The organism is Mycolicibacter heraklionensis (genome assembly GCF_001021505.1).
In the GTDB taxonomy this organism is placed as follows: Bacteria; Actinomycetota; Actinomycetes; order Mycobacteriales; family Mycobacteriaceae; genus Mycobacterium; species Mycobacterium heraklionense.
This window is the reverse complement of record NZ_LDPO01000009.1, coordinates 115344-172515: the sequence shown is the minus strand read 5'-3', so window position 1 is coordinate 172515 and position 57172 is coordinate 115344. Positions and strand designations below refer to the sequence as shown.

The 57172-nt window shown below is 68.3% G+C and carries 54 protein-coding genes and 1 tRNA gene (2 of these 55 only partly in view); 32 read left to right on the top strand and 23 right to left on the bottom strand.

Annotated features, from left to right (window positions below; genetic code table 11):
- The 3 genes from ABW16_RS12925 to hisN form a co-directional block, all read right to left on the bottom strand.
- Positions 1–1086: the 5' portion of a xylulokinase gene (locus ABW16_RS12925; RefSeq protein ID WP_047319561.1), read on the bottom strand. 459 nt of this gene lie to the left of the window's left edge; the window shows 1086 of its 1545 coding nt (coding positions 1–1086); it begins with the start codon at positions 1084–1086; its stop codon lies off the left edge, out of view.
- Positions 1083–2477, bottom strand: coding sequence for a pyridoxal phosphate-dependent decarboxylase family protein (locus ABW16_RS12920; protein WP_047319560.1), 1395 nt, complete (start codon positions 2475–2477; stop codon positions 1083–1085). Before ABW16_RS12920 ends, ABW16_RS12925 begins: the two co-directional genes overlap by 4 nt.
- A 366-nt stretch (positions 2478–2843) precedes the next feature.
- Positions 2844–3638 carry a histidinol-phosphatase gene (gene hisN, locus ABW16_RS12915; RefSeq protein ID WP_412178206.1) on the bottom strand — a complete coding sequence of 265 codons (795 nt, stop codon included), beginning with the start codon at positions 3636–3638 and terminating at the stop codon, positions 2844–2846.
- Between the two features lie 214 nt (positions 3639–3852).
- Here hisN and ABW16_RS12910 point away from each other — a divergent pair, with 214 nt between their 5' ends.
- Genes ABW16_RS12910 through ABW16_RS12880 form a run of 7 tightly spaced genes read left to right on the top strand, consistent with a single transcriptional unit; the run spans position 3853 to position 10674 of the window.
- On the top strand, positions 3853–5265 hold the full coding sequence (locus ABW16_RS12910) for an ethanolamine ammonia-lyase subunit EutB (protein ID WP_047319559.1): 1413 nt from the start codon (positions 3853–3855) through the stop codon (positions 5263–5265).
- The gene (gene eutC, locus ABW16_RS12905; RefSeq protein ID WP_047319558.1) at positions 5262–6026 is read left to right on the top strand and encodes an ethanolamine ammonia-lyase subunit EutC; all 765 of its coding nucleotides are present in this window, start codon (positions 5262–5264) and stop codon (positions 6024–6026) included. The genes ABW16_RS12910 and eutC overlap by 4 nt, the downstream gene beginning before the upstream one ends.
- Before the next feature lie 11 nt (positions 6027–6037).
- Positions 6038–6976: a LysR family transcriptional regulator gene (locus ABW16_RS27210; protein ID WP_047319557.1), complete on the top strand. Its 939-nt coding sequence runs from the start codon at positions 6038–6040 to the stop codon at positions 6974–6976.
- Between the two features lie 45 nt (positions 6977–7021).
- Positions 7022–8065 carry a heat-inducible transcriptional repressor HrcA gene (gene hrcA / locus ABW16_RS12895; protein ID WP_047319556.1) on the top strand — a complete coding sequence of 348 codons (1044 nt, stop codon included), beginning with the start codon at positions 7022–7024 and terminating at the stop codon, positions 8063–8065.
- Positions 8066–8098: 33 nt separating this feature from the next.
- A complete protein-coding gene (dnaJ, locus tag ABW16_RS12890) occupies positions 8099–9250 on the top strand; it encodes a molecular chaperone DnaJ (protein ID WP_047319555.1) in 1152 nt (383 codons plus the stop codon).
- 7 nt (positions 9251–9257) lie between these two features.
- The gene (locus tag ABW16_RS12885) at positions 9258–10001 is read left to right on the top strand and encodes a 16S rRNA (uracil(1498)-N(3))-methyltransferase (protein WP_047319554.1); all 744 of its coding nucleotides are present in this window, start codon (positions 9258–9260) and stop codon (positions 9999–10001) included.
- The gene (locus ABW16_RS12880) at positions 9994–10674 is read left to right on the top strand and encodes a helix-turn-helix domain-containing protein (protein WP_047319553.1); all 681 of its coding nucleotides are present in this window, start codon (positions 9994–9996) and stop codon (positions 10672–10674) included. The genes ABW16_RS12885 and ABW16_RS12880 overlap by 8 nt, the downstream gene beginning before the upstream one ends.
- On the opposite strand, the gene ABW16_RS12875 is transcribed toward ABW16_RS12880, so the two are convergent.
- Positions 10675–11334, bottom strand: coding sequence for a class I SAM-dependent methyltransferase (locus ABW16_RS12875; RefSeq protein ID WP_047319552.1), 660 nt, complete (start codon positions 11332–11334; stop codon positions 10675–10677).
- A 138-nt stretch (positions 11335–11472) separates the two neighbouring features.
- Between ABW16_RS12875 and ABW16_RS12870 the strand changes: the two genes are divergently transcribed.
- The 7 genes from ABW16_RS12870 (at position 11473) to ABW16_RS12840 (ending at position 18433) form a co-directional block, all read left to right on the top strand.
- On the top strand, positions 11473–12531 hold the full coding sequence (locus ABW16_RS12870) for a PhoH family protein (RefSeq protein ID WP_047319551.1): 1059 nt from the start codon (positions 11473–11475) through the stop codon (positions 12529–12531).
- Positions 12528–13064 (top strand): rRNA maturation RNase YbeY, encoded by a 537-nt coding sequence (gene ybeY / locus ABW16_RS12865; RefSeq protein ID WP_047319550.1) that lies wholly within the window; start codon positions 12528–12530, stop codon positions 13062–13064. Before ABW16_RS12870 ends, ybeY begins: the two co-directional genes overlap by 4 nt.
- Positions 13061–14359, top strand: a complete 1299-nt coding sequence (locus ABW16_RS12860; RefSeq protein WP_047319549.1) for a hemolysin family protein — start codon at positions 13061–13063, stop codon at positions 14357–14359. The genes ybeY and ABW16_RS12860 overlap by 4 nt, the downstream gene beginning before the upstream one ends.
- Before the next feature lie 90 nt (positions 14360–14449).
- On the top strand, positions 14450–15358 hold the full coding sequence (era, locus tag ABW16_RS12855; protein ID WP_047319548.1) for a GTPase Era: 909 nt from the start codon (positions 14450–14452) through the stop codon (positions 15356–15358).
- A gap of 85 nt (positions 15359–15443) precedes the next feature.
- Positions 15444–16118, top strand: a complete 675-nt coding sequence (locus ABW16_RS12850; protein WP_047319547.1) for a DUF5642 family protein — start codon at positions 15444–15446, stop codon at positions 16116–16118.
- Positions 16119–16121: 3 nt separating this feature from the next.
- On the top strand, positions 16122–16979 hold the full coding sequence (locus tag ABW16_RS12845) for an SDR family oxidoreductase (RefSeq protein WP_047319546.1): 858 nt from the start codon (positions 16122–16124) through the stop codon (positions 16977–16979).
- Positions 16976–18433 carry a flavin-containing monooxygenase gene (locus tag ABW16_RS12840; protein ID WP_047319545.1) on the top strand — a complete coding sequence of 486 codons (1458 nt, stop codon included), beginning with the start codon at positions 16976–16978 and terminating at the stop codon, positions 18431–18433. Before ABW16_RS12845 ends, ABW16_RS12840 begins: the two co-directional genes overlap by 4 nt.
- Before the next feature lie 44 nt (positions 18434–18477).
- On the opposite strand, the gene ABW16_RS12835 is transcribed toward ABW16_RS12840, so the two are convergent.
- The 3 genes from ABW16_RS12835 to ABW16_RS12825 form a co-directional block, all read right to left on the bottom strand.
- The gene (locus tag ABW16_RS12835; RefSeq protein ID WP_109519583.1) at positions 18478–19344 is read right to left on the bottom strand and encodes a sulfurtransferase; all 867 of its coding nucleotides are present in this window, start codon (positions 19342–19344) and stop codon (positions 18478–18480) included.
- A gap of 13 nt (positions 19345–19357) precedes the next feature.
- On the bottom strand, positions 19358–19696 hold the full coding sequence (locus ABW16_RS12830) for a hemophore-related protein (RefSeq protein ID WP_047319543.1): 339 nt from the start codon (positions 19694–19696) through the stop codon (positions 19358–19360).
- 122 nt (positions 19697–19818) lie between these two features.
- Positions 19819–21267: an amidase gene (locus ABW16_RS12825; protein ID WP_109519582.1), complete on the bottom strand. Its 1449-nt coding sequence runs from the start codon at positions 21265–21267 to the stop codon at positions 19819–19821.
- A gap of 74 nt (positions 21268–21341) precedes the next feature.
- Between ABW16_RS12825 and recO the strand changes: the two genes are divergently transcribed.
- From recO to ABW16_RS12800, 5 genes are all read left to right on the top strand, one after another.
- A complete protein-coding gene (gene recO, locus ABW16_RS12820; protein ID WP_047319541.1) occupies positions 21342–22145 on the top strand; it encodes a DNA repair protein RecO in 804 nt (267 codons plus the stop codon).
- A 112-nt stretch (positions 22146–22257) separates the two neighbouring features.
- Positions 22258–22782, top strand: a complete 525-nt coding sequence (locus tag ABW16_RS26900) for a hypothetical protein (protein ID WP_200900654.1) — start codon at positions 22258–22260, stop codon at positions 22780–22782.
- A 134-nt stretch (positions 22783–22916) separates the two neighbouring features.
- Positions 22917–24137 (top strand): class I SAM-dependent methyltransferase, encoded by a 1221-nt coding sequence (locus ABW16_RS12810; RefSeq protein WP_047319540.1) that lies wholly within the window; start codon positions 22917–22919, stop codon positions 24135–24137.
- Between the two features lie 82 nt (positions 24138–24219).
- Positions 24220–25107, top strand: a complete 888-nt coding sequence (locus ABW16_RS12805) for a decaprenyl diphosphate synthase (protein ID WP_047319539.1) — start codon at positions 24220–24222, stop codon at positions 25105–25107.
- Positions 25107–25496: a hypothetical protein gene (locus ABW16_RS12800; protein WP_047319538.1), complete on the top strand. Its 390-nt coding sequence runs from the start codon at positions 25107–25109 to the stop codon at positions 25494–25496. Before ABW16_RS12805 ends, ABW16_RS12800 begins: the two co-directional genes overlap by 1 nt.
- Before the next feature lie 12 nt (positions 25497–25508).
- Here ABW16_RS12800 and ABW16_RS12795 read toward each other — a convergent pair whose 3' ends face one another.
- A complete protein-coding gene (locus tag ABW16_RS12795; RefSeq protein ID WP_047319537.1) occupies positions 25509–25901 on the bottom strand; it encodes a Fur family transcriptional regulator in 393 nt (130 codons plus the stop codon).
- Entirely contained in the window at positions 25898–26230 is a 333-nt protein-coding gene (locus ABW16_RS12790; protein ID WP_230987592.1) for an ArsR/SmtB family transcription factor, read from the bottom strand. The genes ABW16_RS12795 and ABW16_RS12790 overlap by 4 nt, the downstream gene beginning before the upstream one ends.
- Positions 26231–26416: 186 nt before the next feature.
- Here ABW16_RS12790 and ABW16_RS12785 point away from each other — a divergent pair, with 186 nt between their 5' ends.
- On the top strand, positions 26417–27799 hold the full coding sequence (locus ABW16_RS12785) for a glycine--tRNA ligase (protein WP_047319536.1): 1383 nt from the start codon (positions 26417–26419) through the stop codon (positions 27797–27799).
- Positions 27800–27805: 6 nt separating this feature from the next.
- Here ABW16_RS12785 and ABW16_RS12780 read toward each other — a convergent pair whose 3' ends face one another.
- Positions 27806–28555, bottom strand: a complete 750-nt coding sequence (locus ABW16_RS12780; protein ID WP_052956886.1) for a hypothetical protein — start codon at positions 28553–28555, stop codon at positions 27806–27808.
- A 14-nt stretch (positions 28556–28569) separates the two neighbouring features.
- Positions 28570–30564: a TPM domain-containing protein gene (locus ABW16_RS12775; RefSeq protein ID WP_047319535.1), complete on the bottom strand. Its 1995-nt coding sequence runs from the start codon at positions 30562–30564 to the stop codon at positions 28570–28572.
- A gap of 138 nt (positions 30565–30702) precedes the next feature.
- Between ABW16_RS12775 and ABW16_RS12770 the strand changes: the two genes are divergently transcribed.
- Positions 30703–31956: a deoxyguanosinetriphosphate triphosphohydrolase gene (locus ABW16_RS12770; protein WP_047319534.1), complete on the top strand. Its 1254-nt coding sequence runs from the start codon at positions 30703–30705 to the stop codon at positions 31954–31956.
- Positions 31957–31966: 10 nt separating this feature from the next.
- On the opposite strand, the gene ABW16_RS12765 is transcribed toward ABW16_RS12770, so the two are convergent.
- Positions 31967–32761 carry a sensor domain-containing protein gene (locus tag ABW16_RS12765; protein WP_047319533.1) on the bottom strand — a complete coding sequence of 265 codons (795 nt, stop codon included), beginning with the start codon at positions 32759–32761 and terminating at the stop codon, positions 31967–31969.
- 82 nt (positions 32762–32843) lie between these two features.
- Here ABW16_RS12765 and dnaG point away from each other — a divergent pair, with 82 nt between their 5' ends.
- The gene (gene dnaG, locus ABW16_RS12760; RefSeq protein ID WP_047319532.1) at positions 32844–34760 is read left to right on the top strand and encodes a DNA primase; all 1917 of its coding nucleotides are present in this window, start codon (positions 32844–32846) and stop codon (positions 34758–34760) included.
- 9 nt (positions 34761–34769) lie between these two features.
- On the opposite strand, the gene ABW16_RS12755 is transcribed toward dnaG, so the two are convergent.
- Positions 34770–35024, bottom strand: a complete 255-nt coding sequence (locus ABW16_RS12755; protein ID WP_047319531.1) for a hypothetical protein — start codon at positions 35022–35024, stop codon at positions 34770–34772.
- A 134-nt stretch (positions 35025–35158) separates the two neighbouring features.
- Between ABW16_RS12755 and ABW16_RS12750 the strand changes: the two genes are divergently transcribed.
- A tRNA-Asn gene (locus ABW16_RS12750) sits at positions 35159–35234 on the top strand.
- 72 nt (positions 35235–35306) lie between these two features.
- Here ABW16_RS12750 and ABW16_RS12745 read toward each other — a convergent pair.
- Both ABW16_RS12745 and ABW16_RS12740 read right to left on the bottom strand, forming a co-directional pair.
- The gene (locus ABW16_RS12745) at positions 35307–35702 is read right to left on the bottom strand and encodes a hypothetical protein (protein ID WP_047319530.1); all 396 of its coding nucleotides are present in this window, start codon (positions 35700–35702) and stop codon (positions 35307–35309) included.
- A 50-nt stretch (positions 35703–35752) separates the two neighbouring features.
- A complete protein-coding gene (locus ABW16_RS12740) occupies positions 35753–37699 on the bottom strand; it encodes an acyl-CoA dehydrogenase family protein (RefSeq protein WP_412178204.1) in 1947 nt (648 codons plus the stop codon).
- A gap of 54 nt (positions 37700–37753) precedes the next feature.
- Between ABW16_RS12740 and ABW16_RS12735 the strand changes: the two genes are divergently transcribed.
- The 3 genes from ABW16_RS12735 to ABW16_RS12725 all read left to right on the top strand — a co-directional run bounded on the left by ABW16_RS12735 (position 37754) and on the right by ABW16_RS12725 (position 40474).
- Positions 37754–38917: an esterase-like activity of phytase family protein gene (locus ABW16_RS12735; RefSeq protein WP_052956885.1), complete on the top strand. Its 1164-nt coding sequence runs from the start codon at positions 37754–37756 to the stop codon at positions 38915–38917.
- Between the two features lie 199 nt (positions 38918–39116).
- The gene (locus ABW16_RS12730) at positions 39117–39809 is read left to right on the top strand and encodes a TetR/AcrR family transcriptional regulator (protein WP_047319528.1); all 693 of its coding nucleotides are present in this window, start codon (positions 39117–39119) and stop codon (positions 39807–39809) included.
- Positions 39809–40474, top strand: coding sequence for a TetR/AcrR family transcriptional regulator (locus ABW16_RS12725; RefSeq protein ID WP_047319527.1), 666 nt, complete (start codon positions 39809–39811; stop codon positions 40472–40474). The genes ABW16_RS12730 and ABW16_RS12725 overlap by 1 nt, the downstream gene beginning before the upstream one ends.
- 5 nt (positions 40475–40479) lie before the next feature.
- Here the strand turns inward: ABW16_RS12725 and ABW16_RS12720 are convergent, their stop codons facing one another.
- The 3 genes from ABW16_RS12720 to ABW16_RS12710 all read right to left on the bottom strand — a co-directional run bounded on the left by ABW16_RS12720 (position 40480) and on the right by ABW16_RS12710 (position 43750).
- Positions 40480–40845, bottom strand: coding sequence for a PAS domain-containing protein (locus tag ABW16_RS12720; protein ID WP_024440654.1), 366 nt, complete (start codon positions 40843–40845; stop codon positions 40480–40482).
- 418 nt (positions 40846–41263) lie between these two features.
- Positions 41264–43072: a putative bifunctional diguanylate cyclase/phosphodiesterase gene (locus ABW16_RS12715; RefSeq protein ID WP_047319592.1), complete on the bottom strand. Its 1809-nt coding sequence runs from the start codon at positions 43070–43072 to the stop codon at positions 41264–41266.
- Between the two features lie 228 nt (positions 43073–43300).
- Positions 43301–43750, bottom strand: coding sequence for a MarR family winged helix-turn-helix transcriptional regulator (locus tag ABW16_RS12710; RefSeq protein WP_047319526.1), 450 nt, complete (start codon positions 43748–43750; stop codon positions 43301–43303).
- Positions 43751–43884: 134 nt separating this feature from the next.
- On the opposite strand from ABW16_RS12710, the gene ABW16_RS12705 reads away from it, so the two are divergent.
- The 3 genes from ABW16_RS12705 to ABW16_RS12695 all read left to right on the top strand — a co-directional run bounded on the left by ABW16_RS12705 (position 43885) and on the right by ABW16_RS12695 (position 47674).
- Positions 43885–45888 carry an ATP-binding cassette domain-containing protein gene (locus ABW16_RS12705; RefSeq protein ID WP_047319591.1) on the top strand — a complete coding sequence of 668 codons (2004 nt, stop codon included), beginning with the start codon at positions 43885–43887 and terminating at the stop codon, positions 45886–45888.
- 65 nt (positions 45889–45953) lie between these two features.
- Positions 45954–46682, top strand: coding sequence for a CbiQ family ECF transporter T component (locus ABW16_RS12700; RefSeq protein ID WP_082134096.1), 729 nt, complete (start codon positions 45954–45956; stop codon positions 46680–46682).
- A gap of 110 nt (positions 46683–46792) precedes the next feature.
- Positions 46793–47674, top strand: a complete 882-nt coding sequence (locus ABW16_RS12695) for a hypothetical protein (RefSeq protein ID WP_047319590.1) — start codon at positions 46793–46795, stop codon at positions 47672–47674.
- Between the two features lie 41 nt (positions 47675–47715).
- Here the strand turns inward: ABW16_RS12695 and ABW16_RS12690 are convergent, their stop codons facing one another.
- The 3 genes from ABW16_RS12690 to ABW16_RS12680 are packed head-to-tail and all read right to left on the bottom strand — an operon-like array spanning position 47716 to position 52495.
- On the bottom strand, positions 47716–49047 hold the full coding sequence (locus ABW16_RS12690; RefSeq protein WP_047319524.1) for an ABC transporter substrate-binding protein: 1332 nt from the start codon (positions 49045–49047) through the stop codon (positions 47716–47718).
- Positions 49044–49886, bottom strand: a complete 843-nt coding sequence (locus tag ABW16_RS12685; RefSeq protein ID WP_047319523.1) for a carbohydrate ABC transporter permease — start codon at positions 49884–49886, stop codon at positions 49044–49046. Before ABW16_RS12685 ends, ABW16_RS12690 begins: the two co-directional genes overlap by 4 nt.
- 11 nt (positions 49887–49897) lie before the next feature.
- A complete protein-coding gene (locus tag ABW16_RS12680) occupies positions 49898–52495 on the bottom strand; it encodes an ATP-binding protein (RefSeq protein ID WP_052956892.1) in 2598 nt (865 codons plus the stop codon).
- 248 nt (positions 52496–52743) lie between these two features.
- Between ABW16_RS12680 and ABW16_RS12675 the strand changes: the two genes are divergently transcribed.
- Positions 52744–53199, top strand: coding sequence for a lipoprotein LpqH (locus tag ABW16_RS12675; RefSeq protein WP_047319522.1), 456 nt, complete (start codon positions 52744–52746; stop codon positions 53197–53199).
- 81 nt (positions 53200–53280) lie between these two features.
- Entirely contained in the window at positions 53281–54702 is a 1422-nt protein-coding gene (locus ABW16_RS12670) for an amino acid permease (RefSeq protein WP_047319521.1), read from the top strand.
- Positions 54703–54728: 26 nt separating this feature from the next.
- Here the strand turns inward: ABW16_RS12670 and ABW16_RS12665 are convergent, their stop codons facing one another.
- Positions 54729–55598 (bottom strand): carbohydrate ABC transporter permease, encoded by an 870-nt coding sequence (locus ABW16_RS12665; RefSeq protein ID WP_047319520.1) that lies wholly within the window; start codon positions 55596–55598, stop codon positions 54729–54731.
- A 26-nt stretch (positions 55599–55624) separates the two neighbouring features.
- A complete protein-coding gene (locus ABW16_RS12660; RefSeq protein WP_052956884.1) occupies positions 55625–56641 on the bottom strand; it encodes a DUF2804 family protein in 1017 nt (338 codons plus the stop codon).
- 62 nt (positions 56642–56703) lie between these two features.
- Between ABW16_RS12660 and ABW16_RS12655 the strand changes: the two genes are divergently transcribed.
- Positions 56704–57172 carry the beginning of a TldD/PmbA family protein gene (locus tag ABW16_RS12655; RefSeq protein WP_047319519.1) on the top strand. 1046 nt of this gene lie beyond the right edge of the window, so only the first 469 of its 1515 coding nucleotides appear in the window; it begins with the start codon at positions 56704–56706; its stop codon lies beyond the right edge, outside the window.

Here is a 57172-nt window from a genome sequence, read left to right as displayed (position 1 = left end):
GCCTTTGAGCCAGGGCGTGAAGATCAGCCCGTTCGAGCCGGCCGGTGCACCCGCCGCCAGCGCGGTCAGGGCGTCGTAATCGAGATCCTCGAACACGTTGTCGCGCAACCACTGCAGTGCCCGCCCAGCGGTGTCCTGGTTGTTCACCAGCAGGTAGGACGTCGGGTCGAGGCCGGCAACGGTGGCCAGCTGGTGGAACGCATCGGTCTTTTTGAACGCCACGGGGCAGCTGATCCACGACGTGGTGGAGATGGTCAGGTGCAGCTCACCTTGGCGCACCGCACCGGAACCCACCGCCGCGGCGTGCAGGTCCGGGGTGCCGGTGACCACCTGGGCCGTGGGCGATATGCCGAGTTCGGCGGCAACCGACGGCGCCACCGGACCGATGATGGAACCGGTCGGCACCAGCGGCGGCAGCTTCGCCCGGTCGACACCGGACAGCCGCACCAGCACGTCGTCGTAGTCGAGCACGCCCAGGTTGCGGTTGTTGGTGAGCCAGCTGCCCATCATCGAAGCCCGCGATGCCGCCGCCCGTCCGGTGAAACACATGCCGAGGTAGTCGACCGGCTCCAGCAGCCAGCGGGTCGCCGCGAAGACCATCGGGTCGCCGTGCTGCAGGTGCAGCATGTGCCCGACCGGGTCGTCGCCGCTGGGCGAGGGGATGCCGCCGTTGCGGCGAAGCCAACTGAGCAGGACCCGTGGCCGATAGCCGGCCACCCGACCGCCGAATACCTTGCGGCTGTAAGGCGCACCGCGGGTGTCCATCCACATCACGCATGGGCCCGCCGGACGTCCCTCGGCGTCGACCGGGACGGTGCTGGCCCACTGCCCGGTGATCGACACCCCGGCCACCTGCTCGCCGCGCACCCCGCTCTCGGCCAGCCCGCGCTTGGTGGCGTCGCGGATGATCTCCCACCACAGACCGGCGTCCTGGGTGGCGGCCCCGTCCGGCCCATACTCGGTCGAGACCTCGACGAGGTCCGACCACAGCACGGTGCCGTCCAACGACACGAACCCGACTTTCGGGCCGCCGGTGCCGAGGTCGACGGCCAGAACGACGCGATCGATGCGCTCCGCACTGCTCATAGGGGCGGCAAGGACTGCTGGGTGTCGAGGATGTGCTCCATGAACCCTTCGATGAACTGAGCCGCCTCCTCGGTCATCCCGCCGGGGACGCCGCCGTAGACGGCGGCGCTGATCGGCGCCTCACCGGCGGCGGTCTTCTTCTTGGCGTACTCGATCGCGTCGTCGAGGTCGGCGGTGAATGCCTCCACGACACCGGGCTGGGTCTGCGGCCGGGTCACCGCCATGTGGATGGCGTTGGGGTACTGCTGGCCGTTGAACCGCCAGCCCTTGGGCTTCATGGCGTCGGCCACGTGGTAGATGTCGAACTCGTCGGAGCGGAAGGCGAAACAGAATGTGGGCGAGCCGATGATCGTCAGTTCGGGGTGGCTGCGCACCGCGTCCTGCATCGCCGACGCCGTCTCCAAGATCGCCTTGGCGTAGCGCAGGTATCCCTCGCGGCCCAGCTGGACCATCGACGCCCACGCGGCGGCGATCAGCCCGCCTGAGCGGGAGCCTTCGATGCCCGGGGACATGTACTTGCCGCCGGTCCAATCCGGCAGGAAGAAGTACTGCGCGTTGCGGTACGCCTTGTCGCGGAACAACAGTGTCGAAGCGCCCTTGAGCGCGTAGCCGTACTTGTGGTTATCTGCCGAGATGCTGGTGACACCGGGAACACGGAAGTCGAAAAGCGGTATGTCATAACCCAACTCATTCGCGAACGGCAGTACGAAGCCGCCCAGGCAGGCATCGACGTGCAACCCCACCCCGCGCTCCTGAGCCAGCTGTCCCAACTCCGGGATCGGGTCGACGGTGCCGTAGCCGTAATTGCACGCCGAGCCCATGATCGCGATGGTGTTCTCGTCGATGTTGTTCGCCACCCACTCGACATCTACCTGAGCGGTCTGCGGGTCGACGGGCGCCTTGCGCAGCTCGATGCCGAACAGGTGACAGCCCTTGTCGAAGGCCGGGTGGCCGGTTTCGGGCTTGATGAAGTTCGGCCGGGTGATGCCCCGATGCTTGGCGGCGTGCTCCCGGTAGGCCAGCAGTGCATGGATGATGCTGCCGGTGCCACCCGTGGTGACCATTCCGACCGGCTGCCCGTCGGTGATGGCCTCGGCGTGCATCAGGTCCAGCGCCATCGCGATGATTTCGCCCTCGAACTTGGTGGCCGACGGGCAGATGTCGCGCTGCAGCACGTTCACGTGGGCGAACAGTCCAAACGCCTCATCGAGGAAGCGGTAGTGCTCATGGTCGCCGCAGTACATGGTCCCGGACACCTTGCCGGTTTCCCAGGTGGGGTCCTCGGCCTGCGCCATCTCACGCAGCTCCGCAAGCACCTCGTCGCGCGGCCGGCCTTGCTCGGGCAGCGTCCGGTTGACGGTGAAGCGGTCCGTATAGGGGAAATCGGACATGGTGAGAGCAGATCCTCCATCTTGAGACCCCGCCGGGTCGGAACCCCGAGGGATCATCGTGTTGTTGTGCACACGCGCAATAGCAGAGCTAACCATGGCCGACCGACGTGGTGTCACATCACGTCGCGCCCACTCCGTCGGTATCGTGCCGGCTGACCTCCGAGGCCCCGACAGCGGAATGGGTGAATTCACGACCTCCTGCGCGTCCGAATGTCGGCTGCGGGTGGGCAGTAAGAATTGTCACGCTATTGTTCAATGGCCGCGGGCCAAGAATGTCAAATCGCGGATGAGAATTCCAACACCAAAAACCTACGGCATTGACAAATTCTTGTTGTTAATCGGGTGCTCGGGAGTGAATGCGCGGCGCTATGCCACGCCCAGGCTGTCCAACACCGCCGGGTGCAACGCCGTGTTGGTGGCCACCGCGCTGCCGCCGTGTGGGCCGGCAGCGCCGTTGAGGCCCGTGAACGTCCCGCCCGCCTCCCGCACCAGGATGTCGAGCGCGGCCAGATCCCACAGTGACACCGTGGGCTCGGCAACGATGTCGAGTGCGCCCTCGGCGAGCAGGCAATAGGCCCAGAAGTCGCCGTAACTGCGCGTTCGCCACACGGTGTCGGTCAGATCCAGGAAGCGCTGTCGCAGTCCGAGCTGCGCCCACTGCTTGAGTCCCGCGAACGACAGGCTCGCCGAGCCCAGGTCAGCCACCGCCGAGACCGACAGCCGTCGCGGCGCCGCCCCGCCGACCACGGCGAATGCGCCCAGACCATGGGCCGCCCACCACCGTCTGCCCAACGCGGGAGCGCTGATGGCGCCGACGCGCGGCACGCCGTCGTCAAGCAGGGCGATCAGGGTGGCCCACACCGGCACCCCGCGCACGAAGTTCTTGGTTCCGTCGATCGGGTCGATGACCCACTGGCGGCCGCTGAAGGTTGCACTGCCGCCGAACTCCTCACCCAGCACGTCGTCATCGGGCCGGTCCCGGGCCAGGGCGTCGCGCAGCGCGACTTCGACCGCGCGATCGGCGTCGGTGACCGGAGTGAGGTCCGGCTTCGTGTCGACCCGCAGGTCCAGTGCCCCGAATCGGTCCATGGTCATGGCGTCGGCGAGGTCCGCCAGACCCAGCGCCAGGGCCAAATCGTCATTGACGGATGCGGCTGCAATTCCCACAAGCCGGAGACAGTACCACCGAGTTGAGGCCTTTCGATGTCTGCCGGCGAAATGGACGAATTATGGGATCGCGTCGATGATATGCAAAACTGGTCGCCGCGGGAGCATTTCTTCGCCGTGACTCATATCGGCACCACGACATTTTTCCTGGTCACTGCTGCGTGCCGCCGCCGACTCGATCAGGGGAATCCAGCTGAGGGGGCCTACGGTGACCGCGTACACGCAGACGCTGGCCGGCACCACGTACCAGTTCGACGGGCTGATCGATCTGCTGGCCAAGGCCACCCCGCGCCGATCCGGTGACGAACTGGCCGGCTGCGCCGCCGCCAGCGACGCCGAGCGAGCCGCCGCGCAGTGGGCGCTCGCCGACGTCGGCTTGGACACCTTCCTGCACGACCTGGTGGTGCCCTACGAGTCCGACGAAGTGACCCGGCTGATCATCGATCGCCATGACCGCGAGAGCTACCGGGCGGTGTCGCATCTGACCGTCGGCGGTCTGCGGGACTGGCTGCTGGAAGTGGCGGCGACGCCGACAGCGGCCGACACCCTGCGCCGAGTCGAGCCCGGACTGACCCCCGAGATGGTCGCCGCGGTAAGCAAACTCATGCGGAACCAGGACCTGATCGCGGTCGCGCGATCGGTCTCGGTCACCAGCGCGTTCCGCACCACGCTGGGCCTGCCGGGCCGGCTGGCCACCCGGCTGCAGCCCAACCATCCGACCGACGACCCGCGGGGTGTCGCCGCGGCCACTCTCGACGGACTGCTGCACGGATGCGGCGACGCGGTGATCGGCATCAACCCGGCCACCGACTCACCGCAGGCGACCGCCGATCTGCTGTACCTGCTCGACGACATCCGGCTGCGTTACCAGATACCGACGCAGTCCTGCGTGCTCTCGCATGTGACCACGACCATCGAGCTGATCGAGCAGGGCGTCCCGGTCGACCTGGTGTTCCAGTCGATCGCCGGGACCGAGGGGGCCAACCGCAGCTTCGGTGTGAGCCTGGATCTGCTGCATACCGCCCACGAGGCCGGGCGTTCACTGCAGCGCGGGACCGCCGGGGACAACGTGATGTACTTCGAGACCGGGCAGGGCTCGGCGCTGAGCGCGCACGCGCACCTGGGCGGCGACGGCCGGCCTGTCGATCAGCAGACCCTGGAGGTCCGGGCCTACGCGGTGGCCCGCGAGTTCTCGCCGCTGCTGGTCAACACGGTCGTCGGTTTCATCGGGCCGGAATACCTCTACGACGGCAAGCAGATCGCCCGGGCCGGGCTGGAAGACCACTTCTGCGGCAAGCTGCTCGGCCTGCCGATGGGCGTCGACGTCTGCTACACCAATCACGCCGAAGCCGACCAAGACGACGTGGACACCCTGCTCACGCTGCTCGGTGTCGCCGGCTGCAACTTCGTCATCACCGTCCCGGGAGCCGACGACGTGATGCTGGGCTACCAGAGCATGTCCTTCCATGACGCGCTCTACGCGCGCCGAGTGCTGGGCCTGCGTCCAGCTCCCGAGTTCGAGGCATGGCTACAGGGGATCGGTATCGCCGACGAGTCCGGTCGGGTGCTTCCGAGTGCGGTGGAGCGCTCACCGTTGCGTTCGCTGGCGGCACCGGCGTGAGCGCCGTCTGGCAGGACCTGCGCCGCCACACCCAGGCGCGGATCGGGCTCGGCCGCTCCGGCGACGCGCAGCCCACCCGTAGCGTCCTGGAGTTCCGGGCGGCCCATGCCCTGGCTCGCGACGCGGTGCGCCAATCGTTCGACGTCGGGCGCCTGGCGCGGCAGGTGGCCGAAGTGGGGCTCGGTGAACCCGTCGCGGTGACCAGCCGGGCAAGCAGTCGTCAGGAGTATCTACGGCGCCCCGACCTGGGTCGCCTGCCGAACGATCTGAGCCAGATTCCTTGCACTGCGGCCGAGGTGGGCTTCGTGCTGTGTGACGGGCTGTCTCCGAGGGCGCTGACCGAACACGGTGTTGCGTTGCTGCGCGCGCTGACCGATGTGGTGGGTGCCCACCGTACGATCGCCGCGCCGGTGATCGCGACCGGTGCCCGGGTGGCGCTCGGCGACCACATCGGCCAGGCGATGGGCGTCCAGACCATTGTGGTGCTGATCGGCGAGCGGCCGGGTCTGTCGGTGGCCAGCAGCCTCGGGCTGTACCTGACGCACCTGCCGCGGCCGGGACGCAGCGACGCCGAACGCAACTGCGTGTCCAACGTGCACCCCCCGGACGGTCTCGGCTACCTCGATGCGGCCCGCGTCATCGACGCCCTGATCACCGGCGCGCGGACACTGGGCCGGTCGGGGGTCGACTTGAAAGCGGTGTCGGTGGGTGCACTGGACGGGTCGCGTTCAACCATCCTCGACCAACACGTGGTGTCCTAAGATCGAGCACCATCGACATCAACACGCGAAAGCTGCGCCACTTCGTGGTGGCTGCTGAAGAACTGCACTTCAGTCGGGCAGCGGCGCGCGTGTACCTGGCGCAGCAGGCACTGAGCCGCCAGATCAAAGACCTCGAAGACGAACTCGGCGCCAAGCTGTTCGACCGAACCACCCGCAACGTGACGCTGACGCCCGCCGGCGAAGTCTTCTTGGAGGGAGCGCGCGCGGTCTTGGCCGCGCTGGACAGCGCCGCCGCCGCCGCGGAGCAGGCAGCCCGCGGGGTGGTCGGCACGCTGCGGCTGGGGTACGTACCGGGCGCGGCGCTCGAACTGACGGCGCCGATCATTGCCGAGTTCCGGGAACGTCACCCCGACGTCACCATCGAGATGCGGGAATTCCAGGTCAGCGATCCGTCGGCCGGGTTGGCGTCGCGGGCTGCCGACGTGACCTTCCTGCGGCTGCCCCAGAGCACGCCCAACATCACGACCGAGATCCTGGCGGTCGATCCCGTCGTCGCCATGGTGTCGGCCTCGCACCGGCTTGCCGGACGGACGTCGGTGTCGGTGCGAGACCTGCTCGACGACCCGATCACCCAGTCGTCCAGCGTCGACGAAGCCCATCACGCGTTCTGGAGCCTGGCCGCGGCGCGGACCGACGCGACGAAGGTCGACGTGGTGCGCGCCGACTCGATCACCGAGGAAGCACAGGTGGTCGCCGCCGGGGCGGCCATCGCTGTCACCAGCGCGGCAGCCGCGCACTTCATGCCGGCGACCGGCGTCCGGTTCGTGCCGATCGAGGACTGGCCCGGCTCGGCGATCGCGGTGGGCTGGACCGACGACGAGCCGTCACCGCTCGTCTCCCGCTTCGTCGAGGTCGCCTGTTTGGTGCGGGATCGGGAGCCGGACATCGTGCACGGCATCGAGCACCGGCTGCTGGCGCCGTCACCGTAAAATCGAGGGCGGCCGTAGCTGTTCGAAGCAGGAGGTGAGCACCCCATGGGCGTGGCTGATGATCGCCGCTTTGAGGTACTGCGGGCCATCGTCGCGGACTTCGTCGCCACCAAGGAGCCGATCGGCTCCAAAGCCCTGGTCGAACGGCACAATCTGGGGGTTTCCCCGGCCACGGTTCGCAACGACATGGCGGTGCTGGAGGCCGAGGGGTACATCGCCCAACCGCACACCAGTTCCGGGCGGGTGCCCACCGAGAAGGGCTACCGGGAGTTCGTCGACCGTATCGACGACGTCAAGCCGCTGTCGGCCGCCGAGCGCCGGGCGATCCTGTCGTTTCTGGACTCCGGTGTCGACCTCGACGACGTCCTCCGCCGCGCGGTGCGCACCCTGGCGCAGCTGACCCGCCAGGTGGCCGTCGTGCAGTACCCGACTCTGTCGGTGTCGACCGTGCGCCGCCTCGAGGTGATCGCGCTCACCCCGGCGCGGTTGCTGCTCGTGGTCATCACCGACTCCGGCCGGGTCGATCAACGGATCGTCGAACTCGGCGACCCCATCGACGACCACCAGCTCAGTCAGCTGCGGGAGATGCTCGGCGCCGCGCTGGACGGGAAGCGGATCTCGGCGGCGTCCACCGCCGTCGCCGAACTCGCCGGGCACCTGGACGGGCGCAGCGGGCTTGCCCCCGGTCTGGCTAACGCGGTCGGTCGCTCGGCGACCGTGCTGCTGGAATCGCTGGTCGAGCACCGCGAGGAGCGCCTGTTGCTGGGCGGTACGGCCAACCTGACCCGCAACGCCGCCGACTTCGGCAGCTCACTGCGGTCGGTGCTGGAGGTTCTCGAAGAGCAGGTTGTGGTGCTGCGGTTGCTGGCCGTGCAGCAGGAAGCCGGTAAAGTCACGGTGCGCATCGGTCACGAGACCGAGGCTGAGGAGATGGCCGGCGCCTCGGTGGTGTCCACCGCGTACGGGTCGCAGGGCACTGTGTACGGGGGTATGGGGGTGCTGGGTCCCACCCGGATGGACTATCCGGGAACTATCGCCAGTGTCGCTGCGGTTGCTATGTACATCGGTGAAGTGCTCGGGGCTCGCTAACCTCCGGCCGGCAGACGTTGGGAAGGGTCAGGCGTGGCACGCGACTATTACGGCTTGTTGGGCGTCGATAAGGACGCTAGCGACACCGAGCTCAAGCGCGCCTATCGAAAGCTGGCGCGCACCTATCACCCCGACGTCAACCCCGACGAGGCGGCGCAGGCCAAGTTCAAGGAGATCAGCGCCGCCTACGAGGTGCTGTCCGACCCGGAGAAACGCCGGATCGTCGACCTCGGCGGCGACCCGCTGGAGAACGGCGCCGGCAACGGCTTTGGTGGATTCGGCGGCTCCTCGGGCTTTGGCGGCCTCGGGGATGTGTTCGAAGCGTTCTTCGGCGGCGGCGCGGCCTCGCGCGGCCCGATCGGACGGGTGCGGCCGGGGTCGGACTCGCTGCTGCGCCTGCGCCTGGACCTCACCGAGTGCGCTACCGGGGTGACCAAGCGCGTCACCGTCGACACCGCGGTGCTGTGCGATCGCTGCCAGGGCCGCGGGACCAACGGGGATTCGCGCCCCATGACGTGCGACACCTGCCACGGCCGCGGCGAGGTGCAGAGCATGCAGCGCTCGCTGCTGGGCCAGGTCATGACGTCACGGCCGTGTCCTACCTGCCGCGGAGTCGGCGAGGTGATTCCGGATCCGTGCCACCAGTGCGGCGGCGACGGCCGGGTGCGCTCACGTCGTGAGATCAGCGTCAAGATCCCCGCCGGAGTCGGCGACGGCATGCGCGTTCGGCTGGCTGCCCAGGGCGAGGTCGGCCCGGGTGGGGGACCGGCCGGTGACCTCTACGTCGAGGTGCACGAGCAGCCCCACGACATCTTCGCCCGCGACGGCGACGACCTGCACTGCCACATCTCGGTGCCGATGGTCGACGCGGCGCTGGGCACCACCGTGACCGTCGACGCGATCCTCGACGGCGCCACCGAGATCACCATCCCGGCCGGCACCCAGCCGGGGGCGACCATCGTGCTGCGCGGCCACGGCATGCCGCAGGTGCGGACCGGGGCGCGCGGTGACCTGCACGCCCACATCGAGGTGGTGGTCCCCGAGCGCCTCGACAGCCACGACAACGAGCTGCTGCGCCAGTTCAAAGAGCACCGCGACCGCGAGACCGCCGAAGTCCGCTCGGCGCACGCGCCGCAGAGCGGCGGGCTGTTCAGCCGACTGCGCGAGACCTTCACCGGGCGCTGAGCCCGCGGTGGCCGGCCTGTTCTACGTCGACGCGCTGCCCGAGGTGGGTGCGCTTGCCGTGGTCGGCGGCGACGCCGGCTTCCACGCGGCGACGGTGCGCCGGATCCGGCCCGGTGAGCAGCTGACGCTCGGTGACGGCGCCGGCGTCGTGGCGCAGTGCCAGGTCGAGGAGGCCGACCGCAGCGGATTGCGGGTCCGGGTGCTCGACCGTAGCCAGGTCGCACCGCCGGCCCCGCCGGTGACCGTGGTGCAGGCGCTGCCCAAATCCGAACGATCCGAGCTGGCGATCGAGCTGGCCACCGAGGCCGGTGCCGACGCCTTCGTGGCCTGGCAGGCCGACCGGTGCGTGGCCCGCTGGGACGGCCCGCGAGCCGACAAGGGAGTACGACGCTGGCAGGCGGTCGCCCGGGCGGCCGCCGGGCAATCCCGCCGCGCCCACATTCCGCCGGTGGCTGGCGTGCTGGCGACTTCGGAGCTGGTGTCGTGGGTCGGCGAACAGGTCACCGGCGGCACGACGGTGCTGGTATTGCACGACGCGGCGGCAGCCGGGTTGCCCGACGTGTCCGCGGCACCGGCACTGGCCCTGGTGGTCGGGCCCGAAGGCGGTATCACCGAGGCGGAGCTGACGGCGCTGACCGGCGCCGGCGCCGTCGCCGCCCGGCTCGGACCGACCGTGCTGCGCACCTCCACCGCGGCGGCGGTCGCGCTGGGTGCGCTCGGGGTGCTGACCCCGCGCTGGGGGATTGACTAACCCCGCGGGAGCGGTGCCGTCGCTGAGCATCAGCGACGGCTACGCGGTGTATCGGGGTCCGGTGGGCGGCGGCGGCCCGATCCACCGCCACGGCGCCTTCCAGATCGTCGTCGCCGGGCGAGGCGAAGTGGCGATGGTGGACCCGGCAGGAACGCGTCATCAGACTGCCGCACTGGTCGTCTCGCCGATGGCGCCGCACCGCATCCTGGCCATCCGCGACCTGGTCACCTATTTCATCGAGCCGCACTGCCTGTTCGCCGACCAGCTGCGGCAACGCTATGACGCCGGGATCGCCGCCGCTCCCGAGCTGGGGGAGCTGCGCGAGTCCGATGTCGCGGCCGCCTGCCGGGGCCAGTCGCAGGAGCTGGATCCGCGCCTGGTGACGGCACTGGCACTGCTGGCAGACAGCAACATCGCGATGCCGAGCCTGGCTGCCGAGATCGGCCTGTCGCCGCAGCGCCTGCGCGCGCTGGCGCGCCGGGAACTGGGGATGCCGCTGTCCCGTTGGCGGGTCTGGTCACGGCTGCGTCGGGCCGTCGAAGCCCTGCAGTCGGGCATGCCGTTGGCGCAGGCCGCGATCGCCGCGGGCTTCGCCGATCAGGCCCACTTCACCCGTCAGATGCGGGAGATGATGGGCCTGACACCGTCGGTGGTGCTGCAGGCTCTGGCGTGATCACCGTTTGCGGGCGGTATAGATCGAGATCGTCCCGTTGATGGTGGCCACCACGTCGGCTTCGCGAACCTCGGTGAAGCCGGCGGCCGAAATCAGCTCCGGGAGAACACCATCGGCGTTGGGCTGGGTATCGGTCTTGCCGTCGGCGAACTGGACGAACCGAAACGCCAGGCGCATCAGCCGGGTCCGTTGCAACCCGAAGTCGGCGATCACCAGCCGCCCGCCCGGACGCAGCACCGCGAACATCGACGCCAGGATCGCACGCTTGACGTCCATCGGACATTGGTGCAACACCAGGCTGGATGTCACGCCGTCCATCGATTCCGCGCCCACCGATGCCACCAGGTCGTCGCCCATCCCGGTCAGCCAGCGAACGTGGCCGGCTGACTCGGACTCCGCATCCTTTTGCCGCGCCACCGCCAGGATCTCCGGATCGGGGTCCAGGCCCACGATCTTCGCCTGCGGCTCCACCCGAGCGGCCAGCAGCGCCAACGATCCGGTGCCGCAACCCACGTCCAGGATCGCGTCGCCGGGACGCGGCGCCAGGTGCATGACGGTCAGGCTCCGCCACAGCCGCTCTCGCGTCAGCGCCACCACGTAGTCGAAGAACCGGGCCGGCGCCAAGCGGCCCAGGGCAGGGGTGAAGGTTTCCTCGCTCATACCCGGCAGTTTCGCCCGCGCGGCACCATCCCGTCTTGAACGAACCGCTCATCGGCGACGGTAGGCGGTAGACTCAAGCGTCCGACTCATCGCCGTACCTACGGTACAAACCCCCAGGAAGCAGGTATCGGAAACCCCGTGACGCCCCGCGATACCCCCGCTGCCGGGCCGGCCTCGCAGGTTCGCAGCAGCGTCGATATTCCACCCGACCTGGTCGTGGGCCTGCTGGGTTCCGCAGATGAGAACCTGCGCGCCATCGAACGCCTGCTGACCGCCGACCTGCACGTGCGCGGCAATGCCGTCACCATCTCCGGAGCACCGGCCGATGTCGCCCTGGCTGAGCGGGTGCTCTCCGAGCTGGTCGCGATCGCGGGCCGCGGCCAGCCGCTGACTCCCGAAACGGTCCGCCACAGCGTCGGCATGCTGGTGGGCACCGGCACGGACAGTGCATCGCCTGCCGAAGTCCTGAGCCTCGACATCCTGTCGCGGCGCGGCAAGACCATCCGGCCCAAGACGCTCAACCAGAAGCGCTACGTCGACGCCATCGACGCGCACACCATCGTCTTCGGCATCGGCCCGGCCGGCACCGGCAAGACCTACCTGGCGATGGCCAAGGCGGTCAAAGCGCTGCAGACCAAACAGGTCACTCGCATCATCCTGACCCGTCCGGCGGTGGAAGCCGGTGAGCGGCTGGGGTTTCTGCCCGGCACCTTGAGCGAGAAGATCGACCCGTATCTGCGCCCGCTCTACGACGCGCTGCACGACATGATGGACCCGGAGCTGATTCCCAAGCTGATGAGTTCCGGGGTGATCGAGGTGGCGCCGCTGGCGTACATGCGCGGACGGACGCTCAATGACGCGTTCATCATTCTCGACGAGGCGCAGAACACCACCGCCGAACAGATGAAGATGTTCCTCACCCGGCTGGGCTTCGGCTCCAAGATCGTGGTCACCGGCGACGTCACCCAGATTGATCTGGCCGGCGGGGCGAGATCCGGGCTGCGGGCCGCCGTGGACATCCTCGACGACATCGACGACATCTACGTCGCCGAACTCACCAGCGTCGACGTCGTCCGCCACCGGCTGGTGTCGGAGATCGTCGACGCCTACTCACGCCACGAATCCGAACAGGTCCAGCCGGGATTGGCCATGAACCGGGCGTCGCGGCGCGCCTCGCAAGGCAGGTCGCGCCGATGAGCATTGAGGTCTCCAACGAATCCGGCCTCGACGTCTCCGAGGTTGAGCTGGTCAGCGTCGCCAAGTTCGTGCTGACCAAGATGGACGTCAATCCCGGTGCCGAGCTGTCGATGGTGCTGCTGGACACCGCCGCGATGGCTGACCTGCACATGCGCTGGATGGACCTGCCCGGGCCCACCGACGTCATGAGCTTCCCGATGGACGAACTGGAGCCGGGCGGCCGGCCGGACGCTCCCGAGCCCGGCCCGTCGATGCTCGGCGACATCGCACTGTGCCCGGAGTTCGCCGCCGAACAGGCCGCGGCGGCCGGCCATTCGCTGGGCCAGGAACTGGCGCTGCTCACCGTGCATGGCGTGCTGCACCTGCTCGGCTACGACCACGCCGAGCCGGATGAAGAAAAAGAGATGTTCGCGTTGCAGCGCCGTCTGCTCGAGGAGTGGGTCGCCGATCAGGTGGAGACCTACCGGGCCGAGACCCAGAGCGAGAAGGACCGCCGGCTGCTGGACAAGTCCAGGTACTTCGACGAACCGTGACCGGAACACCGCTGCTACTCGGCGTGATCGCGCTGATCGGTCTGGGCGGGTTGTTCGCGGCAATCGACGCCGCGGTCAGCACCGTCTCGCCGGCGCGGGTCGAGGAACTGGTGCGGGCGAAGCGGCCCGGCGCGGTCTGGCTGGTCAAGCTGATGGCCGAACGCCCCCGCTACATCAACCTGGTGGTGCTGTTGCGCATCACCTGCGAGGTCACCGCGACCGCGCTGCTGGTGCACCTGCTCAGCGCTGTACTCGGCCTGGACTGGGGGCTGTTGGCCGCCGCCGCGGCCATGGTGGTGGTCAGCTTCGTGGTGATCGGGGTGGGGCCGCGGACCCTGGGCCGGCAGAACGCCTACTCGATCGCACTGGCCGCGGCGCTTCCGTTGCAGGTCCTGTCGGTGTTGCTCGCCCCGATCAGCCGCGTGCTGGTGGTGCTAGGTAACGCGCTGACTCCGGGGCGGGGATTCCGCAACGGGCCGTTCGCCTCCGAAATCGAGCTGCGCGAAGTGGTCGACATGGCACAGCAGCGCGGGGTGGTGGCGGCCGACGAGCGCCGGATGATCCAGTCGGTCTTCGAACTCGCCGACACCCCGGCCCGTGAGGTGATGGTGCCGCGCACCGAGATGGTGTGGATCGAACATGACAAATCCGCCGGACAGGCCACGTCATTGGCGGTGCGCAGTGGGCATTCCCGGATCCCGGTGATCGGCGAGAACGTCGATGACATCCTCGGCGTGGTCTACCTGAAAGACCTTGTCCAACAAACCTATTACTCGGTCAACGGGGGGCGGGACACCACGGTGGCGCAGGTGATGCGCCCGGCGGTCTTCATGCCCGACTCCAAGGCGCTCAACGCGCTGCTGGAAGACATGCAGCGCAGTCGCTATCACATGGCGCTGCTGGTGGACGAGTACGGCGCGATCGCCGGACTGGTCACCATCGAGGACGTGTTGGAGGAGATCGTCGGTGAGATCGCCGATGAGTATGACCAAGGCGAAGTCGCCCCGGTGGAAAAGTTGGACGGCAACAGATTTCGGGTCTCGGCGCGGCTGCCGATCGAAGACGTCGGGGAACTCTACGGGGTGCAGTTCGACTCCGGTTTCGACGTCGACACGGTCGGCGGGCTGCTCGCGCTGGAGCTGGGCCGCGTTCCGCTGCCCGGCGCCGAGGTAGTGTCACACGGCCTGCGTCTGCGGGCGGAGGGCAGCCGCGACAGCCGCGGGCGGGTGCGGATCAGCACAGTTCTGGTCAGCCCGGTCGAACCCGCCGGTGAGGAGGCCGCAGTTGAACAGTGACGCACTCGCGGTGCGCGCGTCGAACGTGCACGCATTGCGACCATGCACCCGAAATCTCGCGCTGAGAACACGTTCGGCGAAAGGCGGCTCGTGACTGGATCGGATTCCGGGTTCCATTCCGGCTTCGTATGTTTCGTCGGACGGCCCAACACCGGCAAGTCGACACTCACCAACGCCCTGGTCGGTGCGAAGGTGGCCATCACCTCGAACCGCCCGCAGACCACCCGGCACACCATCCGCGGCATCGTGCACCGAGACGACTTCCAGATCATCCTGGTTGACACCCCCGGTCTGCACCGTCCCCGGACGCTGCTGGGCAAGCGGCTGAACGAGTTGGTCAAAGACACCTATTCGCAGGTCGACGTCATCGGTCTGTGCATTCCCGCCGACGAGCCGATCGGCCCGGGGGACCGCTGGATCATCGAGCAGATCCGCGCGGTCGCACCCAGAACCAAACTGGTCGTCGTTGTCACCAAAATCGACAAGGCCACCCGCGATCACGTCGCCGCGCAACTGGTCGCGGTCGGTGAGCTGGCGCCGGAAGCCGAGATCGTTCCGGTGTCGGCGGTCAGCGGCGAGCAAGTCGATGTGCTGATCGACGTGCTGGCCGCCGCGCTGCCCGTCGGTCCCGCCTTTTACCCGGACGGTGAACTGACCGACGAGCCCGAAGAGACCCTGATGGCCGAGTTCATCCGGGAAGCCGCCCTGGAGGGCGTGCGCGACGAACTGCCGCATTCGCTGGCGGTGGTGATCGAGGAAGTGCGCCCACGCGACGACCGGGAGGACCTGATCGACGTATACGCGATCCTCTACGTCGAACGCGACAGCCAGAAGGGAATCGTGATCGGCCGCGGCGGCGCCCGGCTGCGCGAGGTGGGTACGGCCGCGCGCACGCAGATCGAGAAACTGTTGGGTACCAAGGTGTTTCTCGACCTGCGGGTCAAGGTGGCCAAGAACTGGCAGCGCGACCCCAAGCAGCTCGGGCGGTTGGGCTTCTAGGACGGGGTCAGACCGGCACGTATCGGGCCCGAACGCCGATGGCCACCGCCCGCGGCCGGCGAAACGATATTGGTAGATTCCAGGGATGCCCGTACGCAAGTCGTTGCTTGTCTCCTCGGTTGGCCTCATCGTGTGTGCGCAAGCACTGGCCGGTTGCGGGGGGAGCCAAAAGCCGGTCGATACCACCAAGCTCTTCAACGTTCAGTCGACGTTCGGCTCGGACTTCAAGACCCAGACCAAGGGTCCCAACGACATCGATCCGAAGATCCTCGGGCCGCAGAAGATGCCGCCGGGAGTGACGTTCGACCCCTCCGACTGCGCCGACTTCGCTGCCAACACCGGCCGGCCGCCGAAGGGCATCCGGGGCAAGATGTCGATGGTCTCCATCCTCGGCAACGGCAACCAGCTGGTCGCGATCGCCATGCAGGCCGACCAGGACCTGCCGTACGACGCCGCGGACGCCGAGAAGTGCAAGCACGTCTCGTTCAACGCCGGAAAGCTCACCGGCTACCTCGACGAGGTGGACGCCCCGCAGATCGACCACGCCAAGACCGTGGGTTCGCACTCGGAGATCGAGATCACCGGCAAGGACGGCCAGCAGCAGTCCCGCGAGTCCTACACCTTCACCGCCTACCTGGGCAGCGCGCTGGTGCAGGTCACGGCCAACCCGCAGCCGGTCCGCGGCCAGCCGCCGACGATGGTCGACGCCGACCGGGCGCGCCAGTTGCTGGTCGACGCGGTGTCGGCGCTGCGCGACTAGCCCATGCCGAAGAAGCAGTCGGTCGGCGACGCCCGAGTGCTGATCACCGGCGGCGCCCGCGGGATCGGCGCGGCCACCGCGAAGCTGCTCGCCGCCCGCGGCGCCCGAGTGTGGATCGGCGACGTCGACGAGGACACCTGCCTGCAGACGGCCGCCGAACTCGGCGTCTGCGGTGGTTGGCTCGACGTGACCAGCCCGGCGTCCTGGCGGGACATGCTGGCGCGGATTGAGGCGTCTGAGGGCCCACTGGACGTCCTGGTCAACAACGCCGGAGTCATGCCGCTCGGCGCCTTCGAAGCCGAGACGGAGCAGGTCAGGGATCTGATCCTGGACGTCAATGTCCGCGGCGTGCTCAACGGTATGCAGGCGGTGCTGCCCGGTATGGCCCGGCGGGGCCGCGGCCACGTCGTCAACGTCGCCTCGATGGCCGGCATGATTCCGGTGCCCGGCATGCTCACCTACAACGCGAGCAAATTCGCGGCCCTGGGGGCGTCGCTGTCCGCGCGGCGTGAGTACGCCGGCACCGGTGTCGCGGTCTCGGCGGTGCTGCCTTCGGCGGTGCGGACCGAACTGACCTCCGGCGCCCCGCTGAGCGGCGGCATGCCCACGGTCGATCCGGAGGATGTGGCGGCGGCGATCTTGGCGGTGCTGCGATCACGTGCCGCTCGCCGGTCGGTGCCCCGTTGGGTGGCTCCGGCGTGGACGACGACCGCGTTCGTGCCCGAGTGGCTGCAGAGCCTGGCTCGGCGGCTGCTCGATGATCGGCGGGCGCTCACCTCCATCGACACCGCGGCGCGCAGTGCCTACATCGAGCGGGTGGACCGGCAGGCCCGCGCTCATCATGGCGAGTCGGCCTCGTGACCGAGCGCGAGCCCCGCGTCATCATCATCGGGGCGGGCGTCGCGGGTATCACCACCGCGCACGTTCTGCGTGAGCAGGGCTTCACCGACATCACCGTCCTGGAGAAGGGCTCCGACGTGGGCGGGGTCTGGTACTGGAACCACTATCCGGGACTGCGATGCGACGTGCCCTCGCAGATCTACCAGTTCGGGTTCGCTCCGAAACCCGACTGGCAGCATGCCTGGGCCACCGGCACCGCGATTCAGCGGTATCACCGCGATGTCGTCGACGAGCTCGGGCTGGCGGAGCTGATCAGACTCGACACCGAGGTGACCGACGCGCAATGGGATGAGCGCCGGCACTGGGTTGTCACCACCGCCGCCGGTGAAGAGTTGGTCGCCGACTTCCTGGTCTGCGCGACCGGCGTGCTGCACCACCCGTTTGTCCCCGAGATCCCCGGGCTCGCGGACTTCACCGGCCCGGTGGTGCACACCGCCCGGTGGGACGACGGGCTTGAGACCGGCGGGAAACGGATCGCGGTGATCGGCACCGGTTCCACCGGCGTGCAGGTGGTCTCGGCCCTGCAGCCCGACGCCGCGTCGATCGACCACTATGTCCGTTCGGCGCAATGGATCCTGTGGGCGCCCACGTCGCTTCGACAGCTGCCGGGCGTCGCCGCGGTGCTGGCGCGGCTCCCGAAGCTGCATCGTGCGCTCTACCGGCTGATGGCGTTCGGTGGCTCTGCGCTGCTCACCGATGTCACCACCCGCCCGACGTGGCGGCGCCGGGTGGTGCAGGAGTACGCCCGAGCATGTCTGCGAATCCAGGTGCGCGACAAAGACTTACGGGACAAACTCCACCCCGACTATCAGCCGTTGTGCAAGCGCCAGGTGATATCGGGGACCTACTACCGGGCCATCGGCGCCGATAACGCCGACCTGGTCACCGACGCCATCGCCGAAGTCACCCCGAACGGCATCCGCACCGCCGACGGCACCCACCGGGACACCGACGTGATCGTGCTGGCGACCGGCTTCCACGCCCACAACTACATGCGTCCCATGCGGTTGCATGGGCGGGACGGGGTCAGCATCGACGACGCCTGGGCCAAGGGCCCGCGCGCCTACCAGATGACTGCGATTCCCGGCTTCCCGAACCTGTTCACCGTGTTGGGCCCCAATTCGCCCACCGGATCGATCTCCCTGCAGTACACCTCGGAGCTGACCGCGCGCTACATCGCCCAGTGGCTAGCGAAGTTCCGGGCCGGCGAGCTGACCACCATCGAGGTCACCGATGCGGCCACCACCCGGTTCAACGACGACGTCGCCACCGCAATGGTCCCGACGGTGTGGAACACCGGCTGCAACTCCTGGTACCTCACCGAGGGCGGCGCCGTCGACCTGTGGCCGTTCGACCGCGCGACGATGAAAGCGATGCTGGGCAGCCCCGATCCGGCGGACTTCCACCTCAGCTGACCCAGCCACCTCAGCTGACCCAGCCACCTCGGCTGAGGTGGCCGTCAATCCTCGCCACGTGCCACCGGCCGGGACGGATCCGCACTCCACTGCGACCACGACCCCGGGAACATGGCCGCGGAGCGGCCGGCGGCGGCCAGCGCCGCCACGATCACCGTGGCGCTGATCCCCGAACCGCAGTAGGTCCCCACCGTGTCGTCGGCGCCGACACCGCGGTCGGCCAGCAGTCCGGCGATCGCGTCGTCGGGCAGGAAGGTTCCGTCGGCGGCCAGCAGGGCGGTGAACGGCAGGTTCTTCGCGCCCGGAATGTGACCGGCGGCCGCATCGATCGGCTCCACCTCGGCACGGAACCGCTCCGGGGCGCGGGCGTCGAGCAGTGCCACCGAGCCGGTGCGGGCGGCTTCGCCCGTCTCGTCGGCGGTCAGCGTCGGCCGCAGACCCTCATAGAGGTCCTCGGGCAGCAGGGTGACGTTGCCCGGCTCGGGGGAGACCTCGCCGGTCTGCAGCTCGCCGCCGGCTGCCGTCCACGCCGACAGGCCACCGTCGAGAATGCGCACATCGGCCACCCCGGAGGTGGTCAGCAACCACCACAGTCGCCCGGATGCGGCCCGGTTCCAGTCGTCGTAGACCACCACCGGCCGATTGCGCCGCACCCCCCATCGGCGGGCGGCGGCCTCCAGATTGCGTCCGGTGGGCAGCGGGTGCCGACCACGGTCGGGCACGGTGTGGTCGGACAACTCGTCTTCGAGTGAGACGTACACCGCACCCGGAAGATGGCCGTGAAGATATGCCTGATGCCCGTCCGGTGCCTCCAGGCTCCAGCGGACGTCGAGGACGGTCACCGGATCACCGGCCCGCAGGAGCTCGGTGAGCTCCGCGGCGGTGATCAGGACCTTGTTGCGCGGGCCCACCGCGGGGATCCGCTCAGTAGTTGTTGCAGGAGCCGGCGACCGAGGTGATGGTGTCCATGTACTGCTGGGCCGCCGGCATGGTCCGGAGCTGAGCGGCCTGTTCCTGGCGCTGAGCGGGAGTGGAGCTCAAAAAGCTCTGCAGGATGCTGCCGACCATCGGATTTGCGTTGAGCTTGGCCGCGGCAGCGGGGTTCTCCGCGTTCAGTGCCGCGGTCACCTGCGAGTACGTGCAGGTGGTGTTGATTACCGAGTCGAGGTCGGGGGCCGCGGCGGCGAAACCGGCTCCGGCGGAGAGCGCTACAGCCGCGCTGCCAGCTGCGACAGCGAATCTGGTCAACGACAGAGAGGCCATTTTGTGGACGCCTTTCACCAGTGCACCTTTTCGGGGATGCGGAGACCTACTTGAAGACGGGCCAAGCTTAGCGGACCTCCGCTTAACCCGCTGAAGTCGCAGCTAGCGGCGTTCTGGGCGGCTCACGAGCCGTGGCCGGGCTCGGTACGCCACCACGGCGTGGGTTGCCGGGCCGCCCAGCCGTTGATGCCCTCCAGCTCAGCGGCCAGCGACACCAACAAGCCGTCGCTGTTGGCCGGCCCCATCAACTGCACGCCGATCGGCAGCCCCTCGGAGGTGAACCCGGCCGGCACGTTGATCGACGGCCAACCCAGCAGGTTCCACGGCCAGGTCACCGGGCAGGCCGCGATCATGATGCGGTCGGTCTCCCAGCTGCCCAGGTCGTCGAACGTATGCACCAATGGTGGCGGCTGGGCGGTGGTGGGCGCCAGCACCACGTCGACGATGCGGAAGATCGAGCCCACCCGGCGCTGATCCCGGGTCTCGTGAGCGCGGGCCTTGCGCAGCACGGCCTGCGACAGCAGCCGGCCGGTGCGCATGTTGGCATGCGTCCGCGGGTCGAGGTTGACGGCGCCACCGAGGCCGTTGGCGGCGGTCAACACTCCGGCGGTGGACCGGGACAGGAAATTCCACGACAGTCGCAGCCCGTAGTCGGGGTTCCCGGGAACCACGGTGTGCCCGAGCAGGCGCAGCTGCTCGGCGGTGCGTTCCAGCGCCGCCCTGATCTCCGGATCCAGCCGAGCCGGGAACCCGGTGTAGGGAAACCGCGTCGACAGCGCGATACGCAGTTGCCCCGGAGCGGTCCGCACATAGTCCGAGACCGCCATCGGCGGCGGCTTGTGCAGGTCTCCGTCGGCATTGCCGGAGACCGCGTCCAGCACCAGCGCCGCGTCCTCGACGGTGCGAGCCAGCACCCCGTTGACGGTCAGCCCGTTGAACGCCTCCGGCAGCGGCCAGGTGGAGATGCGGCCGCGCTGCGGCTTGATGCCGACCAGATGCGTCCACGCGGCGGGGATGCGCACGCTGCCGGCTCCGTCGGATCCGATTGCCGCGGCGACCAGCCCCGCGGCCACCGCGGCGGCGCTGCCCCCCGACGACCCACCGGGGGTGTGCCGGCGAGACCAGGGATTGCGGGTGTGGCCGAACCCGGGGCCGCTGGTGAAAGGCCACTGGCCCAACTCGCAGGTGTTGGTCTTGCCGACGATCACCGCGCCGGCGGCCCGCAGGCGGCGCACCACCTCCGCGTCGTGGCCGGCGGGCTCGACGTACCCGGAGGTGCCGAACGAGGTGGCCACACCCGCGATATCGGTGTCGTCTTTGACCGCGATCGGGATGCCCAGCAGCGGGGCGCGGTGGCCCGCGGCCCGACGCCGGTCGGCTTCGGCGGCGCTGACCAGCGCCGACTCCGTGAACACCACCCGGAAGGCGTTCAGGGTGGACTGGCTGGCGTCGATGGCGTGCAGCGCCCGGCGCACCAGGTCGACAGAGGTCGCCTCGCCGCTGGCCAGCTGGTAGAGCTGCTCGGTGAGGGTGGGGAAGCGGGTGCCGGACGCCGCGGGCGGGTGGGTCATCGGTGATGAGAGTATCGGCGTGCCACGCCGGTGGGTGTCCTCGAAACACCCCCTCGCGATGCGAAACTGGTCCGATGCGGCTGTACCGGGACCGGGCGGTGGTGCTGCGCCAGCACAAGCTCGGCGAAGCCGACCGGATCGTCACTTTGCTCACCCGCGACCACGGGCTGGTCCGCGCGGTGGCCAAGGGGGTGCGTCGTACCCGCAGCAAGTTCGGTGCCCGGCTGGAGCCGTTCGCCCACATCGACGTGCAGCTGCACCCCGGCCGCAACCTCGACATCGTCACCCAGGTGGTGTCGGTGGACGCGTTCGCCACCGACATCGTCAGCGACTACGGCCGCTACACCTGCGCCTGCGTGATCTTGGAGACCGCGGAACGCCTGGCCGGTGCCGAGCGGGCCCCGGCGACGGCGTTGCACCGGCTCACCGTCGGTGCGCTGCGCGCGGTGGCCGACGGCCGGCGCTCCCGTGAGCTGGTGCTGGACGCCTATCTGCTGCGTGCCATGTCGGTGGCCGGGTGGGCGCCGGCACTGACCGAGTGCGCCCGTTGCGCCACCCCCGGTCCGCATCGGGCATTTCACGTCGCGGCCGGTGGCAGCGTCTGCGGGCACTGCCGCCCGGCTGGTTCGACCACCCCGCCGATGGGTGTGCTGGATCTGATGTCGGCGTTGCACGACGGCGACTGGGAGGTCGCCGAGCTTTCCACGGCGGCGCATCGCAGCCATGCCAGCGGATTGGTGGCCGCGCATCTGCAGTGGCACCTGGAGCGCCGGCTGCGGACGTTGCCGTTGGTGGAGCGGGTTCAGCATCGGCCGGCCGGGCACGACGTCGAGGCTGAAGTTGAGGTTCAGCCCCAGGCCACCGGCAGCGACGGCTGATCGCACCGGGCGCCGACCTGGGGATTGTGTCCGTTTCGGTGGACTATGCGGGTGTCAGCGGTACGCTGATGCGACTTCACGATCCCTAGGTTTAATCAGGAAGGCAGGCCGAATGTTTCACGACACCGGGTGGGGGCGCTGGGCGCACAGGACGACACCGGGCTACGGAGCCGGTATCGGTGCGGCGGCCGGGGCGCTACTCGTCGTGGGAATGATCCCGGCCGTGGCTTCCTGCGCGCGGGCCGCCGAACCCGGCCCGGCTGCCGGGATCACGGCGCCGTTGCCGTCGAACGGCCCCGGTGCTGATGGTGCCGATGGCGCTGACGGCGCCAACGGAGCTGATGGCGCTCCCGGGGCTGACGGTGCCCCCGGCGCCGGCGGCCAGGGCGGTAAGGGTGGCCAGGGCGGTAAAGGTGGCCAGGGCGGCAAGGGTGGCCAGGGCGGTAAAGGCGGCGCCGGCGGCCAAGGCGGTATGGGCGGGCGCGGCGGGAACGGCGGTGCCGGTGGTGCCGGCGGTGCCGGTGGCCAACCCGGCCTGGGCGGTGCCGGCGGTGCTGGCGGAGCGGCCGGACCTGGCGGAACACCGGGCCAGCCGGGCCAGCCCGGACAGCCCGGGGAGCCCGGCCACGCTCACTGAGCCGGTTCGATACAACCGTTCCAAATCACCGGGCGGCGTGCTCCGATGTGAGCCACGCCGCACCGGCCAAATCTGCCCCCGCTAAAGTCTGATCCGATCCGGCGGGGGGCAATTCGACAAGGAGCCACAAAGAAGTGACCGAGAATCCACGTGCAGACGTCGTCTCCCGGCAGTACGAGCGGTGGACCTACCCGCCGCCCATCCACGACCTGCAGGCATGGTCGGCCGGAAACTGGGAGTGGTTCGACCCGAGCCACGCGCACCGGGTGCTGTGGCCGGACCGTGAGTACCGCCCCGACCTCGACATCCTGATCGCCGGCTGCGGCACCAACCAGGCGGCGGTCTTCGCCTACAACAACCCTCAGGCCCGGGTGGTGGCCGTCGACATCAGCGCGTCGTCGTTGGGGCACCAGCAGTACCTCAAGGACAAGCACGGCTTGTGGAACCTGGAGCTGCACCAGCTGCCGATCGAGGAGCTGGCCACGCTCGGCCGGGACTTCGACCTGGCGATCTCGACGGGCGTGCTGCACCACATGGCCGACCCGAAGGTGGGCATGAAGGCGATCGCAGAACGGCTGCGGCCCGACGGCGTCGCCGGCATCATGCTCTACGCGCGCTACGGCCGGATCGGCATCGAGATTCTGGAGTCGGTCTTCCAGGACCTGGGGTTGGAGCAGAACGACGAGTCGATCCAGACCGTCCGCCAGGCCATCCGCCTGCTGTCGCAGGACCACCCGGTCCAGCCGTACCTGAAGATCGCCGGCGACCTGGCCTCGGACTCGGGCCTGGTGGACACGTTCCTGCACGGCCGGGCGAAGAGCTACGACGTCGACGGCTGCATCGATCTGGTCCAGTCGGCCGGGTTGGACTTCCAGGGCTGGCTGCTCAAGGCGCCGTACTACGCCCACGATGTGGCGGTGCCGTCCGCCGGCTTCTACGACAAGGTGAACGCCTTGCCGGAGGAGAAGATCTGGTCGGTGATGGAGCGCATCCACACCCTCAACGCGCGGCACTTCTTCATCGCCACTCGCCCCGAGCGGGCCAAGAGCAGCTACACGATCGACTTCTCGACGCCGGAGAGCCTCGACTACGTGCCGCTGTTCCGCTGGAAGTGCGGCTTGAACGGCAACGAGATCTTCCGCTCGGGCTGGCGTATGCCGCTCAACCCGGCTCAGCTGCCGTTCGTCCAGAGCATCGACGGTCGTCGCAGCATTCGTCAGATCGCCGCGGACCTGGCGCAGGCCGGCGGCCCGTCGCGCGGGAGCGCTGCGGACCTGGAGAAGTTCGGCCGCAAGCTGTTCCAGTCGCTGTGGCGTCTGGACTTCGTCGCGATGGATCTGGGTGCCGGTTCCTGATCGTCGGTATGGCCGGTAAGCCGCCGCGGCGACCGCATGGTCGCCGCAGGCGGCGCCGGCCCGGTCGGGCAGGATAGGGCGCATGGTGTTGAATCGGGCCAATCGGAAGGCTGCCTTCCCGCAACTGCCCGCGGCACCCGACGACTATCCGGTGTTCCCGGACAAGTCCACCTGGCCGGTGGTCTTCCCGCAGCTGCCCTCGCCGCCGGGCGGTGGGCCGTGCCGCCCCCCGCAGCACACCTCCAAGGCCGTCGCCCCGCAGATCCCCGCCGAGGCGCTGCCCAACCACGTTGCCGTCGTCATGGACGGCAACGGCCGCTGGGCGACCCAGCGCGGGTTGGGTCGCACCGAGGGGCACAAGATGGGCGAGGCGGTGCTGATCGACATCACCTGCGGCGCCATCGAACTCGGTATCAAGTGGCTGACCGTGTACGCGTTCTCCACCGAGAACTGGAAGCGCTCGGCTGAAGAGGTCCGCTTCCTGATGGGCTTCAACCGCGAGGTGGTGCGTCGGCGCCGGGAGAACCTCAACGCGATGGGCGTGCGGATGCGCTGGGTGGGTTCGCGGCCGAAGATGTGGCGCAGCGTGATCAAAGAATTCGAGATCGCCGAAGCCATGACCGTCGGCAACGACGTCATCACCATCAATTACTGCGTCAACTACGGTGGGCGCACCGAGATCGCCGAAGCCGCACAGGCCATCGCCCGGGAGGCGGTGGCGGGCAAGCTGAACCCGAGCCGGATCAACGAGGCCACCATCGCGCGGCATCTGCACCGGCCCGACATGCCCGACGTCGATTTGCTGATCCGCACCTCGGGCGAGCAGCGGTCGTCCAACTTCATGCTGTGGCAGGCGGCCTACGCCGAGTACATCTTTCAAGAGAAGCTGTGGCCGGACTACGACCGCCGCGACCTGTGGGAGGCCTGCGAGCAGTACGCCTCGCGACAGCGCCGGTTCGGAACGGCGTGATGACGGCACTGGCCGACCGCCTTGCCGCGCTGCTCGCCGAGGTGCTGGCCGTTGATGCCGAGCCCGACGGTGCGCTGACCGTCCGCCACGACGGGACACTGGCGTCGTTGCGGGTGGTGCCGATCGCCGAGGATCTCGAGCTGGTGTCGCTCACCCAGATCCTGGCGTGGGATCTGCCGCTGACCGAGAAGCTGCGCGAGCGTGCTGCCGAGCAGGCGAACCTCAGCCAGCTCGGGACCGTCACCCTGGTCGAGAAGGACGCCGAGTCCGCAGATGTGATGCTGCGCTACAACTTTCCCGGATCGGGCCTGACCGACGACGCGTTGCGCACGCTGGTCCTGTTGGTGTTGGCCAAAGGCGTCGACGCCCGGGATGCACTCAGCGCCTGAGGAGTGCGGGGCTCACTTGCGGCAGTCGGCGCAGGTGCCGAAGATCTCGATGGTGTGGCCCACGTCGGAGTAATTGTGTTCGGCGGCGATGCGGGCCGCCCACTCCTCGACTTCGCGATCGCCCACTTCGACGGTGGCCCCGCAGTCCCGACACACCAGGTGGTGGTGATGATGATCGGAGCAACGCCGGTACACCGATTCGCCGGTGTCAGAACGCAGCGTGTCGACCTGGCCGGCCGAGGCCATCGCCTGCAACGTGCGATAGACGGTGGTCAGTCCGATGTTCTCGCCACGCTCACGCAGCGCGTCGTGCAGCTCCTGCGCCGACCGGAAATCGTCGACGGTCTCCAGCAACGCCGAAATCGCCGCCCGCTGCCGGGTGGAGCGCACGCCGGGGGCGGTCAACGGTCCTCACCGGCATGGGCCACGGCGTCGATGGCGATGTGCGCCAGGTGATGATCGGCCAGCCGGTAGAGCACTTCGCGGCCGGAACGTTCCCCGGCGACCACCCCGGCTGCCTTGAGGATCTTGAGGTGCTGACTGACCAGCGGCTGGGGCACCCCCAGCGCGTCGACGAGCTCGTGCACGCAGCGTTGCGACTCCCGCAGTTGCAACACGATCGCGATGCGCACCGGGGCGGCCAGCGCACGGAGCAATTCCCCGGCGGCGTCGAGGATCTCCCGCGGCGGAGTCGCGGGGAAGGCAGGACCGCTGTGTTGGTGGCCGTCGGCCATCAGACCCGACGCTGAGGAGGGCACAGCACCACCTCCGGACGCGTTGGAAATCATTTTCAGCTGGCATCCACTGTTCCATGCGTGATGACGCATGTCAAAGAACTCCGGCGGTATCGATACGATGACTGATGTTTTGCGTGTCGGCGTTGCCGGCGCGGTCCCGTCCAGACAGGAGAGCACCCCCTCGTGGCGTCCATCATCGACACCGTTGCCAATCTGGCCAAGCGACGCGGCCTGGTCTTCCAGTCGGGCGAAATCTACGGCGGCACAAAGTCGGCGTGGGACTACGGCCCACTCGGGGTGGAGCTCAAGGAGAACATCAAGCGCCAGTGGTGGCGCTCGGTCGTGACCTCCCGCGACGACGTCGTCGGCTTGGACAGTGCGATCATCCTGCCGCGTCAGGTGTGGGTGGCCTCCGGGCACGTCGCGGTGTTCAACGACCCGCTGGTGGAGTGCCTCAACTGCCACAAGCGGCACCGGCAGGATCACATGCAGGAAGCGGTGGCACTGAAAAAGGGGGGTAACCCTGACGACGTGCCGATGAGCGAGATCGCCTGTCCGGACTGCGGTACCAAAGGCGAGTGGACCGAGCCCCGTGACTTCAACATGATGCTCAAGACCTACCTGGGGCCGATCGAGTCCGAAGAGGGCCTGCACTACCTGCGGCCCGAGACGGCACAGGGCATCTTCGTCAACTTCGCCAACGTGGTGACCACGGCACGTCGCAAGCCGCCGTTCGGAATCGGCCAGATCGGCAAGAGCTTCCGCAACGAGATCACTCCCGGCAACTTCATCTTCCGGACCCGCGAGTTCGAGCAGATGGAGATGGAGTTCTTCGTCGAACCGTCCACCGCAGCCGAGTGGCACAAGTACTGGATCGACGCGCGCCTGCAGTGGTACGTCGACCTGGGTATCAAGCGTGAGAACCTGCGCCTCTATGAACACCCGCTCGAGAAGCTGTCGCACTACTCCGCCGGCACCACCGACATCGAGTACAAGTTCGGTTTCGCCGGGAACCCGTGGGGTGAGCTGGAGGGCATCGCCAACCGCACCAACTTCGACCTGACCACGCACTCGGAGCATTCCGGTGTGGACCTGTCGTTCTACGACCAGGCATCCGACACCCGCTACGTGCCGTACGTGATCGAACCGGCAGCCGGCCTGACCCGTTCGCTGATGGCCTTCCTGGTGGACTCGTACCACGAGGACGAGGCCCCCAACGCCAAGGGCGGGGTGGACAAGCGCACAGTGCTGCGGCTGGACCCGCGACTGGCGCCGGTCAAGGCCGCGGTGTTGCCGCTGTCGCGCAACGCGGACCTGTCGCCCAAGGCTCGGGACTTGGCCGCCGAGCTGCGCCAGTCCTGGAACGTGGAGTTCGACGACGCCGGGGCGGTCGGGCGGCGCTACCGGCGCCAGGACGAGATCGGCACCCCGTTCTGCATCACGGTCGACTTCGACTCGCTCGAAGACCACGCCGTCACGGTGCGCGAGCGCGACACCATGTCTCAGGAGCGGGTGGCCATCGACGCGGTCTCCGACTACCTGGCCGTGCGCCTGAAGGGCTGCTGACCGACGTCAGTCCCCGGTGGCTTCGGGGGTTATCGGCCTGAACGGTTTGAACCACTCGGTCCGGGCCTGCCAGGACCGCGCGGATGCGTAGGCGAAAGCCAGGCTGGCCGCCCCCGCGAAGATCCAGGTGGGCAGTGTGAGGGTACTTCCGATCAGCACGCTGATCAGCTGGTAGGACATGGCTGCGGCCTTCAGGGCGATCCAGGCCAGGTACTGTTCGGCGGACGACGTGGAGCGCGGATCGCTGCGCAGGGTCAGTAACACCCGGCCGGTGAGCCCGAACAGGTAGAGCGCGGAGAGGCAGATCAGCGTCCAGTACACGGTGAACCATGGGCCGCGGGTCGCGAAGACGTCCTGACACGGGGGCCGTCCCCGGTCAGCGATGAAGAACATGATGATCGCCAGCGGCAGAACCAATTTCAGCGGAGTCTTGATGTAGCGACGCTCCAACCGTTTGGCGCGGTCCTGATCGTCCAGTCGGGTCACCAGATGCCCGGACATAGTCACCACCGCGGCGAACATGCAGAGTGCAGCAAGCAGGCCGGCGACGTTCCACACCCCAAGCGCGCTGTGCAGGAGCGGGTCGAGAAGCCCCCACCCCACCGGGGACATGAGCACGACCGCGCCACCGATGAAGACCAGGATGCGGGAGGGATTGCTGTCCCAGCGTGACCCCCAGGTGTCGCGGCGGACCCACAGCGCGTAGCCGCACGCCACCAGGGGCACCACTACGGCGATATTGACCAGACCCAACATGGTTTACCGGAGGGCTAAAACCGGCCGCCACCGCCGAGGAAGCCGCCGCCCGAAGAGGAGCCGCCGAATGAGGTCGGGCTCCAGCCGCCCCCTCCGCCTCCACCGCCGAAGCCGCCGCCACCCCCGGAGAGGATGTTGCCGATGATGATTCCGCCCAACATGGCGCCGGTGTCGTTGCCGCCGCCGGGGCCGCTGCCGTAGCGCCCGTAGTAGGCCCGTTGCGCGGACTGCACGTCCGCCTTGGCCAGGGACTGCGCCGCGGCGGCCAGCGTGGCCGCGCCGTTGGCCTGGGTGATGGCTCCGGCGACATCGGTGGCGCGCTTGTCGTTGGCCGCGTCGAGTCGGCGCCGTGCCTCGGCCAGCCGGGTGCGCGCCTCCGGCCCGACACTGCCGCGACGGGTGTCGATGTAGTCGGACACGGCGCGGATGCGCGACGACGCGGTGAACAGGGCCTGCTCGAGGGTGCGGGCCAAACGCTCGGCGGCTGCGCGTTCCTCGGCGACGGTGTCCAGCAGCTGGTCCAGTTCGCCGTCGGCCTTGATCAGCGCGGTGAAGGCCCCCAGGGGATCTCCCGAGGTGCGGGCGGTGGCGACGGCCTTGACCACGGTGTCGCGGGCGGCGGTCAGCTGGGACTTGTGGGTGCCCACCCCGCGCTGCAGCTGGGCGGCGGCCTGCGCGATACCGGCCTCGGCGTCGGCGATGGTCTCTGGCAGCGTGGCGACCGCGTGGCGGATGTCGCTGGCGGCATTGTCCACCGCGTCGAGCAGCGCCCGGCCCTGGCCCAGCCCCGACTCGGCGGCCCGCACCGCGTCCACCAGGTCGCTTTGCCCGCCGGTGACCGGGCGGTCGGCCAGGCTGCGCGCCCGGGTGATGTTGCGCTCGGCGAAGGCCGCTCGGTCCTGTGCCGTCTTGACGTTGCCGGACACCGAACTGAGCGCGGTGGCGTCGAATTCGGTGTGCAACGCGACCAGATGCTGTTCGGAGGCCGGAATGCGGCCGGTCAGCTCGACCAGTTGCTGGGTCAGCGCGTCGAGGCGGTCGGCGGCGTTGAGTACCAGATCGCGCAACTGCTCGAACGAGGCGCGCTGGGTCTCCAGTTCGCGGTCCGCCTTGGAGGCGGTGACGATCACCCCGGTCAGCAGGTCGCGCTGTTGGGCCGGCGTCTCGGGGATGTCGTCGTCGAGTTGCTGGCGCACCGTGAAGGCGTGTTCCATGGCCGCCTTGGCCGAGGCAACGGCCTGCGCGAACGGCCGGGTGCGCTCCTCGCCGAACTCTTCGACGGCCAACTCCAGTTCGTTGGCGCTGGTACGCACCGCGTTGTCGACTTCGACGACCTTCTCCCGCGACAGGGCGTCCAGCGCGAACACCGGCACGTCGGACAGTGCGTTGGGGTCGGTGGAATCGACCCGCCGGGCCGCCGCCAGGGCCGCGGCGTGGCGCCGGCGCCGCAGATGACGCACCACCAGCAGCACCACCAGGCCGGCGGCCGCCACCGCGGCCAGGGCGATCAAGATCGGTGCCCAGCTCACCTCGGCGGGCGCGGCGGCCGCGTCCAGTCCGGTGGCGGCCGCTGAGGCCGCCGCGGCCCAGTCGCCACGGTGCAGGGCCGGCTCGATCTGGTTGCGCCGCAATGCGTCGACTTTGCCAGTGCTGATCTCGGAGATCCCGTTGGACACCAGGAAGGCGTAGCTGCGGTCGGCGATGGCCACCGCGAGCACGGCGTCGTTGCTGCCGAGATCGCTGAGCCGCGCCGTGCTGCGGCCCCAGTCCTCGGCGGTCTGGCCGGAGAACACGTCGACGTAGACCACCCACAGCCGGATGTGCCGGTCGGCGTAGAGCTTGTCGATCGCGTCTTGCACCCCGGCGCGCTGGGACTGCGACAGGGCTCCGGCGCTGTCGGTGATCGAGCTGGGCAGACGCATCGGAGGCTGCGCCGCGGCGCTCGGAGCTACCAGCAGCACTGCGATGAGAAACGCCAGGGCGGCGCCGGCCAGGCGGGTGATGCGCATGCTGGCCAATCTATATGCGATCCGGGGGTGCTCGACGCCAATTCTGTGACCGGTTCACTCGGTTTCGCCGCGGGTCGTGTGCCCAGCTTCGGCCCGCCGTGTCGTGGACCCGGACGAGGTCAAAATAGACTGGCGGCGGTGGCCACAAACTCCTACGACAGCTACGACGCGCACGACCGCGACCGCATCGTGGCGGAGTCGTCGAAAACCGCCGGCCTGCCCGGAACCGGCGGCCAGCACCGGACCGACTTTGCCCGCGACCGGGCCAGGGTGCTGCACAGCGCTGCGCTGCGCCGGCTGGCCGACAAGACTCAGGTCGTCGGCCCCCGAGACGGGGACACGCCGCGCACCCGGCTGACGCACTCGCTGGAGGTGGCGCAGATCGGGCGGGGGATGGCGATCGGACTGGGCTGTGATCCTGACCTGGTGGACCTGGCCGGATTGGCCCACGACATCGGCCACCCGCCCTACGGCCACAACGGTGAGCAGGCGCTCAACGAAATCGCCTCGGGCTGCGGAGGTTTCGAAGGAAACGCGCAGAACTTCCGGATCCTGACCAGTTTGGAGCCGAAGGTCCTGGGGCCCGACGGTGCCAGTGCGGGGCTGAATCTGAGCCGGGCGGCACTGGATGCGGTCACCAAATATCCGTGGCGCCGTCGCGCGGCAGACGGCTCGCTCCGGACCAAGTTCGGCTTCTACGACGACGACCGGGCGGCCGCCGACTGGATGCGCCGCGGGGCGCCGGAGGGACGGGTCTGTCTGGAGTCGCAGATCATGGACTGGGCCGACGACGTCGCCTATTCGGTGCATGACGTTGAAGACGGCGTCATCTCGGGCCGGATCGATCTGCGGGTGCTTGCCGATGCGTCGACGGTGGCCGAGCTGACACGTTTGGGCGACCCCAACGGGGTGCACGATCTGGCTGGGGCGGCTCGCCGGCTCACCGAACTGCCGGTGGTGGCCGCGGTCGGTGATTACGACGCGACCCTGTCGGCGTCGGTGGCACTCAAACGGTTGACCAGTGAACTCGTCGGGCGCTTCGCCTCCGCAGCGATCACCGCCACCCACGCTGCCGCCGGCCCCGGGCCGCTGACCCGCTACCAGGCAGACCTCGTTGTGCCCGAACTGGTGCGGGCCGAAGTGGCCGTGCTGAAAACCCTTGCGGTGCAGTTCATCATCTCCTCGGATCAGCACCGCAGGATTCAGGCCGCTCAGCGTGAGCAGGTGCACGAGGTGGCACACCGGTTGCTCGCCACGGCGCCGGGCAGCCTGGACCCGATCTTCGTTCCGGCGTTTACCGCCGCAGCCGACGACGGCGCGCGGTTGCGGGTGGTCGTCGACCAGATAGCGTCGTGCACCGAGGGGCGGCTGGAACGCCTCGTCGCGGGTTGAGCGAACGAACTCAGCTCAGCTTGGCGACCTTGTCCATCATGGCCCGCACGACATCGGTGCTGCTGGTCTGCGGGTCGCCGGAACCACTGGCGTTCTCGGTTCCGGTGAAGGCGATCAAGACTCCGACAATGCAGTTGTCCTGCAACCCGATGGCCCGGGTGTCGGGCGCCTTGGGGCTCTTGTCCAGCACGATCGATGCCGCCAGGACGTCGTCGGTGACCCGCACGTCGGTGATGTGCATTTCGGTGCCGGGAAGGTGCGGCGACCCAGCCGTGTCCGGGTCGGCAGCGTTGACCGGTTGCCCGTCGCAGTGTTTCCACTGCTCGGTGAACTTCTCGAACAGCTGCCGGGCGTCCGCCGCGCTGGGCAGGGCGACCACGGCTTCCTTGACGAACATCACCCGGGTGTCGAGCGGCTTGAAGCCGTCGCGGGCGGGTTCGGAATCGATCCAGGTTTCACGCGCGTAGCTCTGGACCGGCGCCGACGCGTACACGCTGCGCTGCGCGACGTCGAGGACCCCGACGCAGTCACCGGGGGTTGCCGAGTCGTCCATCGCCTCCAGACCGCCGTAGGACGGCGGGCCGGTGACCGTCGTGAAGGGCTGATCCAGCATGGCGGTCAGCTCGGTGCCGCTGAGCAGCACCTGCTTGACGGTCTCGCCGGTGACGCCGGCCGCACTCCGGGACCGGTCGGGCAGCACCAGCCACGTCACCAACCCCACGACCGCCAGTGCGACGACAGCGAGGACGAGCAGCAGGCGAGGTCGCTTGGATTTCGCCGCCGTGGACTGCTCGGACAGACTCATGCGCGCTCCCTGACGTCGACGTTGACCAGGCGAGCTTAAAACATGGCGGCTTGTGACTGGCTGTGCGCTCTAGACTGACCCGGTGCCAGGCCGTATCTCCGATCGCGACATCGCCGCCATCCGCGAACGTGTCCGGATCGAGGACGTGGTCGGTGACTACGTGCAGCTCAGGCGCGCCGGCGCGGACTCGCTGAAGGGGCTGTGCCCGTTCCACAACGAGAAGTCGCCGTCTTTTCACGTCCGGCCCAACCACGGCCTCTTCCACTGCTTCGGCTGTGGGGAAGGCGGCGACGTGTACGCCTTCATACAGAAAATCGAGCACGCCAGCTTCGTCGAGGCGGTGGAGCTGTTGGCCGACCGGGTCGGCCACACCATCACCTACACCGGCGCGTCGGCGACCAACATCCAGCGCGAGCGCGGTGGCCGCAGCCGGTTGATCGCCGCCAATGCGGCGGCCGCCGAGTTCTACACCGCGGCGCTGAGCAGCCCCGAGGCAGCGCCGGCGCGAAAATATCTCACCGAGCGAAACTTCGACGCCGCGGCCGCCGAACGGTTCGGTTGCGGCTTCGCCCCGTCCGGGTGGGACGGCCTGACCAAACATCTGCTGCGTAAAGGCTTCGAGTTCAAGGAACTGGAGGCTGCGGGTCTGTCCCGGGAGGGGCGCCGCGGTCCGATGGACCGATTCCACCGCCGGCTGCTGTGGCCGATCCGTTCGTCGGCGGGGGAGGTGATCGGGTTTGGTGCCCGCCGGCTGTTCGACGACGACCCGATGGAAGCCAAGTACGTCAACACCCCGGAGACCACGCTCTACAAGAAGTCCAACGTGTTGTTCGGCCTCGACCTGGCCAAACGGGACATCGCCCGTGGGCACCAGGCGATCGTCGTCGAGGGCTACACCGACGTGATGGCGATGCATCTGGCCGGGGTCACCACCGCGGTCGCCTCGTGCGGTACCGCCTTCGGCGATGAGCACCTGGCGATGCTGCGCCGACTGATGATGGACGACAAGTTCTTTCGAGGTGAACTGATCTACGTCTTCGACGGCGACGCGGCGGGGCGGGCCGCTGCGGTCAAGGCGCTGGAGGGTGAGCAGCAGCTGGCCGGGCAGTCGTTCGTCGCGGTCGCCGCCGACGGCATGGACCCGTGTGATCTGCGCCTGGCGCACGGTGACGAGGCGCTGCGCGACCTGGTGGCGCGCCGCACCCCGCTGTTCGAGTTCGCGGTTCGTACCGCGCTCTCGGAGATGGACCTGGACACGGCCGAGGGCCGGGTCGCCGCGCTGCGCCGCTGCGTGCCGATGGTCGCCCAGATCAAGGACCCGACGCTGCGCGACGAGTACGCGCGCCAGCTCGCCGGCTGGGTGGGCTGGGACGATGTCGCACAGGTCATCGGCCGGGTGCGTGCGCAGGCCAAGAACGACGCCAAGGGCGACAGCAGGGGCCGGGAACGTCAGGTGCCGCGAGCGGCCGCCAAACCCGCCGAGCAGCCGGCGGTCGCACGACCCAACCCGGCGGATCCGACGTTGTGGCCGCAGCGCGAGGCACTCAAGGCGGCCCTGCAATTCCCGGCGTTGGCCGGGCCGGTCTTCGACACCCTGACGGTGGAGAGTTTCACCCACCCCGGTTATGCCGCGGTGCGCTCCGCGATCGATGCGGCTGGGGGGACCGCAGGGGTGGCCGGCCCCGGCGGTGCGCAGTGGATCGAAACGGTGCGCGAGCAGACGCCCTCGTCACTGACCACCGCGCTGATTCACGAGTTGAGTGTGGAGGCCATTCGCGTCGATGACGACAAGCTGCCGCGTTATATCGGCGGGGTGCTGGCCCGGCTGCAAGAGGTGTGGGTGGGCCGACAGATCGCCGAGGTCAAGTCCAAACTGCAGCGCATGTCACCGGTGGAGCACAGCGACGAATATCATGCGCTGTTCGGCGACCTGGTGGCCATGGAGGCCTACCGGCGCAGTCTGCTGGAGCAGGCCAGCGGCGACGATCTGACCGCCTGATAGCGCTGCCTAGCGCGAGTCGGGGTCCTCCGGCTCCTCCGGCCGCACCACCGTGACGCCGTCCTCGAGCTCGGTCAGCGTCACCATCGTCGGGTCGGGATGGATCCGGTTGGCGATGCTGCGCCGCCCCTTGTCGATCAGCGCTTTGGCGACCGGGCTGCTCGTCACCGCGTGATAGGTGCCGACAATCTGCTCGTAGCGGCGGCGGCCGGCTTTGGTGCCCATCACGTAGCCGACCCCCATCACCACGACATACCCGATCAATGCGGCCCCTTAGAACAGTCGATGCAGTGCTTCCATCCTGCCTCACGCGGTGCCACGGGGGCCGGGTGCGACCCCCGTTGCACCGCGGTGGTTTCGGTATGCGCTAGAGTCTTGCAAGTCCGCGAGGACAGCAATCCCCTGTAGCTCAATTGGCAGAGCATTCGGCTGTTAACCGGAGGGTTGGTGGTTCGAGTCCACCCGGGGGAGCCACGTTTGATACCGGCGGTTCAGCGAGGCTCGACGAAGGAGAGCCGAAGCTGGGACTGCCGCATGACACCGGCGTTAGTCCAGCCGGGGAATCACCGACGGACCCGACTGCGAAGGCGGCTGCTGCGGTGCGAACATACCCGGCACCTGCTGTGACTGCGCCCCCTGTTGCTTGGCGGCACGGGCCTGCGCCAGCGCGTTGACCAGCGGGTTGTTGGCCATCATCTCGCGGCGCTCTTCTTCGCTGAGCTCATAGATGGCCCATGCGCCCCAGGCGGCCGGACGCACATACACGGTGACCTGCTGGCGGCCGCTGTTGAAGACGGCGGGAACCGCCACGGCCCGGTCGGTGGCCGCGAAGGTGGCCAACTCCTCGATGATCCGCTCGATATCGGCGGTTTCGTGCAGCTCATAGGTAGGCGCTTGCACGCCTTTGGTGGGGGTGGCATTCAGGGCGAGGAACCACGCCATGAGAGGTACTCCTTTGTTTCGGTCTGGGGTCCAGACAGCCTATAAGCCGGCTACCCGGCGGACGCACCGGCGGGCGGTACCGACAAGTGTTCCGGATGCAGCATTTCGGCGTACCGCAGTTGTTCGGGGATGCCGAACCCGTCGATCAGAGTCTGCGCGTGCGGCCGCAACTTCCGGCACCGGTCGTTGATGCCACGGGTGACGGCCTTGGCCCGATCGGTGGACAGATACCGGTGCTCGATGTACCAGGCTTTGTCGTCTTCGATGACGCTGAGCGCGTATAGGTCGCACACCAGCTCCAGCAGTTCGCGGGCATCGGGATCCGGGCAGGAGTCGATTCCGGCGACGAACGCCTCCAAGACGACTCGGTCGATGTGAGCGGTGGCCGCATGCAGCATGTGGTCCTGTACCGCGTTGAAGGCGTCGAAGTCGCCCATGTCCTGGGCCTTGGCCCTGAGCCGTCGGGCCACCGAGGTCAGCAGATACTCCTCGCGGTCTTCGAACATGTGCACCTGGGTGCCCCGGTTGAACAGGCTGCCCTCCTCCTCGCTGTCCTGCCTGGCGTCCACGATGGTCTGGATGATCGTCTCGGCCGCAGTGCGTTTCAGCACTCGGTCCCCGACCGCCTCGGCGGCGAACCGCACCCACCCGACCGGGCTCATGTCGGCGATGTCATCGGCGTAGGTGGTCAGCAGCTGCTTGGCCACCAGTTGGGTCAGCACGTGGTTGTCGCCCTCGAAGGTGGTGAACACGTCGATGTCGGCGCGCAGCGCGATCAGCCGATTCTCGGCCATGTATCCGGCGCCGCCGCAGGCCTCGCGTGCCTCCTGGATGGCCCGGGAGGCGTGCCAGGTATTGGCGGCTTTCAGTCCGGCCGCCCGTGCCTCCAGCTCACGCTGTTCCTCGGCGTCGGGCTCGTCGGCGGTCTGCAGATCGTGGCAGCGGCCCACCAGCTCGTTCTGGGCGAACTGCAGCGCGTAGGAGCGGGCAATCAGCGGAAAGAGCCGGCGCTGGTGAACCAGATAGTCCATGATCAGCACCTCGGTTTCGTCTCCATCGTCGCTTGGGGCGCTGAACTGCCTGCGCTGCAACGCATATCGGGTAGCGATGTCCAGCGCGACCCGGGCGGCCGCACCCGCGCTCCCGCCCACCGAGACCCGGCCGCGGATCAGGGTGCCGATCATGGTGAAGAACCGCCGGCCATCGCTCTCGATCGAGGAGCGGTAGCTGCCGTCGGGATCCACATCGGCGTAGCGATTCAGCAGGTTCTCCCGGGGAACCCGGACGTGGTCGAAGACGATGCGCCCGTTGTCCACCCCCGGCAGGCCGCCTTTGTAGTGGCAGTCCGAGGTGGTGACGCCGGGCAGATCGTTGCCCTGCGCGTCGCGGATCGGCACCAGGAAGCAGTGCACGCCGTGGCTTTCGGTTCCGGTGATGAGCTGGGCGAAAACTGCCGCGACGGTAGCGGTTTCGGCCGCGCCGCCGATGTAGTCCTTGCGCGCGGAGCCGGTGGCGGAGTCGATGACGAACTCCTGGGTTCCGGGGTCGTAGGTGGCGGTGGTCTCCAACGACTGCACGTCGCTGCCATGGCCGGTCTCGGTCATCGCAAAGCACCCGAGCAGGTCGAGGTCGATGATCTTCTCGACGTAGGCGCGGTGGTGGCGCTCGGTGCCGAGGTTCTCCACCGCGCCGCCGAACAGCCCCCACTGCACCCCGGCCTTGACCATCAGCGACAGATCCGACATGGCCAACATCTCGATCATGGTGATCGCCGCGCCGACGTCGCCGGTGCCGCCGTGTTCCTTGCGGAAACTGTCCGCCGCCACGCCCGAGCCCGCCATGATCTTGAGCTGTTCGGCGACCTTGGCCCGGGCGATCGCCGTGTTCGGTGTGTAGTGCGGACGAAACTTCTCATCGCAGAGCGTGGCCCGGACCTGGTTTTTCACCGTCCGCCAGCGGCCGTCCAACGTGTCGCGCAGGGCATCGGAAATGGTCACCCCATGCACCGTAGCCATGCGGGGCCAACGGTAAACCGGGTTTAGATTACCGATGTGCGTGGGAAGCTGATCCGGTTGCCGGCGCTGTGCGGTGTGCTGCTCGCCGCCGGCCTGGGGCTTGCGGGTTGTGCACCGTGCGATACCCCCGCGGCGACCGCGGTACTGCAGTATCTCGGTCAAGCTGTTCTGCCGCCGGACACCACGTTTGCCGGCACCGTCGTGGGCGGTCTGTCCGGAATCAGCTACGACCCCGGCCGCGACTGCTACTACGTGATCAGCGACGACCGATCGTCTCAAGGGCCGGCCCGTTTCTACACGGTGCGGCTCTCGGTGTCGGACCGCGGCGTCGACGACGTGGCGATCAGTGCCATGATTCCGCTGCTGGACGCCGACGGGCGCCCCTTTGAGCCCCCGGCCTTCGACGCAACGCCGCCGGTCATCCCACCTGACCCCGAAGGCATCGCGTTCGATGCCGGCCGGCAGCGGTTGTACTGGTCGTCGGAGGGGGAGCGGCGCACCGACGGCCCCCGCGGTCCGGTGCTGGCCGACCCCTGGGTCCGGACCGCCGGGCTCGACGGCAGCTACCTGGGCCGGTTCAGCCTGCCGCCGCAGCTGGCGATGTCGGCGCAGCCCACCGGTCCGCGCCGCAACACCACCCTCGAAGGCCTGACGGTGACCGCAGACGGACGGATGCTGTTCGCCGCGATGGAGGGTCCGGGCTACGACGACGGCCCCCTGCCGGATCGGGCCCACGGCGCGCTGACTCGCATCACCGCCTACCACCTCGATGCCGACGCAGGCCCCGGCGCACCGGTCGCCCAGTACGCCTACCCGCTGGAGCCGGCCGCGGAGACCTCTGGACCGGCCGGAACCAACGGCCTCACCGACCTGCTGGCCCTGTCGGACACCGCGTTCCTGGTGATCGAGCGCGCGTTCAGCGACCGCCCGACGGTACGGCTGTTTCGCGCCGAGATCGCCGGGGCCACCGATGTGCTCGGTATGCCGGCGCTGGCCGGCGCGGCCGTGACTCCGATGACCAAGACGTTGTTGGCCGATCTGTCCACCACGCCCGGCCTGGACCCGCTGGACAACATCGAGGGGCTGACGCTGGGCCCGCGCCTGCCCGACGGCCGCCAGACGGTGGTACTCGTCAGTGACGACAACTTCTCGCCGCGGGAGGTGACCCAGTTCGTCGCGTTCGCGATGCCCGCCGGTTAGCTCGGGCAACGGTCATCGCCGGCGCGACAGTCCCAAGCAGACCGAATACAATCTGGCGCCGCGGAATTGGCGTTTTCGGAATGTCATCAGAGGTGAATGACGATTTCAAGTATAGAAATGAGTCAACTTCGTCATTCGGCTGATACCGTAACCCGGGTGTGGTACGACTGCTGGTCAGCGACGAGGCTGAGATCACGCGTTGGCTGATTCGAGCGACCGGCGCGCGGATGCCACGCGCCAGCAGATCATCCGTGCCGCTGCGCATCAGTTCGCCCAGCGGCCCTTTCACGACGTCGGCCTCGACGACATTCTGTCTGAAGCGGAATTGACCAAGGGCGCGATGTATTTCCATTTTCGTTCTAAGCATGCGCTTGCTTTGGCCGTCATCGACGAACAACTCGCGAAGACCGGCACCGCGATCCGAGCCTTGGTGGACCGCAAGCTTTCCGGCTTGGAGACGCTGCTGGACGTGGGCTACCTCATGGCGGTCGAGGACCTCACCAGTGACAGTGCCCGGGCGATGCTGCATCTGCTTCCGGTGGTCGGCGGTGCCGAGGGGCTGCAGGCCACCGTGCTCAACAATGCGATTCAGGCGTTGAGTGTGGTGACCAAGCGGGCTATCGCCGAAGGCGACGTCCTCGACCGCGATCCACAGGATGTGGCCCGGATGATGGTGGCGCTGTATCTGGGTTTGCGGCAGGCGGGCAATCTCGATGAGCCCGAACAGTTCCTGCGTGAGCTGGAGCGGGTCTGGTCGGTTGTGCTGCCCAGTGTGGTGCCCGCCGATCGCATCGATTATTTCGTTCAGTTCGTTCGGCGGCGTACCGCCTTGGCGGTCAAGACCACGTCGGCGGGGGCGAAGTCCGCGGTGTCCGATGGCGAGGTGGGCTGATGGCGCGCCAGGTCCGGTCCGAGGCGACTCGGCGCAAGCTGCTCGATGCGGCCATCGATGTCTTCGGCGAAGCCGGCTACGTCGCTGCCGGGCGAACCGCGATCATTGAGCGGGCCGGGGTGACCAAGGGCGCGCTGTACCACCACTTCGACTCGATGGACTCGTTGGTGACGGCCATCATCGAAGGTGGTTTCGCCACTGTCTTGACCACTTTCCGGAGCATGTGCCAGCCGTCCTCGCCCGCATTGGAGGGGATGATCCACGGCATGTTCGCGGTCACGGAGGTGTTGTCCGTCGACAAGGAGGCGCGGGCCGCGGGCCACCTGGTCTTCGCGCTGGCGGAATCCAACGAATTGGGGGCTGAGGTCGGCGGCGAATGGGCGGACGCGGTTGCCGCCCAGACCGCGCGTGCGATCGCGGAGGGCGACCTGCGCGAGGACCTCGACGCCCGCCAAGTCGCCGAGTCGATCACCTCGGCGATGCTCGGCACGTGGCTCATGACGCACTACGCGGGTGACAGCATCGGCCGGGTGACCCGGATGTGGGAGACCCTGTTGCCCGCGATCGTGGTGGCCGACTCCCTGCCGTATTTCCGGCAGTTCCTGGCGCGCGACGCGCTGCGCTATCAGAACGGCAGTGACGGCGGGTCAGCCGCCGAACGCTGAAGGCGCTAGCGCTCCTCCAACCAGAGCTGCTCGGTGAGGTCTTGGAACGTGGCGAGCGCAACCCGGTCGTCGGCCCGTTCGAGCGCTGACTTGCTCATCAGGGCACGCACCGTCGAGCCGTCTCGATGTTCCAGGGAAACAACCAGATTGGCCAGGGAGTGCATCACCGACAGGGCGGATTCCTCAGCCGGCGGGACCTGGCCGAAGATCTGCCGAAACTCCAGGGCGAGCACCTCTTCCTGGGTGTAGCCCAGCATGGCGGCGAACCCGCTGTTGGCGAACAAGATAGTGCCGTCGTCGGCGATCGCGAGCACTGGAACGGGGATCCGCTCGAGTGCGACCAGGGCCGGCAGCTGCCGCAGAGTGTCCATCGGTGCCAGAGGGGTTTGCGCGTTCCGCCGTCGCTCCATGGGTCTGATTATGACGGGCGCCGCCGAGGGCGCGGGCGCTGTTCGCCGCTGCCGGGTGGTGACAGCGGCGTGGGCGCCGTCAGCGACATCAACGTGACTTGACACACAGTCTCGTATGGATTGAACATCATCCAAAAGGTATGTACTATCTCCGGTTATGCGAGGGACTGGTTTGTACGGATCGGGCGCGTTGAGGCGCGCGCCCTGGCCGGCGCCGGTGAGTTCCTCCCACAGCTTCGCCCGGGGCACCTTGAGGGGTCCGCATCGCCTATTGCCGCCGCACGCCGAGCCGCGTTGGTGCACCGCACCGACCGCAGCGCTCGCCGGCTGGCAGCCGGGGGTGCGGTTGTGTGCCGCTTTCTACCGGGCGATGTTCTTGTCAGATCACCAGAGCCTGGCTGTCGGCTAGGAAAGGCATCGCCATCCAGCGTGACGCCAGCATCGCTTCGGCGGCGGGACCCGGCACCGGCCGGGAGAACAGGAACCCCTGCGCGCGGTGACAACCGTGCCGCATCAAGGTGAGCGCGGCCGCTGAGGTTTCCACACCCTCGGCCACCACCTGCAGGCCGAATGCCTCGGCAAGCGCGATGATCGCTCGTACGATCGCGAGATCGCCGGGGTTGACGCCCAATTCACGCACGAACACGGTGTCGATCTTCAGGGTGTCGACGGGCAGATCCTTCAGGTGTGACAGGACGGCGTAGCCGGTGCCGAAGTCGTCGATGGCGATCTGCACCCCGGCTTCGCGCAGTTCCGCCAGGGTCCTACGGGTGCTCTCGATGTTCTGCACCACCGCCCGCTCGGTGATCTCCAGGCACAGCGAGCCGGGGCGCAGGCCGAACTCGTTGATGGTTTCCACCACGTTCTGGACAAAACCGCGGGCGGCCAGCTGGACCGGCGAGACGTTGATACGCAGAGTGGCGTTGGTCCGCACGCCGTTGGCCTGCCAACCGCTGAATTCCGCGCACGCGGTGCGCATCACCCACCGGCCCAGATCGTCGGCCAGGTTGGCGGATTCGGCGATGCTGATGAACGAACTCGGCAACAGCAACCCGCGGGTGGGATGCCGCCAGCGGACCAGTGCCTCCACCGCGACGATGGCGCCACTCCACAGATCGACCTCGGGCTGGTAGTACAACAGCAACGACTCGTCGTCGATCTTGCCCTGCATGTGCAGTTCGATGTCCTTGCGGAACAAGCTCTTCAACGACATGTCGTCGGTGGAGCTGACGGTCTGGTTGCCGCCGCCGCGTTTCGCGGCCAGGACGGCCTCGTCGGCGCGGTGCAGCAGGCCGGCGCTGGTGTCCTCCCCGGGCAGCCCCACCGTCACGCCCACGCTGACCGTGCTGTTGACCGTGTGGCCCTGGATCTCCACCCGCTCGCGCAGGGCGCCCTGCAGCCGGTCGGCGAACGTCTCAGCGCTGGCCATCGACATCGGCCAGTCCGGGATGACGACGAACTCGTCCCCGCCGATCCGGGCCGCCATGGTCCGGTTCCCGGCGTACGCACGCAGCCGCCGGGCGAAGTCCTGGATGAACCAGTCGCCGGCGGCGTGACCGAGGTAGTCGTTGATGGGCTTGAGCCGGTCGAGGTCTATGTAGAAGACACCGACCGGTCCGGGACTGCCGGCGGCGAGTCGCTCGGAGAGGTGGGCGACCAGCGCCCGACGATTGTGCAGGCCGGTCAGGTCGTCGTGGTCGGCCAGATAGCGCAGCCGCTCCTCGGCCGCGACGCGGGCCTGCAACTGGGCGAACAGCGAGGCGATCGCCTCGATCGTGTTGAGTTCTTCGGGACGCCACTTGGGTCGGCGGAACTTGACCAGTCCCAGCATGCCGATGGTCACCGGGCCGGAGATCAGCGGCGCGGTGGCCACCGACAGCGATTCGACGGCATGGTCTTTCGCCATCTGGCGCACATAACCGGACTCGTCCGGCTCGGGCCGGATGACCGCCACCCGCTTGCCGTGCGCGCAGGTGGTGAAGACCGGATCGGCGGTGGTGAACGAGACGACGGCCAGCGGGTCGGGGTTCGGCGGGTCGGTGCGCGGCGGCCATTCGGCCACCAGCTTGGAGGCCCTGATCTCGTGATCGTTGTGGCGCAGGAACCCCGCATCGACGTTGAGCTGCTCCACCAGCGTCTGCAGCACGCGTTCACTGACCGCGGCAGCCGTCGACGGCGTGGTGGCCATCAGTTGGGCGGCGATCGAGGTGACCAGCGCCAATCTATCCGCCACGATGTCCTTCCCCCGAAGACCGGCAGCCCAGTGGGCGAGCCGCGGGGGCCGCAGGAGGCCTGGGATCGCTTCGGGCCGATGCCGCTGTCGAGCATATTCGACAAAGCGGTCGGGCTGGGAACATCTCAGCCGAATTGCGGCTGCTAGATCGGTCGGCGACTTGCGGCGCCCGGCCGCGCCGCGCTAGCGGACGGGACGGGTCGGGGCAGCCTCGGCGAGGAATCGGTGGAGCACCTCAACCGCGTCGGCGAGTGTCCGGCGGTCTTCGGGCGACAGACGGTCCAGTTCCGGATCGAGCGCCGCCGCCCGGTCCTGGCGGACCCGGGCCATCGTCTCGACGCCCTTGTCGGTGATCCGGATCAGCACGGCGCGGGCGTCGAGCGGGTCGGGTGTGCGGGTGGTCAGGCCCGCGTCCTCGAGTCGGCGCACCTGGGTCGTCATCGTCGGCTGGGAGCAGTGGTCCACCGCGGCCAGGTCGGAGATCCGGGCCACGTCCAGGTCCTCGATAGTGGACAACAGTCGAGCTTGTGCCCCCGGGATCGGAAGCGCGACTCGCTGGGTGGCGAGCCGATTGAGCCGGGAGACAACACTGAGCAGATCGGCTCCGAGGCTGGCTTGGGTGGGGGCTACCATCGGGCAAGTATTTCACAAGCGTGAACGAAAGTGGACGAGCTCGGTCCACGCCGCGTGGGGGCGCTCCGAGCGACTGGCAGAATCGACGGGTGACGAAGACCGGCCAGGGCGTGAACCGAGTCCGGGCGCGGTCGATGCAGCCCGTCGAGACTGCGCAGGCCGCCGTGATGGCGGCACTGTGCGCGGCGACGGCGATCATCGCGGTCGTGGTGCCCTTCGCCGCCGGTTTGGCGCTGCTCGGCACGGTGCCGATGGGGCTGTTGGCCTACCGCTACCGGATCCGCGTGTTGATCGCCGCCACCGTCGCGGCCGCGACCATCGCGTTTCTGATCGCCGGCATGGGCGGCTTCATGACGGTGGTCAACAGCGCCTACATCGGCGGGCTGACCGGCGTCATCAAACGCCATCGCCGTGGCCTGCCCACCGTGGTCGTGGCCTCTGCGGTGGCCGGCGGCCTCTTCGGCACCGCCATGGTGCTGGCGCTGACCGTGCTGTCACGGCTGCGCCATCTGATCTTCGACGCGATCACCGCCAACGTGCACGGGGTCGCGGCCGCCCTGTCGCGTGTCCCGCTGCCGGAATTCCAGCGGGCCGCCCAGGATCTGAACGGATTTCTCGGTGCGCTGCTGCGCTACTGGCAGTGGCTCATCCTGGCCCAGATGACCGTCAGCGTCATGATCGTCTCGCTGCTCGGCTGGTGGGCGCTGTCGCGGGTACTCGACCGGCTGCGCGGGGTGCCCGACGTGCACAAACTGGACCTACCGGTCGAGACCGGCCCGGTGGCGCCGGTCCCGGTCCGGCTGGATCAGGTGCGGTTCCGTTACCCGCACTCCGACCATGACGCCCTAGGACCGGTAAGCCTGGAAGTACGCGCCGGCGAACACGTCGCGATCACCGGCGCCAACGGATCGGGCAAGACCACCTTGATGCTGTTGCTGGCCGGGCGGGCACCCACCGCGGGCACCGTCGAGCGCCCCGGCGCAGTGGGGCTTGGTGCACCCGGGGGCACCGCGGTGGTCATGCAGCATCCGGAGAGCCAGGTGCTGGGCACCCGGGTCGCCGACGATGTGGTGTGGGGCCTGCCGCCGGGGACCAGCACCGACGTCGAACGGCTCCTCGGCGAGGTCGGCCTGGCGGGTTTCGCCGAGCGCGACACCGGCGGTCTGTCCGGCGGGGAACTGCAGCGGTTGGCGGTGGCGGCGGCGCTGGCCCGCGAGCCCGCGCTGCTGATCGCCGACGAGGTCACCAGCATGGTCGACCCGCAAGGGCGCGAGGCGCTGCTGGGGGTGCTGTCGGAGCTGGCCGGGTGTTCGGATCGGCGTTGCACGTCCTTGGTGCACATCACCCACTACAACGACGAGGCCGGCAGCGCCGACCGGACCATCGACCTGTCCGGGTCCCGCGACAACACCGCCATGGTGGAGACCGCCGCGGCACCCGCCGCGTCCGGCGGAGACGCACCGCGACGCGTCGGCCCGCCGGTGCTCGAGTTATCCGGTGTGGGGCACGAATACGGCAGCGGCACGCCGTGGGCCAAGACCGCGCTGCGTGACATCACCTTCAGCGTCGACGAAGGCGACGGCTTGTTGATCCATGGTGGCAATGGCTCAGGCAAGTCCACCCTGGCGTGGATCATGGCCGGCCTGACGACTCCGACCACCGGCAGCTGCCTGCTCGGGGGCCGGCCCGCCGACCAGCAGGTGGGGGCCGTCGCGCTGTCCTTCCAGGCGGCCCGGTTACAGCTGATGCGCAGCTACGTCGGTTTGGAGGTGGCCTCTGCTGCCGGCTTTTCGCCGCGTGACCACGCCAGGGTCAGCGCCGCACTGGCGGCCGTCGGCCTGGACGGGGCGCTGGCCGGCCGGCGCATCGACCAACTCAGCGGCGGCCAGATGCGTCGCCTGGTGCTGGCCGGCCTGTTGGCCCGGTCTCCGCGAGCGTTGATCCTCGACGAGCCGCTGGCCGGCCTCGACGCCGCCAGCCGGGACGGCTTGCTGCGACTGCTGGAGGACCTGCGGAGGGAGAGCGGTCTGACGGTGGTGGTCATCTCGCACGACTTCGCCGGCCTCGGCGAGTTGTGCCCGCGGACCCTGCACTTACACAACGGTGTACTGGTGCCGGCGCCGGCAGGTGCGGCGTGACGGGCCAGGCGCGCAGCACCCCCCGGCCGGTGGTGCTGCTGCGGCCGGTTCCCGGCGACTCCGCCATGCACCGACTGTGGGCCGGCACGAAGCTGATCGTGGTCTTCGGCATCTCGGTGCTGCTGACCTTCTATCCCGGCTGGGTGACGATCGGCGCGGTGGCACTGCTGGTGCTCAGCGCGGCCAGGATCGCCCGCATCCCTCGGGGCGCGCTGCCCTCGGTGCCGCGCTGGCTGTGGGTGTTGCTGTTGGTCGGCGGCGGCACCGCGGCCATGTCCGGCGGCGACCCGGCCGGCCTGGGTGGGCTGCTGTACTTCCTGCGGATCACCGCGCTGTCGATCGTGCTGCTGGGGCTGGGCGCGATGGTGTCGTGGACCACCAATGTCGCGGAGATCGCTCCCGCGGTGGCCACGCTGGGGCGTCCGCTGCGGCTGCTTCGAATTCCCGTCGACGAGTGGGCGGTGACGCTGGCGCTGGCACTGCGCGCCTTCCCGATGCTGGTCGATGAGTTCCGGGTGCTCTATGCCGCGCGGCGGCTGCGGCCTCGGTCCCGGCCGCGCACCCGTCGGCAACGTCGGCGCCGCTGGGCGCGCGAGGCGATCGATCTGATCACGGCCGCCATCACCGTGACGCTTCGCCGGGCTGACGAGATGGGGGACGCGATCACCGCTCGTGGTGGCATCGGCCAGATCTCCGCGTCGCCGGCGCGGCCGGGGTTGTCCGACCTGATTGCCCTGGTGCTGGTGGTCGTGATCTGCGGCGCGGCGGTGGCTGTCGAACTGTCGGCGCTCTAACCTCGCGAGATCCCGCTCACGCAGGTCGCCACTCGCACGTTGTCTGCGTGAACCCGATTTCGCGGCCGGGTGAAGTGCGGGTGGCCCACCTAGCACGCATCCTCGCGGGTATGCAGCGTGTCTTCATCGGAAGCGAGGCCCTCGCGACCGGCGCTGTTACCCGCCATGGTCTCGCCCGATGGTTTCGCAGACTCCACCCCGATGTCTACTTTTCGAAGTTCGAGCAGGCGACCTTGCACGACAGGATTACCGGCGCGTGGCTCTGGTCTGGACGAAGCGGTGTGATCGCCGGTGTCGCCGCGTCCGCCCTACACGGCGCGGAGTGGGTGGACGCAGACATCCCGGTTGAGCTGCTGTCGCGAAAGAGCCCAGCGCCACACGGGATCATCGTTCGCAATGAAAGGGTCGCTGACGACGAGGCCACCTGCATCCGCGGCTTGACCGTCACCACACCCGCGCGCACCGCGTTCGATATCGCCCGGCACCTGTCCCGCGGACAGGCATTGGCGCGCCTCGATGCCCTGGCGCGGGCGACGCCATTCTGCGCGGACGATGTGCTGGGCTTGGCTAAGCGCTATCCGGGCGCCAGGGGCTTGAAACAGCTCCGGAAGCTCATACCGCTGGTGGACCGGGGAGCAGACTCGCTGAAGGAATCCTGGCTCCGGCTCCTTCTCATCGACGCCGGGTTTCCCACTCCGAAGACGCAGATTCCGGTGTACGTCGGTGGGCGTCTATTCGCGGTGCTGGACATGGGCTGGGAGGAGTTCAAGGTCTCCGCCGAGTACGACGGCGAGGTGCACCGCACCGTCCGCAGCTCGTATGTCAAGGACCATTACCGAGAACGCACGCTGCCTCAACTCGGCTGGCTGAACAACAGGGTGATCAAGGAGGACACCGTGGTCGGTGTCATCGATCGGGTGGCTCATGCTCTGTGGTCGCGAGGGTGGCAGGGGCAGCCCGTCTACCCCGCGAGATCCCGCTCACGCAGGTAGCCACTCGCACGTTGTCTGCGTGAACCCGATTTCGCGGAGGGTCAGCGGGAGGCTGCTGCGTTGGCGGCGTCCTGCGCTCTGCGCAGCGCGGTGGCGACGTCGATACGGCCGAGGAACATTTCGTCGAAATAGGGCTTGATTGCCTGGTTTCCGGCCGGGAATCCCACACCGCCGCCCGGCGCTGGGATGCGGGGACCGTTGAGCACCGCGAAGAACGGCGTGACGTCGATCCCGCGGTGCGCCCAGTAGTCGAAGTAGACCCGTTGGGCACTGAGCACGGCCGGGATCGCCGCCCCCTGACGCCCCAGGTATTCGTTGCCCTGATAGCTGCCGAGCCAGGCCAAGACCTCCCGCACTGCTGTCGGGTGCTTCGAAGCGGCGTTGCCCACTGCGGCGATGCCGTTGGTGACGCTGACTCGCCCGGCCGGGCCGGCCGGCAGCATCGCCACCCCCCAGGAGAACCCGGCCTGCCCTGCGATGGCCGCCAGGTTGTAGGTGCCGGACTGGAACAGTGCCATCTTCCCGGCCAGGAATTGATTACGGGAGAAGTCGCCGTTGGTGTTGGTCTCCGATGCCGGTGGCGCCACGTGGTCGCCGTTGATCAGCTGCACCAGGTAGCCGAAGGCGGCGACTGCGGCCGGGTTGTCGAAGGCGAACTCGTCGTCGCGCTGGAACACCCCGCCGGCCGAGCCGATGTAGTTGAGGTAGATGCCCTGCGGGTCGTTGGCGGCGTTGTAGCCCCACTGCCGGATGCGGCGCTCGTCGAAACCCGGTGTGCCCGCGCTGCGCCCGGCGCTGTCACGGGTGAGCTTCGCCAGCAGCGGCCGCAGGCTGTCGCTCACACCGTGGGGATCCCAGCGCAGCCTCGCCAACTGAGCGGGATCGACTCCCGCGGCGGCCAGCAGATCGGCGTTGTAGTACACCGCGATCCCGCCGTCGGTCAGTTGCGGCACCCCCCACAGTGTCCCGCCACGGGTGAACTGGGTGACCACCGACGGTTCCCAATCCGCGCCCGCCGCATCGATCTTCATCAGCCGTCCGCTGTCGGCGTACCCGGCCAGGTAGGCGTCGGAGAGCCAGAAGATGTCGTCGGCGCCGCCACCGGCGACATCGGTGCGCAGCGTGTCGAAGTAGGTCCGGTAGGAGACGACGTTGACGCGCACTTCGATCTCGGGGTGGGCGCGTTGGAACGCCGCGAACGACTGTCGGTAGGCGGTTGCCACCTGTTCGTCCCACAGTCGTACCGTCACCACCGTCGCGCCGGCGGCCGATCGGGTCGAGGCGCCGTCGAGCAGCACCGCCGCCGCGCCGAACAGCGCGGCCAGGGCCACTGCCGCCACCGCGAATACGGTGGAGAACCGCGGCCGGCTCACTTGATCCCCGTGACGACGATCGACTGCACGACGCGGCGCTGGAACACCATGAACAGCGCGATCAGCGGAATCATCGCCACCGTGGTCGCCGCCATCACCAGCGTCCATTGCGCGTTGTAACGGGATTGCAGGGCGGCGGTCGCCACCGTGAGCACCCGCCACTTGTCGCCGCTGGTGATCACCAGCGGCCACATGAAGTTGTTCCATTGCGAGACCACGGTGATCAACCCCAGCGTGACCAGGATCGGCCGACTCGCCGGCAGCATCACGTGCACGATCACGTCCAGGGTATTCGCTCCGTCGAGACGCGCGGCGTTGATCAGGTCATTCGGGACGGCTCGAAAATGCTGACGCAGCAGGAAGATCGCGTACGGAGACCCGAACACGAACGGCAACACCAACGCCCAGAACGTGTTCCGCAGACCCAGCTGCGCCATCATCAGATACAACGGCACCACCGTCACGGTGGCCGGCACCATCAGGGTCGCCACATACACCCAGAACAACGTGTCGCGGCCCGGGAACTCCAGCCGCGCGAACGCATAGGCGGCCAGCACCGAAAAACTCAGCTGTCCCAACACGATCACCGCCGTCATCAGCGTGGTGACCGCCGCCGCCCGGCTGAATCCGGCACCGCCGAGGTCGCCATAGTTGTCCAGCGTCGGCGGATGCGGCCACGCCAGGGGAGTGCCGGTGGCGAATTGGCGAGCCGGGGTGAACGACGTCAGCAGCCCGAGCCCGAACGGCGCCAGGGTGACCAGCGCGCCGAGCGTCAACAGCGCGTAGATCGCTGAGGCGCGAACCCGCTTGGGCGGACTGACTAAGTTGCTGATCGACATGACGTGGGCTCTCACCGGGGCTGTTGGTAGGCGTAGGCGGCGGCCTGAGTGCGGTTGTGCACGCCCAGTTTGGCCAGGACGGCGCACACGTGCGCGTTGGCGGTTTTGGTGCTGATATAGAGGGCGGTGGCGATTTCGGCATCGCTGCGCCCGGTGGCAAGGAGTTCGAGGACGTCCCGTTGGCGCTTGGTGAGGCCGTTCGGGTCAGCGCTGGTGCCTTTGCGGCGGCGGTCGGGATCGCGACCGCGCAGCTGGGCGAGGCGTTGCTGAGCGCGGCGGGCCGCGGGGCGGGCGCCGAGCCGGCGGAAGACGCCCAGCGCGGCCTCGACGGCGTCGATGTCGCCGCCGAGTTGAGCGATGGCGACATCGTAGGGACAGCCACGGAGGGCCCACTCCTGCGCGGCCGCGCACCAATCCCCGTTGATTTCACGTTCATAGGGAGTGTCAGCGATGACGTCTGTACCCGATCGGCCTCCGGCCAGATGAGCCCAGCGCCGCAGGGACCCCCCCAGCCACGCGTGCGCCGTGCCGGACACCGTGAGGATTTCGGCCGCGGCGTGGCGGGCCGCCTCGTCGTCGCCGGCCAGCCAGGCGGCTTCGGCACGCGCGGCGCACACCGGCAGGCGCAGCAGGCTGCCCGTCGCACACTCGAGGGCCTCATCGAGTAGGGGCCAGACGGGTTCCTCGCCGCGGCGTGCCCGGATCAAGGCGACGGTGATCAACGGCGTGATCCGGTGCTGGGGGGTGAGTCCAGGCCGGGTCAGGATCTGCTCGGCCGCCAGCGCGGCAGCCATCCAGTCGCCGCGAGCCAAGCCGGTAAGTGCCTGCAGCCCCGCCACCAGGGTCTGGAACATACCAAGGTCGCAGTGGTCGAGGAAGGCCGCCGCTTCGGCGAGATAACGCTCCGCGCGACCGAATTCGCCGCGAACGACAGCGAACATGCCGATGAGGATGCCGAATATTCCGCCGTGTTCCTCGAGCCCGGGGGTTGTGGCCGCCTCTCGCCATACCGCCTCGAATTCGTCCCAGCCGGTGTCGGTACAGAACACGGTGGTGAGTGCGGTGTATCCACGGGCACGGATCACCACGGCGGGGTCCCGGAATTGATCCCCGAGGGCTTTCGCGCGGGCCGCATACCGGGCACAGGCGGGGTCCAACGCAAGCGCGGCGATGTGAGCCATGTTGATCAGGGACCACGCCAACTGCGGGGACGGGCCGAGGTTTTCGAGCAGCAGTAATGACGCGTGCGCCGACCGCATGGCTTCCTCAGGGCGTCCCAGTGGCTGCAGGAGGCGCGACAGCCAGCGCAGATCCTCGGCCTCCTGATACGGATCCTCCAACTCGTGGCGCAGCGCGATCGCCTCTCGTAACGACGACACCGCAGAGTCGGCCTGGCCGCTCAGGTAGCTGCTGAAGGCGTGCCGTTCGAGCCAGATCACCCGTTGCTCGCCGGGGATGGTGTCGGCGTGGCGCAGCACCAGCGCATACAGGTCGGTGGCTTGCCGATTGGCGCCGAACTTCGCAGCGCGCTCGGCGGCCGCTGGGCCATAGCTGATGACGGCGTCGGTGTCGCCGGCCTGTTCGGCGTGAAATGTCAGCGCCGCCAATGTGTCCGGATCGATCGGCGGCTCGGCCAGCGTGGTCATTGCCCGCTTGTGCAGCACTCGGCGCTGATAGGCGGGGATCTGCTCGACGGTGGCGCGGCGGGCCAGTTCGTGGCGGAACCCCACCGTGTCGGCGTTGGCGACCAGCACCCCGGCGTCTAGGCATTCGCTCAATGTGCTCGTCGCGCCCGGCGATATCGCCTCGAGCAGGGCGGGGTGCGCCCGCGGCCCGCAGATCGCGGCCGCCTGCGCGGTTTCGCGCGCAGCCGCCGACAGTCTTGCGAGCCTGCCCCGAACCGCCTCGGAAACGCTGCACGGCAGGCCGCCGTCGTTCAGCGCATCGGCCCCGGCGGCCAACACCTCCGTGACGAAAAACGAGTTCCCGCCGGTAAGCCGGTACAACGCTTGGGCGTTGATGCCACTGCCGGCGGCCAACGCGGCCACCGCCGCGGCGCTGAGCGGGTCCAGCGCGATCCGAGTCACGGTCGCCCAAGTCGCCACATCACCTAACAGCACTGCCAGCGGGTGGGTTGGGCCGATCTGGTCGTCGCGGTAGGACACCACCAGCAGCATCGGCAGCATGTCGATCCGCCGGGCCAGATAACGCAGCAGATCCAGGGTGGCGCCGTCGGCCCAGTGCAGGTCCTCGATCACGCAGACCGAGGGGTTGCCGTCGCCGACGACGCCGGCCAACCGGGCGTAGACCGCCTCGGTGTCACCGGCGTCGATGGCCGCCCGTATCGAGGTCGCCTGATCCGCGGGAAGGTCGGCGAGCATGTCGATGAACGGACCCAACGGCCGCGGGGTGGCCAATCCGTCGCACCAGCCCCGCAGGGCCCGCGTGCCTGGATCGAGGCCGGCGAGAAATCGGGCGATCACCGTGGTCTTGCCCACCCCGGCCTCCCCGCGCAGCAACACCAGCTGCCCACGCCCTCGGCCGGCGGCTCGACGGCAACGATCAAGGGTCGCCAGTGCCGAATCGCGTTCGAGCAGACGGCCTGCCACGGCCACCTCCTCTCCCGCCTCGGCGTCGGGGACCGCGCATCCCGGAGCAAATATGGGGTAATTACCTGATGCGCCGGAGCCGGCCTGCCCAGCACACTCCAAGTGAGCGTGGCGGGCGGCCTGCCACGGGCAGCAGCACACCGCCATCGGATCAGGATGCGGAATGAAGCCTAGCCCGCCAGCCCCCGCCCGCGCCCGCCAAAGAGCACGAAACCAGGCACGTGACCACCAATAACAAAGGAGTACGGGTGAAGCGTTCAGTAACGGTTGCCGCAGCGGCGGCAGCAATCGCGATCGTAGGTCTGTCCGGGTGCTCCAGCGGCCCGAAGACGGAGCACTCGTCGGTGAACGTCGGAGGCGCTGCCGCAAACGCGAAAGTCACCATCGACGGCAAAGACCAGAACGTCAGCGGCTCGACCGTGTGTACGACGATGGCCGGCACCGTCAACATCGCGATCGGCGGAGCGGCCACGGGTATCGCCGCGGTGCTCACCGACGCCAACCCGCCAGAGGTGAAGTCGGTTGGGCTGGGCAACGTCAACGGTGTGACGCTGGCATACACCGCGGGCACCGGTCAGGGCAGCGCCAAGGCGACCAAGAACGGCAAGGAATACAAGATCAGCGGCACCGCGACCGGGATCGACACGGCCAACCCGATGCAGCCGGTGAACAAGCCCTTCGAAATCGACGTGACTTGTTCTTAGTCCGGTTCGTCGTGTTGTAACCCGTTGCGCCGGTCGGGGCGTGTTCAATGATGGACACCAACCGTCCAGCTAGGGGCACCAATGTCAACGCCGGCGCTCGGCATGTCACGGCAGATGCTGCGGCGTCGTCCGGTGAACGGTGCACCGATCGCCACCGGGGGCACGAATCACCTGCGACGCAGGCTCGGTGGCTTTCGGCTCACCATGTTCGGCGTCGGCTCGACGGTCGGCACAGGGATCTTCTTTGTCTTCCCGGTGGCGGTACCGCAAGCCGGCCCGGCAGTGGTCGTTTCGTTCATCATCGCCGGGGCCGCAGCGGGTCTGGCCGCGATCTGCTACGCGGAGTTGGCTTCGGCGGTGCCAATTTCGGGGTCGGCATACTCATACTGCTATGCCACCCTCGGTGAGTTCATGGCCGTGGTTGTCGGGGCATGCCTGCTGCTCGAATACGGGGTGTCTACCGCCGCGGTGTCAGTTGGGTGGAGTCAGTACCTGAACAAACTGTCGCTCAATGTCTTCGGATTCTCGGTACCGCAGGCTATTTCATCGGGACCATGGGATTCCGAAGGTGGTTTCGTCAACCTGCCGGCTATCGTCTTGGTGACAATTTGTGCGGCTATGTTGATCGGCGGCACCAGTGAATCGGCCAAAGTCAATGCCGTCATGGTGGTGATCAAACTCGGCGTGCTGCTGATGTTCGCGGCGATCGCGTCAACGGCGTTCAGAGCGAACCACTTCACTGACTTCGCCCCTTTTGGATTCTCGGGAATCAGCTGGGCGGCGGGCACGATCTTCTTCTCCTACGTAGGTCTTGACGCGGTCTCCACCGCCGGTGAGGAGGCCAAAGACCCGCAGCACACGATCCCGCGGGCAATCATCGCGGCACTGCTGATCGTGACCGGTGTCTATGTGATTGTCGCGGTGGCCGCGATGGGCAGCCAGCCGTGGCAGGACTTCGAGGGGCAAAGCGCGGGCCTGGCCGTGATTGTGGACCACATCACCGGAAACCGCTTAGGCGGCACCGTGTTGGCCGCGGGCGCGGTGATCTCGATCTTCTCGGTCACTTTGGTCACGATGTACTGCCAGACCCGCATCCTTTTCGCGATGGGTCGCGACGGTCTAATGCCGGCGACGTTCGCCAAGGTCAACCCGCGCACTCGGACACCCGCAACCAACACCATGATCGTCGCGGTCGTGGCGGCAATCCTCGCCGGCCTGGTGCCGCTTGCGCGTCTGGCCGAAACGGTCTCCATCGGAGCCTTGACCGCGTTTATTGTCGTGTCCGTGGCGGTGGTTGTGCTACGGGTCCGGGAACCGGATCTGCCCCGCGGATTCAAGGTGCCCGGTTATCCGATCACACCGATCTTGTCAGTGGTGGTTTGCGGATGGATCATGTGCAGCCTGCACCGGTACACCTGGATGGTGTTCGCCGGCTGGGTAGCGGTCGCGTTGATCTTCTACCTGGTGTGGGGTCGCCGTCACAGCGCGCTCAACGGTGGTTAGTACGCAAGCACAGCAACGACGTGGGCTCACGTGAGGTCGTAGCTGACCCGCCGGCCCAACGAAAGCTGTTGAACGACCGTCACTGAAACCAGTACGGCGAACAGCACCAGCGCCATCACCGCGGCCCGGCCGATCGCCGCCATCCCGAACGCCTCGTCATAAATGCGGTGCGCGATCAGGTCGGTGCGGCCGCCCGGTCCGCCCCCAGTCAGCGCGTACACGGTGTCGAACACCTGCGCCGCGCTGACCACCCCGGTGACCAGCACAAAGAACATGGTGGGGCGCAGCATCGGCAGGGTGACCCGCCAGAACCGCTGCCAGCCGTTCGCCCCGTCGATGCGTGCCGCTGAGAGCACCTGGGTGGGGATGGCCAGGATGCCGGCCAGGAAGAACAGGGCGACGTAGCCGACGTTGGTCCACACCACCACCGCCGAGGTCACCGGCAGCGCCAGCCCCGGATCGGTCAGCCATTCGATGCGGTGCCCGAGCACGGTGCTGACCGCGCCGTCGGTGGGGCTCAGAATCCAGCGCCACAGCACCGCGATCGCCAACGGCGCGCAGATCCACGGCAGCACGTAGACGGTGCGGAAGACGCCGCTGCCGGGCAGCTCGCGGGCCAGCAAGACCGCCACCCCCAGACCCAGCACGGTTTGCAGCGGGACGACGATCGCGACGAAAAGCACGGTCACCACGAGGGAATTGCCGAACACCGGATCGGTCAGCACCGATCGCCAGTTATCCGCGCCGACATAGCTGATCGGCCCCAAGAGATCCCAGCGGTGCAGGCTCAGCCACACCACCACCAGCATCGGCAGCAGCAGGAACGCCACCACGCCGAACAGGCTGGGGGCGAGCAGCGCGTAAGCCAGCGCCGTGGAGCGGGGGGCCCGGCTCATCGTTGTATTAAAGCGCTTGTGCCGACTCAAAAGCGGGTCTTCATCCGTTCGAGCACCCCGGGCACGTCGGCGACGGAGAACGACTCGCCGGCCAGGGATGTCACGGTGCCCCGATAGGTGCCGGCGAGCTGCCAGTAGTCGATCGCGGCCGCGAGAAGGTTGAGTTTGACCGCTTTGCGCCCCGCCGGGGTGAATGTCACGTCGAGCCGGCCGTCACGGTCGCGGACGCGCACGGTCGACAGCGGATCATCGGAGGCGAAGTCGAACCGGACTCCCGCGAGCGGCTGGACACCGCCGGGAACCCAGTTCGACGACTCGTCGTCCTCGTCGCTGAACTCCGGCCGGTCGACGAAGTTGGAGCCCACCACACCGCCGGCCATTCGGACCGCAAAGGTGCCCCACGTCCAGGATGTCGAGTACGGGAACTGCGAACGATGCTCATCGAGGATGGCGAAATCGCGGGCGGAGTCGAACACGTAGGTTCGGTCACCCACCGTGAGCTTCCCGTCGGCGGGAAGCGGCTGCTTGAACGTGTAGTAGTCGATCGCCGACGTGAGCTTGGCGCTGAGGCTGAGCGGCGGCGCGGCGCCCGCCATATACAGCGTCAGCGCGCCGGTGATCGCGGGCCCGTGTCTGTCTGCCGCGCAGTCGATCCGCACCGTGAGTGTGTCGGCGTCGGCATCGAAGTGGTATTCGAGCAGGTAGCGGCGCGTCTTGACGCGGCAGGGGCCACCGTGCAGCAGGTCGTCGGGCAGGCCCAGGCTGCCGCCCCGGAACCGGGCGCTTTTCTCCACCAGGACACCCGTGGCCTGGTCGCGGACGAACAACTCCGACGACGCCAGGTACTTCACGTCCTGCATGATCATGGCGCCCGACATCTCGGGGTGGATCAAGGCGAAACCGACCCACTCCTTGAGCCGGAACTCGCGCCAGAGGCGCGACAAGCCTCGGTGCGCGTCGACCGGGTTGGTGTCTCGGACCCGCTCCTCGAACCGGCCATAGCGCCGAACACCGTCTTCAACCAGTCGCTGTGGCGCTGTCACGCCGTGATCTTTATTGACACCTATGCCGCGGTCAACCCTCGGCACGTCGTTACGGTGGACGGGTGACAGCGAACCGGGGGATCGATGCCGACTTTCTGGCCCTGCCCCGCCACGAGCTGGCCGACGCCGCGTTGTCGGCGGCCAGAGCAGCCGGCGCCGAGCATGCTGACCTGCGTATTCACCGGATTTCCACCGAGGTCATCCGACTGCGCGACGGTGAGTTGGAGACCGCCGTCGTCAACCGTGAGCTCGGCTTCGCGGTGCGGGTGGTGGTCGACGGCACCTGGGGCTTCGCCTCACATGCCGAGCTGGCGCCGGGTGTCGCGGCCGATACCGCCCGCCGTGCCGTGCAGGTGGCCAAGACGCTGGCCGTCCTCAACGCCGAACGTGTCGAGCTGGCAGCCGAACCGGTGTACCGCGACGCGACGTGGGTGTCGGACTACCTGGTCGATCCGTTCGACGTGCCCACCTCCGACAAGATCGACGTGCTGGAGGACTACTCGGGCCGGTTGCTCGCTGCCGATGGAGTGA

Excerpts from the sequence above, each read along its gene's own strand:
- ABW16_RS12800 (WP_047319538.1), top strand. The coding sequence starts at position 25,107 with ATGACGGCACTGGCCGACCGCCTTGCCGCGCTGCTCGCCGAGGTGCTG.
- ABW16_RS12745 (WP_047319530.1), bottom strand. The coding sequence starts at position 35,702 with ATGGCGTGGTTCCTCGCCCTGAATGCCACCCCCACCAAAGGCGTGCAA.
- ABW16_RS12765 (WP_047319533.1), bottom strand. The coding sequence starts at position 32,761 with ATGAGTCTGTCCGAGCAGTCCACGGCGGCGAAATCCAAGCGACCTCGC.
- ABW16_RS12685 (WP_047319523.1), bottom strand. The coding sequence starts at position 49,886 with ATGTCGATCAGCAACTTAGTCAGTCCGCCCAAGCGGGTTCGCGCCTCA.
- ABW16_RS12665 (WP_047319520.1), bottom strand. The coding sequence starts at position 55,598 with ATGAGCCGGGCCCCCCGCTCCACGGCGCTGGCTTACGCGCTGCTCGCC.
- ABW16_RS12710 (WP_047319526.1), bottom strand. The coding sequence starts at position 43,750 with ATGGTAGCCCCCACCCAAGCCAGCCTCGGAGCCGATCTGCTCAGTGTT.
- ABW16_RS12775 (WP_047319535.1), bottom strand. The coding sequence starts at position 30,564 with ATGCGCATCACCCGCCTGGCCGGCGCCGCCCTGGCGTTTCTCATCGCA.
- ABW16_RS12845 (WP_047319546.1), top strand. The coding sequence starts at position 16,122 with ATGCCGAAGAAGCAGTCGGTCGGCGACGCCCGAGTGCTGATCACCGGC.
- ABW16_RS12715 (WP_047319592.1), bottom strand. The coding sequence starts at position 43,072 with ATGGCCACCACGCCGTCGACGGCTGCCGCGGTCAGTGAACGCGTGCTG.
- ABW16_RS12705 (WP_047319591.1), top strand. The coding sequence starts at position 43,885 with ATGCAGCCCGTCGAGACTGCGCAGGCCGCCGTGATGGCGGCACTGTGC.
- ABW16_RS12825 (WP_109519582.1), bottom strand. The coding sequence starts at position 21,267 with ATGACCCACCCGCCCGCGGCGTCCGGCACCCGCTTCCCCACCCTCACC.
- ybeY (WP_047319550.1), top strand. The coding sequence starts at position 12,528 with ATGAGCATTGAGGTCTCCAACGAATCCGGCCTCGACGTCTCCGAGGTT.
- ABW16_RS12805 (WP_047319539.1), top strand. The coding sequence starts at position 24,220 with ATGGTGTTGAATCGGGCCAATCGGAAGGCTGCCTTCCCGCAACTGCCC.
- ABW16_RS12720 (WP_024440654.1), bottom strand. The coding sequence starts at position 40,845 with ATGGACACTCTGCGGCAGCTGCCGGCCCTGGTCGCACTCGAGCGGATC.
- ABW16_RS12670 (WP_047319521.1), top strand. The coding sequence starts at position 53,281 with ATGTCAACGCCGGCGCTCGGCATGTCACGGCAGATGCTGCGGCGTCGT.
- ABW16_RS12920 (WP_047319560.1), bottom strand. The coding sequence starts at position 2,477 with ATGTCCGATTTCCCCTATACGGACCGCTTCACCGTCAACCGGACGCTG.
- ABW16_RS12780 (WP_052956886.1), bottom strand. The coding sequence starts at position 28,555 with ATGTTGGGTCTGGTCAATATCGCCGTAGTGGTGCCCCTGGTGGCGTGC.
- recO (WP_047319541.1), top strand. The coding sequence starts at position 21,342 with ATGCGGCTGTACCGGGACCGGGCGGTGGTGCTGCGCCAGCACAAGCTC.
- ABW16_RS12850 (WP_047319547.1), top strand. The coding sequence starts at position 15,444 with ATGCCCGTACGCAAGTCGTTGCTTGTCTCCTCGGTTGGCCTCATCGTG.
- ABW16_RS12695 (WP_047319590.1), top strand. The coding sequence starts at position 46,793 with ATGCAGCGTGTCTTCATCGGAAGCGAGGCCCTCGCGACCGGCGCTGTT.
- ABW16_RS12830 (WP_047319543.1), bottom strand. The coding sequence starts at position 19,696 with ATGGCCTCTCTGTCGTTGACCAGATTCGCTGTCGCAGCTGGCAGCGCG.
- ABW16_RS12790 (WP_230987592.1), bottom strand. The coding sequence starts at position 26,230 with ATGGCCGACGGCCACCAACACAGCGGTCCTGCCTTCCCCGCGACTCCG.
- hrcA (WP_047319556.1), top strand. The coding sequence starts at position 7,022 with ATGGGCGTGGCTGATGATCGCCGCTTTGAGGTACTGCGGGCCATCGTC.
- ABW16_RS26900 (WP_200900654.1), top strand. The coding sequence starts at position 22,258 with ATGTTTCACGACACCGGGTGGGGGCGCTGGGCGCACAGGACGACACCG.
- ABW16_RS12725 (WP_047319527.1), top strand. The coding sequence starts at position 39,809 with ATGGCGCGCCAGGTCCGGTCCGAGGCGACTCGGCGCAAGCTGCTCGAT.
- ABW16_RS12875 (WP_047319552.1), bottom strand. The coding sequence starts at position 11,334 with ATGAGCGAGGAAACCTTCACCCCTGCCCTGGGCCGCTTGGCGCCGGCC.
- ABW16_RS12700 (WP_082134096.1), top strand. The coding sequence starts at position 45,954 with ATGCACCGACTGTGGGCCGGCACGAAGCTGATCGTGGTCTTCGGCATC.